This is a genomic window from Gimesia algae, from assembly GCF_007746795.1.
Taxonomy (GTDB): domain Bacteria; phylum Planctomycetota; class Planctomycetia; order Planctomycetales; family Planctomycetaceae; genus Gimesia; species Gimesia algae.
Genome location: NZ_CP036343.1, coordinates 1,808,258 through 1,865,928 on the forward strand (window position 1 = coordinate 1,808,258; position 57,671 = coordinate 1,865,928).

Sequence of the window (57,671 nt, forward strand, 5' to 3'; positions counted from 1 at the left end):
AAGGACTCAAACCCGATTCCTGCAGTTTGAGATTCTTTTCCCTTTGTGCGTCTATGGCAGCCTGTTTTTGCTGAGCCAGTTCCTTATCGATTTCCGCCTTTTCATGAATCGACTCGCGGAGTGCTTTTTGGCGTGCCACATAAGTTTCAGCCAGCTTCTTCTGGTTATCGATATATTTACTGTTAGCTTCCTGATAATTGACCATGGCTTTGGAGCGGTCTATCTGCGCCTGCCCCTGAGCACGGATCAGAGAGGAGCCATCGTTGTAATAGCCTCCATAATAACCAGGGTAACCGCCATAGTAGCCGCCACCATATCTACCACGGTAACCATAAAATGCAGTGGGGCTGTAACCGCCACCAAAATTATAGACCGTTTGTCTCGGGAAGAAGGGACCAGCCGCTTGAACCATGGAACCTGTCGACAACAGGATCGTTAAACATAAACCGGACAGGGTCATCTTGTGCATCACTGGTTTCATCTCTTACCCCTGAGCATAAATTGATAGTGGACCTGATCCCATGAGGGAATTTTATTTCCCTGAAGACAGGCTTCTATGATTTCCTGATGAATCTGATCAGAATTACTTGATTTTTCAACTCGGATCATGATATCTATTATGTAACAGTTTAATGTTCTCCTTTCTATTTCGCCAGTCTTTCTTCTGAAGGTAATATGAATTCTTTACTTTCGGAGAATCTGGCATTCGCAACGATGATTAGCAGGAACTTGACTTATGCGTCAACTACTTACGACAGTGCTTTTTCTGGGCGTCAGTTTACTCACATCTGGTATCGTTTCTGCTCAAGCCCCTGATATCGCCCCACTGATAAAAGATCTGGCCAGCGATAACGAAGAACAGCAGGCGTTAGCCGCTCATCGTCTGGGAGAGTTAGGGCCTTTGTCCAAACCTGCCGTCCCGGCATTGGTTGAAGTCGTCAAAGCGGGTTCTGTCGCTTCCAAGAGTGAAGCCATTATCGCTCTTGGAAAAATCGGACCTGCTGCGTCAGCTGCTGTGCCCGACCTTGCTAAAATCTTACGTGGCTATTCCATCATTCTGAAATATAATGCCTTACAGGCACTGCGGGGTATCGGTCCTGCTTCGAAACCAGCAGCCAAACAAATTGTCCCCCTGCTGGAAAGTAACAATTCCTATCTGAAAATCGCTGCTGCCCGTACACTCTGGGCCGTTGATCCGGGGAATAAAGAACACCTGCAGCCGATTATTAAGGTCCTCGTTGACAGTCTACATGTTCCCATCAACGAAGTACGTTCCAGCGCAGCAGTTGCCCTTGCTGAATTAGGCGCACCCGCCGTCGAACCGCTTCTGGAACAACTGAAAACAGAGTACAAAGAAAACCACACAGAACAATGCCAGCAGATCTGTGACGTTTTTGCTCATATGGGAGCCCAGAGCGAAGCAGCCATTCCCACATTAATCAAAGCGTTGAAAGTAGAAAACCCCGAACTGGTCTGGCATGCTGCCAATGCATTGGGTGCCATCTCTGCAAAACCTGATGAAGTCGTACCCGCATTAACTCCTCTGCTGAAAAACTCTTCTCCTGAAGTGCGGGCCCATGCCGCGATTGCATTGGGGAATTTCGGCAGTGCTGCCAAGTCAGCTGTTCCTGAGTTAATCAAACTACTGTCTGATTCGGAACTGAACGTTAAACTGGATGCTGCATCTGCACTGGGTTCAATTGGACCTGATGCTTCCTCTGCCGTACCAGCTCTGGCGAAAGCAATGCAGGACGGTCCGACCGCCTTAACACTCACCAGCGCCTCTGCACTGGCATCTATTGGAAAAGCAGCTGTTCCTGAAGTCACTAAACTGTTAAATGAAGACTCTTCTCTCAAACTCCTGGCGATTCACGTTCTGGGTGAAATTGGTACTGAATCAGAAGAATCCATTCCGGAACTGCTGAAACTGACAAAATCAGATGATACGGATATTCGTGAGACAGCTATCGTCAGCCTGGGAGAAATTGGCCCCAAAGCAATCAAAGCAGAACCTGAGCTGATCAAGATTCTGGAAAACAGTACGGGCACAACCAGAAATAAAGCTGTTTATGCGCTTTCGAAAATAGGCAGCAAAAAAGCATTGCCACTCATTAAAAAATACGCTGAGTCAGATTCAGATGATGAACGCTTTCGGCTCGTGTGTGCCTGGGCACTCCTGAGAGAAGATCCCACCAATCCAGAAGCAGTGAACGCCGCGTTACCCGGTCTGATCAAGGCACTCTCCGATGAAAACGCGCTGCTCCGCAGAGAGGCAGCCAGTGCCATTGCCTTGTCCGGCCCTCTGGCAAAATCTGCTGTTCCCAGTCTGAAAGAAGCCCTTGAAAAAGAAAAAGACCAGCGTGTCACTTTCGAGTTAATCACAGCTTTAGCAGAGATCGGTCCCCCCGCAGCTGCTGCCATTCCTCTGATCAAACCCTATGTCAATTCTGAAGATATGGTTCTGCGAGTGGTTGCCACGTATGCCCTGGCACGCTTTGGCAAACTCTCTGAGTCCGCAGTTCCCCTGCTGGAGAAAGAACTCAAATTACATAATGAACAGGAAAACGCAGTGACTCTCTGGGCTTTAACAAAAATCGATCCGAGTCCCGCCAGAGCCAAAGCAGCTATTCCCGCTCTGACCGATCTGCTCACAAAGCATCCTAACCCGGATGCACGCGTTGAAGCTGCCATCAGCCTGGGAGAATTCGGAATCAAAACTCCGGAAATCACACAGGCTTTGAAAACCGCGGTGAAAGATAAAGATCCACGCGTCAAAAAAGCGGCTGAAGCAGCATTGAAAAAACTCAACAGCTGAATCTCAGCTGTTGAGACATGTTGTTTTTCTGCCACCTGATTAGACTCGGTGTTGATTTCAGTCAACACACAACCTACAGGGTGGAATTGAGCAGTGTCAGCTCAATTCCACATAGCCCTGATGGAATCAATCTGGAAGCCAATGATTGTAAGCAAGTTACATCAAAGGCTTCCTCAGGCTCGCTATAACAACTCTGAAACGGGCCGCTGCATTCTGATCATCCTCATCTCTGGCATGATTGTTGCATTTTAGTGCATTTCCTGATGTACTTTATTGTTCCCCGTCATTACCAGAACCGGAGTTGCCATGATCACAGTTGCCGAAATCAACGACATTGATCGCCTTGATCATTTTCGTCTGGCCTGGCATGCTCTACTTGGAAAAACTAAAGGGGCCACGTTTGCGCATTCACCCGAATGGCTGGAGCATTACTGGAATCACTTTGGACACGACCAGAAACTGCGCATACTGTTTATTACGCTGGGCAATAAAATTATCGGCATCGTCCCGTTCGTAGTGAAGCCCGTGGCTACGAAAGTGGGCACCATGCGCGTACTGACATACCCACTGGATGGCTGGGGATCGTTTTACGGACAGATTGGCTCCAACCCCGCTGCCACGATGGTCACTGCGCTGCGACACATCCATGCATCCAGACGTGACTGGGATTTGATCGACTTGAGGTACATCGATCAGGAAGGCCATGATCATCGACGCACATCAAACTCCTTCAAGTCAGTTGGGCTTCAAGGCAATCAGGCAGTCTGGCAGAAACTACCTCTAATAAAGACCAGTGAAACAAACTGGGAAGACTATCTGTCTTCCCGTTCTGCTAGAACACAACAACTGATTTCCACATCAGAACAGGCAACCCGTAAACAGGGGCATCTTGCATTTTATCGTTCTCGACTCGAAGACCCTTTAGCACCAGGCTGGAACCCGCGCTGGGACCTCTGGGCGGAATTCCAACAGATGAATTTTCTAGATGGGAATCAGCCGAACTTTGCAGGGGGCAATTTCTCAACGAACAAAAAAATTGCATTTCTGCACGACATCCACGGGCCTGCCGTTCGCGCGGGGATGGCCAGAATTGATGCACTGTTTGTCAATCATTCAATGGTTGCCTGCGCCTATGGCCTGCAACAAGATTCCGGTACGGATTACCTTGCTGTGGGACGACGCAATGATGCCCCCCGGGAAGTCATTACCACACTGATAACGCGAATGGTACAACAGTCTATTCAGAACGGAGAACCATCTCTCAACCTGGGATTAGTGGGGAACAGTCTGTCCGAGATGTGGAGTAACCAGCAGCAGGTCAGCTATCGCTGCTCTCATTTCCCGATCCTGGCACCACGTTCGCAACTGTTGAGAATGAATCGCTGGATTCAAAAACCGGTATCAAAACCGTCTGTCAAGAAAATATCTAAAACAGACTCGACCATCGTCAACCAACCTGCCGGGTTTTTATCACAGTCAATGAAACCCGCTTCCTGCATTGAAATCATAGACGCCGCGCCACAGGACTGGTCTGGGCAGCAGGAAGTTCGTGGAGATTCGAGCGATGATCGTCCACGTTTTCGTATCGTAGGTTAGCCTGTTACCAGGTTTACTTTAGCGTCACCAGGGCTATCGGGGACAAGTTCAATTGAACGAGAGACACGAAAAATTAATGTAATGCGGTCCAGTCATAACAGTACGTCAGCCAAATCAGTCTGCATTGCGGGCAAATTTCACAACCATTAATGTCCTGTCATCGCCATCATTTCCGCCTTCCAGGTGTTTCTGCAGCTTAGACCAGATCCCCTGCATTACTTCTTCCGCAGTATCTTCGATGTGATTTTCCAGGACTTTCATAATGCCATCTGAGCGAAACATTTTGCGTTCGCTGCTCATCGCTTCACTGATTCCATCACTGAATCCCACAATAATATCGTTGGTACAAATTGGAATAACTGAGTAGTCATAATCGTTTGTTTCAGTAACTCCCAGCAACATCCCGTGTGAAGTCAGACTGGTGATTTTTCCTTTATGGACCCAGAACGGAGCAGGATGACCGGCGTTTGTATAAGTGAAAGTCCGATTCTTAGTATCGATCACGCCGTACAGCATGCTCATGAACTGATGCGGCAGTGAAGTATAATACAAAGCAGTATTAATCCGACCAATGACAAAGCGGGTATCTTTTGCCTGTTCGATCGGGCCTTCTGTCAACGTTCTCAAAGCCCCTCTGACGGATGCCATCACCACCGCTGCAGGGATACTGTCCCCGGAAGCATCACCCAGAGCAAAACAGGTGATGTGTGGTGCCAGGGTAACGAACTCGCATAAGTCTCCCCCCACTTCATGGTGGCTGATCGTCTGCACGGCAGCCTGAAAATCCCGTTCCCGATGGGATTCCCGTTCCAGTTCCGCCGGAAACGATTCCGAGATCACCTTGAGCTCTTTTTTCAGGCGGAGCTGATTCTGACTTTCTCTCATTAAAACAGCACGCTCTAAAATCGTACTGACCTGGGCACCAATTGATTTGAGAATATGAATATCCCGGTCCTTTAAATGCCTGGCTCGCCGGTCAAAAGCCCACAAAGTTCCAAACGGACCAGATTCCGACTGTACGGAAACGCAGACACCTGTCAGGCATCCCTCAGGCAACCAGCGGGATAACTCCGGGTTTTCCTGCCGATTAATAATCAAAGCTTCTTTCGCAAACGCTTCGAGGTCTGGCGGTGACTCATCTAATTTTCGGCGATGGAAGGGAATTTCAAATGCCGTTAGACGGTACTGGACACGCAGGGACAACTGGTTTGACTCAGAGTTCAATAAAAAGAAGCCGGCGGCACGAAATCCCGTCAGTTGCAAAGCCGCTTCCAGCAACTTTTGTAACGCGTCCTGCAATCCCTCCTGCCTTGTAGCAGACAGCCCGACATCCACCAGAGTCGTTACTTCTCTGGTCTTAGATTCAAGAGAAGAGTTCATGGTTTCGATTCGAGAAATCAATCCACCCACCAGTTCCGCAAACTTGATCGCGGTCACAAACAGATGATCGTTTGCCGATTCATCTGGCAGGGTCAGGTAAACATATCCCAGAATCCGATTGCCATCTTCGATGGATTCATACCAGCAGTACTTCTCACTCTGGCACAATTCGGCTTCGAGTGATTTTCGTTCACCTGGCTTGGCGGGAGTAAATCGTAACGGCCAACCGGTGATTTCCGAAAACTGATCACAAATACTGTGAATCCATTGCAGAGGCTGGGTGAGTACCTGTTCCATTTCAACTGATCCAAGACGCCGAAGAAGAAAATTGTGGAGTTGAAGGCGGATTGCCCTGTTATCTCCTATCGGCCATCATTAATCAGCAGATCAGTCAGTAGTCAGTTTGTAACGGTTGAAAGGGTTAGTCGTCTCGAAATACCAGAGAATCAGCGATTCTCTCAGCTTCGATTGAACTCCATGGACAGGTTTTTAATTTTAGCGGTACCGTTCAATGATTGCACAACCACAGGAATCACTCCAGACATTAACGGATGTACGGCACATATCCAAAACACGGTCGACAGCGATGATCACGCCCTGCGCTTCGAGCGGAAGACCAACTGCCTGCAGAACGATCGCCATCATCACCAGGCCGGCATGGGGAATCCCGGCGGCACCGATGCTGGCCAGCAACGCGGTCACAGCTACCAGAATCTGCTGCTCCAAAGGCATGACGATACCGGTATAAGCCTGCGCAATAAACATCACCGCCACGGCTTCATAGAGCGCAGTGCCATCCATGTTAATTGTGGCTCCCAGGGGCAGCACAAAGGAACTGACTTCGTTCGAAATTCCCGCGTTCTCTTCCACACAAGTCATCGTGAGCGGAAGTGTACCGTTGGAAGAAGCAGTTGAAAATGCTGTCATCAGAGCCGGGCTCATCGCACGTGCGAATTTCACTGGAGAACGCCGCGCCACAAACTTTAACAGACACGGTAAAATCACCACCGCGTGGATCAATAAAGCTAAAAAGACGGCAACCATGTACCAGGCCAGTGTCTGAAAGATCTCAAACCCCTGGGATGAAACCGCATACACCATAAACGCCAGTACGCCAATCGGGGCCAGACTGATCACGAACATCGTCATCCGCATCATGACTTCAAAGCCGGCCTGAAAGAAATCCGTCAGCACTTTGGCATGCTTACCACCGACGAGAATGATAAAAATACCAGTCAGCATACTAAACGAGATAATCGAAAGAAATTCTCCCTCACCCAGCGAGTGAATGATGTTAGTCGGAACGAGTCGATCCACCATCTCCAGAAAAATAGAACCGACTGAATCTGTGCCGGAAGAAAGAGAACCACTGCCCCCCGGCAGTTCTGCGCCAATACCAGGTCGAATCAGATTGACTACGAAGATACCGGTAAAGATCGCCAGCAGACTCGTAGAAAAATAATAGAGCAGCGTTCGGGAGAACATCGCTCCGAAACGGGTCGCATTTCCCAGACTGGCAATCCCCGTAATCAGGGAAGTGACAATCAGTGGGATCGTAACCATCTTCAGTAAACGCAGGAACAGATCACCCAGCCATTTGGAAACAGCCATCACTGTTTGTGAAATACCCGTTCCATATTTCTCGTAGTCTTCTTTCCACTCTGGATACTGCTTCTCCAGTTCTTCACCGCTCTGCGCAGAAATAGATGTGACCGTTTTTTTCTGATCGACATTCCGACTGTAAGTGAGACTGATTTTCCGGGCAGAATCCACTATATGAATCAGACGCCCGGTCACTTTCACAGACACGGTTTTTTCTGGATCCCCTGTATTAAACAGGCTTTTCAGTTCCGGAAAACGCTTTAGCAGCTGCTCCCGATCAGTGAACTCATATTCCTGCGGATCCTGCTCTGCTGCTTTTTGAACAACCTCAAAACCGCCTGCAACCGGACTGACTGTTAAGGTCTGATCCTCGAGCGAGATTTCCCCCGGGTTAAATATAATCCCGAGAATCGTTCCTGCGATTAAGGCGACTAGAATCTGAAAATGCAGTGGAATTTTCTTCATGAAACACCAGCTCCCCACTTCTCGTTATCAGCTTGTAAATGAAATCGCGAAGTATCTTCAGCAATCAAGACGACAATCTCCAGCAGGCGCGCATCCTGGCTTCCATTCTCGTTTCGAGCATCAGCAAATTACTGCTAAACAGGCAGAAGCCCGACTAACTGCGGGCACTCTCACACTGAAATGGTAACCAGGCCCCGTTTTCCTGACTGCTGGCCACAGACTGTTGAATGAAAAACATACCTTCCACGCCATCATAGACATTCGGATAAATTGTGTTTTTCGGTTCAAAAGGCTGACCGGAAATTCGATTAATCATCGCATCAAAAGCAGACCGGTAGATATTCGCAAATGCTTCGAAAAACGCTTCGGGGTGCCCGGCTGGTAAGCGGCAGGCAGCTGCGCCGGATTCGTTCATGAACGGTGCATTCGGATCGCGTGTATAAATGGAATGTGGCTGCCCATTACGCCTAACAATCATCTGATTGGGTTCTTCCTGTCGCCAGGCTAATGCCCCCTTCGTGCCATCAACTTCAATGAACAGATCATTTTCACGACCGTGTGAGATCTGGCTGGCAGTAACGGTTCCCATCGCGCCATTCTGAAAACGAATGACAGCGTGACCATAATCATCCAGTTGGCGCCCCGGTGCAAAGATTTTCAAATTGCAGGAAATTTCTGCTGGCAGCAAACCTGTCATGTAGCGTCCCAGATTGTAGGCATGGGTCGCAATATCACCGAAAGCGCCCGCTGCACCTGACTTCGCAGGATCGGTTCGCCACGCAGCCTGTTTCTGATCTTCCTCTTCCAGACGCGAACGCAACCAGCCTTGGATGTAGTTAGAACGGACTGCCTGAATCTCGCCGAACTCTCCATTCAGAATCATTTCCCGGGCCATCCGTACGAGCGGATATCCGGTGTAGTTATGACTGACCGCGAACACAACACCCGATTTTTCCACAAGCGACTTCAGCTCTTCCGCCTGGGCCAGATCAAAAGTCATTGGCTTGTCACAGATGACATTGAATCCTGCTTCGACGGCAGTCTTCGCGATGGAAAAGTGCGTAAAATTTGGAGTTGCTATACTGATGAAATCAATCCGTTGATCTTCCGGTAACGCTAACTCTTTTTCGACAAGTTCTTCAATGGAACCATAGGCTCTGTCCGGTTTGATATCATAGGCAGGTGCAGATGCTTTTGCTTTTTCTGGATTGGAAGAAAGGGCTCCGGCAACCAGTTCCGCACGGTTATCCAGACAGGCAGCAATGGAATGAACCCGACCGATAAACGAACCTTGTCCACCACCTACCAGCGCCATCCGCAATTTACGATTCAATTGACCGTTCATTGTTTCCATAGTTGCCTTCCTTCCTCTCGTTGATTCATTCAGACCCGTGCGATAAAGACGAGTTCGAGTTGAGCTGCGACATGTTGAATCCGATCTGCCGGGATGGCAGTCACTTAAAAGCAGCATACTTTCGCTGGATCGGAATTACAACCAATGAGAATTTCAAGCCATGTTCCTGCAAAAACACTTATTTGGTCCCCCGGCTTTCCCGGAATTCAATCAAATCAAGTCTGGCAGGAATTTCAGATCCTGGTTACAATACGTTTGTCAGCCACGATCCAGGCGGGTCGTTCAAAATCAATTGATCAAGTTTGTATTACTCATCTGGTACAAGCGACAGGCTGTGAATCAATACCTCGTATTCTGATTAAATGTAGCACTGGGAGGCATTTGTGGTGAAAAATCAAAATGGAGAACGCCGGTTTCTGTGGCTGACCATCGGTATAATCTGCGGTATGTGTTTAACCTATTTCTGGCCACACGAACCAGCCTTTGCGGTCGCCACAGACCGTGATGGTGATCGTTTCGCGATTACGACCGTCCCGACTCGGAATGGTAATGCGGAAGGTGTTTTTGTGCTCGACTTCCTCACCGGTCGTCTGCAGGGAGCCGTCCTGAACTCACGGACGGGCAAATTCACTCATGCTTATTTCCGTAACCTCGCTGCTGACTTTGGCGTCGACCCGACAGCAAAACCACATTATGTGATCATTCCAGGTGATGTCAATCTGCCGGCACAGGGACGGGCCCAGTTTGCCGAAGGTGGATTGTATGTAGGAGAAATGTCATCCGGGATGGTTATCTGCTATGCCTTCTCCTTCGTGTTTAACAATGCACCTGGAGCACCACAACAGTTAATACCAATCGATCGGTTCCAGTTCCGACAGGCACAATAAATCCGCCAGTGGTTATCTTGAACCAACATGATACAGAAAACGGGATCCCAATCAGGATCCCGTTTTTTTTGATTGTATGCTGGTAAAAGGTGAGGGAGATTTATTCTCGTTCACAAACCAGAGCACGTGACTTACCCTGCAGACGGGCGATGATCAGTACTCCGGCTTCATCTCCTTTAAGGGACAGTTTACGGCGGAGTGCTTCAATGCCAACCGGTATCCGCCGGCATTTAATTTCGAGCTGGCCAAAATTGGCGTTTCGAAAGTACTTTCGAATTTCACGGTCATTGTTTGAAAGTTCTTCCAGAACCCGAAAGCGTCTGAAAAAAGGCGAATCTACGGCAGTAGTCGAAGTCAGGTATTCCTCTTCCGGATCCAGACGATTTAGTCCTGCCTGAAAAGCTGCCACGTCCAGTAATCCAGAGCGGACCACAGCCGGATCCGGATCGTACACATAGCTGTCCGGATCAGTAATCTCAGCAAAGGCATCCATGGGGTGACCGGCGATACTGTCGACCTGCCCGGTTTTGGAAATTGTAGTCGCACGAAATTCGTGCCCCCCTGCCAGATCGCCAAACCAGATGGTCGCTTCCTTGCACTCCCCATTCAGGCTGATCAGTTCGGCCTCGGTCTCGGGAAATTTGCCGGCGAAATTACTGGCGGGACTGAGTTTGATGGCACCGCCTTGAAACTGAGCTATTAATTCCTGAAGTGTCTCGAGTCCCGGTAGATAGTCTTCGATACGGATGACTTTTCCACCAGAATGAGGACGTCGATCTGGATCGATATGCAATCTCCCCTGACGATCCTGTATTTCTTCCAATCGTTGATTTAACAGACTGACTGAACTGGAAACGCCATAAACCTCGCTGTTCCAGGCAGCAAACAGGCAGAGGACCGGAGAGATATCAACACCCGTCACATTCGCGTGTCCTCCCAGCGCAATCAGATCCCCACCCATTCCACAGCAAAAATCATAAACCGTTCCAGAAAACCGGGCTGCCTTATGTTGTGAGACCAACTCTGGTGTCGCCTGCTCCAGACTTTTTCGATCAAACCACATCTGGTCTGCACGGGAGAATTTGGCTCGCCCCCGCTTCCGTAATTCCGAAAGTGTCAACGCAGCACGAACAACGTCTTCCGAGTAGTCCTTGCGCAACTGTTTCTGCAGATGAAATTCAGAACCGGAGTGCGCGCCGATGATCTCAAAGATTTCCGAATGCTCATACAACTGCTGAAAACAATCAAGCTCAGAGGGGGACTCACTGGTCATGGAACCGCTTAACAACTTTCTGTCGCCACGAGAGTTTGATTGATGTGGGAAACTGCCTGGGAAATTCGGTCTGAAATTTGAGCAAGTCGCGTCGTATCAAACTTCATTTCTACAAAGCGAACAGAATCATGTACCACCGCCAGACCGACAGAGTCAGGCAGGCCTCCAATGAGCTGTTCGACCGCCAGTGTATAAACTCCCAACTGAAATTCATACTCTGAGATGAGCTCTTCGTCCGTTAATTGAGCCAGGCGTGCACCAGTTTTGTAATCGAGGACGACCCAGCGCTGATCATCAGTCTGATAGACAGCATCAATCATACCCGTCACTGTCACAGCAGACTCTTTGTCACCTGAAGTCGGTATACGTAGTAAAAAATCCAGTTCCCGATAATGAACGCGCGCGGTTCTCAACGCACAACAGACTTCAGACTCATACCAGGCAGAGATCTGTTGCTGAATCAGAGGTTCCAGTTTTTCTCGAACCGGTTGAGGTTGATCGAATAGGACGAGCTCCACGATCCGATCTGACAGTTCAGGCTTCAAGGGATCCAGTCGTTCAATCACAGAGTGGGTCAATGTCCCCAGTTGCGTTGCCTCATCAGCATTCAGCAAATCAGCTGTGGCCTGTATCCGGTATGGAGGCTCAGGCAGTTCCTGCAGCAAGGCATCAGTCACTTCCAGATGTGAAACGCTGAAATGTGATCGCCTGTTTTTTTGAGGTCTAAAGATTTGACACGTCTCAGGGTAACCTCCAGGAGTTCCCTGTTCGAGTGCTGTCCAGAACTGACTGGGTTTCAATTCTTTGATTTTCTTCGCCGGTTTCGTTGTAGTTTGAGGTCGATTCAAATGGACGCGAATTTCCGGAATCTGATCTGCAGGGACATTTCCCATGGTAAATTGCCCAAGATATGGATCCAGAGTCGGCAGCCCCGTTGATAGATCAAAGTGTCGCGCCAGTAGTTTCATCCACGGCGACTGGACTCTTCGATCATAGGGTAAGCCGGCAGAGAGAATCAGATAATCTGCCGCGCGGGTCACTGCCACATACAACAGTCTGATGGTTTCGTCTTCGTCGGCATTCTGTTCGATCGCACGATGCATTTTAAATGCGAAGTTTTCCGGAGTCACTCCACGCTCTGCAGGTAAATTTAAGAGTGCCCCCCATTGCGGATGCAGGAATGGGTCCTTAGATGCTCCCTGTGAACGGCGATCCATGTCGGCGACGATCACAACTGGGAATTCCAGTCCTTTGGACTGATGAATGGTCATCAGGCGAATGACATCGCTGGTTTCAGGTAAAGTCGCTGCCAGCTCTTCCTTACTTTCTTCCAGAATTGAATCTCGAATCCGCTGAACGAAATCCTTCAGAGTAAACAAGCCGGTTGCTTCAAAGTTGCGAGCCAGTTCGATCAGTTTTCGCAGGTTTGCCAGTTTACGATCACCCAGAAATTCATTTAATAAAGCCGCATCATAGCCGGTGCGTTCCAAAGCCAGATTTAATAACTCAACCAGAGACAACCGATCTTTTTTCGCGCGTAGTTCCTGCAGCACCGCCTGGGCATAGAGTACCTGGCGTTTCTGCTCGGGACGCACTTCAGTTGGTGGGGGAATCAGCATCGCTGTCGTCAGGCATTCTGCGTGACGGGTGATAGTATAGATCGTATCATCGGACAGACTGAAGAAAGGTGAACGCAACAGTCCCAGCAGGCTCAATTCATCATCGCTGTTGTCCAGATACTGACACAGATTACTCAGATCGTAAATTTCCTGTTGCGCATAAAAAGCACGTCCGCCAACCAGGTAATAATCCAGATCATGCTGCAGTAATGCTTTTTCATATAAACTGACACTCGACAGGGAGCGAAACAGGATACAAATATCCCCGGATTCCACCCGCCTTAATTCTCGTTCGCCTGTCTGCGGGTTTTTGGACCAGATGCGGGGCGTCTCATCTTCCAGCAACTGACGAATTCGAGCCGCGATCCAGTCTGCTTCGGTTTCGCGGAGCGCATCAGCCAACTTGATATCCGGGTCCTCAGGCGAAGCAAACAGGAATTCGATTCCGGGCGGGGGTGAATGCTGTTGCTGATCGAAAGGTATCAGAGATTCATAATAATGTTCCATCGCGGAAGCAAACAGACAGTTCGTAAAATTCAGAATCGCGGGTTGGCTCCGGAAATTCGTACTCAATGGGAGCCGGCCCTTTTCAGGGATCTCCTGCCTCAGTTGGTGAAATACTTCCGGGTCCGCCCGTCGAAAACGGTAAATTGACTGCTTGGCATCTCCTACCAGAAACAGTTTCCCTGTTAAAAGATCATTACCGCACAACGCACGGACAATTTCACTCTGCACAGGATCGGTATCCTGAAACTCATCCACCATCAGATATTGAATTCCAGCAGCAGACCTTTGTCGAGTATTGGGATCGCGACGGAACAGATCCCGCGTCTGTAGAAGCAGGTCATCAAAGTCCAACAGTCCTTTTTCTGCTTTACTGTCCTGATAGCATTTCGCGGCATATTCGGTCACTCTTAACACGACCAGACTGAATTCCGCCGCCGTTAGAAAGCCGGCTGGATCAGGAGACAGAGTTTCATAAACCGGTTTCAATGCATCACGCAAATCCTTGAATCCATCACGGATCTGCTCATAAACGGTAACATCATCCCAGTCTTTTTTAGTCCCGGCCCCTTGCACTTTTGCATGGTTCATCAAAGTCGCCAGTAATTCATCACGCAACCGGGGAGCGCCGTCAATCAACTCTGGAATACGTGCTTTGAGCACCTGAAACCGCTCGCGCATTTTTGGATTGGTCGGCTCATGTGAATTCATCAGTCTTAATAATTGTTGCGTCGTGTCTGAATTGGCGATCTCCGCGAGTTGCATCGGAATATAAACCTGTTCCCAGTACCCGCGCATCCGTCCCGCCAGCTGTTCCGGAGTCAATTCGCGAAACTCATCGAACTCGATACGAAACTGCTGAGGAACCAACGCAATCAACAGCTCATAGGTTTTCTCCAGACCGAAACGATACACCAACTGAATGCCGTCTGCATTTTCCTGTTTTAACAGTTCGTGTACCGCTTCATGAACAACTTTTCGCAAAAAAGTGTCACTGGTCCCCTGCTCCAGCAGACCAAAATGAGGATCGAGTCGGGCACTGACGGCATGACTCCGCAGAATGGAAGTACAAAAAGAATGAATCGTACTGATCCTTGCCGAATCCAGTCCACGAATGACGGCCTGCCAGTGATTCACTTCTGCCGGCGGACAGTTCTTCAACTGATCCAGGCAGGTTTCACGGATCCGGTCCCGCATTTCCCGGGCAGCCCGTTCTGTAAAGGTAATCGCCACGATATGGCTGAGCCGATCAGGAGGTGCTCCCGGCTCAATCAGTTTTAAAAACCGTTGTGTCAGCACAAATGTCTTCCCGCAACCCGCGCCTGCTGACAGCGCAATTGAGACATCACGCGTATTGATGGCTGCGTCCTGCTGATCGGTATAAGTGGGTTGCTTTGACATGTGATCTCGTTATGTGGCTTGTGTTTGTTCGGCGGAAGAATCCGGATCTGAATCTGCAAACTGCAGCAGATCAATCTGTTTCCCCAGTCTGTCTCGGTAACTTTCCACCTGAGAAACGCGACAGACCGATTGAAATGCCTGATCCAGATGTGCGATTTTTTCATCCACCTGCACGGGAAAAAAACCGCTGCGAATGAACGCTGCCAGATGCGGAACCAGTCCTTCCAGTGTCACTTCCAGAATCTCCAGATCCTCAGCCGAGATGGGCTCCAACAGTTTCTTTCGAGCAGATTTCAAAGGCATGACAAAGCCGGATTCCTGTATCTTCCAGTATCCCAGATGGAAGGGTTCCGCATCAGCGTCAATCATTTCCAGTCGACGGGCCGCAATCAGATACAAAGCCAGCTGCAGTTTCTTACCTGATCGTATTTCTGACGAAGAGGGAACACTACGCCCTGTCTTGTAGTCGATAATATTGAAATATTTCTGACCATTGACTGTCCCCACGTCGATCCGGTCAATTTGTCCTCGAATACGTGTCTCACGTGAACCGGTACCCAGAGTCAGATGCTGATACTGTCTTTGTGACGGGTCTGGTTCTCCGGGTACTTTTCCAAACGGAACTTCCCGACCAACAATCGCCGGCACGGAATCCCATAGTTCTTCAAACAACTGGCCATAAGTTTCTGACTGTTCGGCAAACAGACCTCCCCAATCCTCCAGAATCTGTTTTTCAATCGACAGTAGTACCTGTTGCAATTTGGATTCGACATCTGAATCGGAAACTCGCTTTTCCAGTAATTCGAGAAACAGAGGTTCAATCTGATCTGCGACATACAGTTGAGCGTTATCGCCTTCTGCACTGAGCTGTTCATACAAGCGGGTCAGAATACTGTGGACGTGGATCCCCCGCTGCAGAAAATTCGTTCTCAATTCAGGAGGTTCTGGAACCTCAATCCCCAGTACATTCTGCGCAAAAAATTGAAAGGGACAGGCCAGATACAACTCCAGTTGTGTGGTACTGAATTCGTAATCCTGCGGAAAACGCTCACAGATTGCCTGTCGAGAAGCAGCGGAGACCATGACGCCTTCATATTCGGTGAAACCTTCCTGCTCAAACCGCGCCACTGCCATTTCTGCTGCTCCCAGAATATTCCGAGCTGTAGCCTGGAATCCCGGTTCATCCAGAATTTGCAGAAACAGCCCTGGCTGATTCCGTTTCAATTCATCAATCGCCAGAATCCGAATATCACGTGTCGACATCGCCTGATCGCGACGAGGCAGTGGATTTAATTCCCCCACCTGCCGAACTGCAATTGCTCCCGGTTCATACAGATCAATTAATGCCGACAGGTAGGGACTGGCAAATAATGGCTGCCCCGTAGAGCTGATGGCCGGGTAACTCAGAATGAGTTGCTTCGTGAAGCGTGTCATCACCTCATAAAACAACAGCATTTCTTCCTGCTGTTGATTCGCGTGGCGCTTCAGCGAGAGTCCATACTCATTCAATTCTCCCCGGTCTTTTTCGCTATAAAGACAATCCTCTCGATGGCTGCGGGGAAAACTGGCCTCACTGAGCCCCCCCACCAGTAGATAGGGGACACTGAGATTTCTCAGTTGGGACGCATCCAGAACCTGAATACGACCGGCTTCTTCTGTTTGTAATGCGAGAGTCTGCTGTTCCAGCAAATCCAGCAGTAAACTACGAAACGTAATTAAATCCTGTGGAGCAGCTTCCCGCTGATGAAACTGCTCAATCTGATCGACTTCAGAGACCGCATGAAACAGAAGTTTCTGAAAACGTTCCCATACCAGTTGATCACGTTGATCAAGAGCCTCTGTTCTGGCATCCTCGTTTGACCAGGCTTTGGGTAAGCCAAATTCGTTCGCCAGCGAAGTCAGCACATCAATCCAGGTGACAAACAGCTCCTTGCCTCTCAACCTTTGCGTTTCACTGGAAAGTCGCTTCGCCAGTTGATAGGCAGACTCGACTTCCTCCAGTATCGCTTGTCGCTTTGGCTGATCCGGATAACGGGCATGTAGCTCGGCTGCTTTCCGGCATTCCTTTTCCAGAGCGTTCAAAATATCGGTTTTACCGGAGTCGATCTTCAGTTGTCGTAATATCCGGGAAAGGCTACGCACTGCAGTCCCCGACTTAAATTCAGGCCAGTCGGGTGAAAAGTAGTTCGAATCCAGGATGGACATCAAACTGTCGAAGGACCAGTTATCCAGCTCAATCTGCAGGAAGGCAAAAATCGCCCGGATCACGGGAAACCGGGAAAACTCCTGTTCCTGCCCCAGGAAGTAGGGAATCCCGGCTGCGGACAGGGTTTCATGAATCAGGTCACCGTATTCCAGAGTCGAACGAAATACCAGAGAAATCTCTTCCGGATGCACTCCCTGCAGCAGTAACTGCTTGACTTCGACCGCCAGTACTTCCAGTTCATTCCGCTGACCGGCGACTGCCAGAACCTTGATATGTTCTGCAGCCTTAGAAGGTTTCATCTCGCGAGGATTATCAAATAACGCTTCACAGATCTGAGACCGGGAAGACGCAGGCTCATTACGCTCGCAGGCAACGATTTGGATCGTTTTCGGCAATCTGCGTTCAAGAACCTGTCTGGCGACGACAGATTTAGCAAATAAATCCTGCCGCCGTAATTCATTTTCCAGGGGAAGGGAAATCAACAGTCTGCTGGTTCTGGCCGCCAACAGCTCCAGAATCTCGTACTGCGTATGTGTGAAATCAGCAAAACCATCCAGCACGATCAGATCAAATTGACCAAACGGGCCCCACATCCCCTCCTGCAGCGCAGTCCGGGCAGACCAGAACCGTCCCTCAGAATCATAACGCCGCATCTCGTGTAACGCGACTTGATAGCGATCATAGATTAATGCCAGTTCCTGATCCTTCTGACGGGAATCCATTTTCAAACGGGCACATGCCTCGGAAAACTGTTCCGGCCAGATTTCTTCCCGTTTCAATTCAGAAATGAAATGCGAGATCAAATCCAGAAACCCCGACGTTCCCGCGATGGAGCTGAAGTATTGAATCTGGCCTGCGGCGATCAGGTCATCTACGATACTCCTCAGCAGGTAGCGTTTTGAGATTTCAGGCAGGGTCTGAACGGGCTGATCCAGCGATTGTAATATGGTCTCGGCAAAGGCCTCAAAGGTAAATACATGAGGAGCAAAACAAACAGGCATTTCCGGACTGAGTAACTGATCCAGTACCTGTTTACGTGAACGGACGGTAGGAGAAATCCAGAGAGTTTTCCCGGGAGCATGCTGTTTCAGGCCCTCCTGCAGCGTCCGTCGATACTCATCCAGCAAACGATCCGTTTTACCGGAACCGGCTATACCTGTCAAAATTTGGACATCAGGCTGCATGAGGTATTGCCCGGTATAAAAGTATAATTTTCAATCACTCAATTGGTGGAAAGCTCAATTTTGACCATGGTGTCCTGAATTCTCAGATCAGTATGCTCTGAAATAACAGCCAGCGATACAAAAACAGGCCCGTGCAATGTATCCGCCCGGGCGTGAGAATTCAATTTCAGAATGATTTCCAGAAGAAACCGGTTTTAAACCCTCAGTTTGGGGAGCAAATCTTGCCACTGCTTTACAGATCGCCTACACTTATAGAAACGGTAAGGAAGCTCTCACGAGTTTCGAAACATGACAAAACACATTCCAACACCGGCGATGATTAAGAATCTTCAGGTTTGAATTGTGTTCTGTATACCTCATAAGGAATCGTCCATGCAAAAATTCCGCTTGATCAGTTCGTTCTCTCTCCTCACCCTGATCCTCTTCTCGACTGTCACACAATTCAGTTATGCGGATGAGAAAGACAAAGAGAAAGACGATGACTATTATCAGATGATGAAACTGTTTGCAGATACCTACGAGCAGATCGAACGAAATTATGTGAAAGATATCGACCGGCGAATTCTGGTAGAAGCAGCGATCCGGGGAATGGTACAGGAACTGGATCAGTATTCCAATTATATCAGCCCTAAAGATCTGTCCCGTTTTAATCAGGTAGTGGAGCAGGAATTCGGTGGCATTGGAATTCAGGTTCATATTGACGAAAACAACGGCAGACTGACCGTCATGACGCCTCTACCCGGGACGCCTGCTTATAAAGCTGGAATTCGTGCCGGTGATGTGATCGACTCAATCGAGGGAAAAACCACCAAGGGCTTTACACTTACCGAGGCGATCAAAATTCTGAAAGGTCGCGCGGGTGAATCAGTCAGTATGGCTGTCATTCACAAGGGGACCGAAGAGCCGATTCCCTTAACAGTCACCCGCGAGTTAATCCATGTGGCCACAGTTCTGGGGGACACGTACAAATCTGATGATTCCTGGGACTATATGCTCGATAAAAAAGAAAAAATCGGGTATATCCGACTGACACATTTCAGCCGCCACAGTGCAGAAGAATTGCACGCCGCGATTGAAGACCTGCAGAAACAGGGGATGAAAGCGCTCATTCTGGATCTGAGATTTAACCCCGGAGGTTTGCTTTCACAAGCAACAGAAATTTCGGATATGTTTATCAAATCCGGTAAGATTGTGAGCACAGAGGGACGGAACAGCCGTAACCGTAAGTGGGAGGCGACAGCCGAAGGTACTTATGACGGCTTCCCCATGGCGATTCTTGTTAACCGCTATTCTGCTTCTGCCAGTGAGATCGTTTCCGCCTGCCTGCAGGATCACAAACGGGCGGTTATCGTCGGTGAAAGAACCTGGGGGAAAGGCAGCGTACAGAATGTGATCGAACTGGAAGAGGGGGACAGTGCCCTCAAGCTGACCACCGCAAGTTATCACCGTCCGAGCGGTAAAAATATCCATCGTTTTCCAGGAGCAAAAGATACCGATGTCTGGGGAGTCACTCCCGACGACAAGTATCGCCTGAGACTCACCGATGAAGAGTTAGAAGCATTCGGCGAATACCGCCGCATACGCGATATTCTGGACCATAACGCCAAACTGGACAAAGACTTCAAAGACAAACAGCTTAATCTGGCATTAGACTATGTCAAATCTGCTTTAAACGAGGAAACCAAACCAGCAACCAAGGAAGAAGTTAAAAAAACAGAGAAAAAGCCAGCTGAAAAAGATGCGAAACCCTCAAAGAAAGCGGCTGCTCTGCCACAACCGGCAAAAGCACCTCTGGTGATTCAGACAACCTGATGATCTCTGCGATGTAAGCTGTCATTCCAGATAGAAGTCACAATTCGGACTGACCACCAGAGTACGTCAAAGTGTCATCAACCTGTTCACACATGAAAGCGACTTTCGGGAAGCTGTCCGATCCCGAGGGTCGCTTTTTTATTGGAAATACCGTAAATTCCCCTCTATGAATCAATCTGAAGAATATCTCCTGGCCATCGAATCTTCCTGTGACGAAACCGCTGCTGCGGTGATCACACGTGATATGCGGATTCTTTCGAATGTCGTCTCATCCCAAACCAGTCTGCACGAAAAATTTGGTGGTGTCGTTCCGGAAATTGCCTCGCGGGCACATCTGGAACGCATCTTACCGGTAATCGATGATGCATTGAAGCAGGCTGGTATCACACTGAATCAACTGACCACGGTGGCAGTGGCAACGGAACCGGGGCTGGTCGGTTCTCTGCTGATTGGTCTGACTGCTGCCAAAACTCTGGCACTCACACTCGATATTCCTTTGATTGCAGTCAATCACATTGAATGTCATTTGTTTGCCTGCCAGATGCAGGAAGATCAACCTCTGTTCCCGGCGATCGGCCTGGTCGTTAGTGGAGGGCACACGAACCTGTATCACTGTTCCGAGACACTTCAGTTTGATCTGATCGGTGCGACCATCGATGATGCTGCAGGTGAAGCTTTTGATAAAGTCGCCAAGATTCTCGGTCTGACTTATCCCGGCGGTCCTTCCATTCAAAATACCGCGATTAATGGGAATCCCAAAGCCTTTCCGTTTCCACGGACTTTTTTGAAAGATCCGGAACTGCGATTCAGCTTCAGCGGTCTAAAGACTGCGGTGTTGTATGCAGCGTTGGGAAATCCGGGAGCCAAAAAACAGCCACCGGCGCTTACCGAAGAACGCATTGCTGATCTCGCAGCCAGCTTTCAAGCGACCGTAGTCGATGTTCTGGTTGCGAAATGCCAGCAGGCGTTAACTCAATATGGTTACTCCACTCTGTGCGTGGGTGGGGGAGTCGCTGCCAATGCCTTATTGCGAGAGCGTCTGCAGGAAATGACGAAGCAGGCTGGATTCCGCTTGAGAATTGCTCCACCTGATTTGTGTACAGACAATGCAGCCATGGCTGCGATAGCCTGGCATCATCTGGATCAGGGTCGAATCGCTGCACTCGATCTGGATGTGACACCGGGGCTTGTCCGCTGATATCCGCAAACAGGCTCAAGGTTTCATGAAACTGAATGTAAAAATATCAGTGACATTCGTGAACTGGGGCGACAAAGACAATCTGACATACCTTCGATCCGGTGAAACGACTGCTGCTCCCGTGAGACTGATGCCTTCGGGGATGACCGTAATCACTGGTTGATTAGCAACCCCTCCCGTATTTTGTACTCCCGTCCCAAACGGGACCTGCCGACCAGTAGAAATCCCGGTCTGTCTGGAAACCCGAAAACTATTTAATGATTCGCGGGAACTCTTCGAGAGTTGCCCTGCGGGATCATTCAGATTGCGAATCCGCAGCCGACTGGTTTTCTGAGTATTTTGAGGCTCTTCCGCGACCTGCGATTTTTTGTCGCGCCTGCCTTTTGCCAGATTAATTCGAATCAGTTGATCCTCTTTTGACAGAGGAACAATTTTCGTTTCAACAATTGGTTGCTCCGATCCTGCATAGCGGGTGATTTTCAGTTTCGCTCTCTGTCCCACAATATTCCCGGAGACATAGCGGACTCGTACTGTATAGTTTCCCGGAAATCCGCTCGCACAAAGATATTCTTCCTTACAGTTTTCCTGCTTCGGCCCATACCCGTCATTCAGCAATACACCGCCTCCTGCGGTCAAGGGAGACTCAAAAGAACAAACAGTCCCCTTCGGCTCTTCTACGATCAAATCCAGGTCACCATCTCCGTTCCAGGTGAGTTCCAGTTTCAAATCACGTTCCAAGGCTGTTTTTCTGGCTGAACTGACTCGATCTGCTTCCGCTTTTCGCCCCTCCTTATTCAGAGACTGTTCCAAGTCGGCCAGTGCATTTAAAGCTTTTTCGTGCCATTGTTGATGATCTTTGATCCAGACATGCGTTAAGATCCCCGTTGCAGCCCACTGAATGGCTTCAGCATCTTTGATCTTTGTCGCCAGGCGTAAGCCCATGATATAAGGCTCGGGACGGGAAGGTTGCAGTTTTGCAGCCTGTTGGTAGAGCTGCAGCGCCTGGTCATCAGCCTCAAACCGGGAGAGATACGCAGCTGAATAAACCATGCTGGGTACATCGGTGGCAGAGAAATCAATGCGTGAAAGTAATACACGCTGAATTTCCTGTTGGGGCCGCCCGACAATTTCCATTGATAATGCCAGCACATCATACATCCAAGGCTGTGACTGGCCATGAATCAACGCGGCATTAATGGCAGCAATCACATGCTCATGTTTACCGGACTGATGCAGATTGAATATTAAATCATTCACCAGATCGGGAGCTGGCTTACGCTTGGAAAAATATTCATCCCAGAATGATTGAGGATCTTTCACATTCGCGAGTAATGGTGCTTTGAACTCGTTCTTTTTTTCCGGCTTACCTTTAACAGAAACGGAGCCTTTCCCCTGGGAACGGCTCCGTACTGTTGATTTAGGTTGATCAGTGACAACAGGTAATTTCTGTTTGCTGCCTACTTGACGATCACTGGTTTTTTTTTGAGTTGTTCAATCGTGCTGTTATCAAACCGAAAGGGTTTATCTTCGACCTGAAACTGAGCTTGTGATGCTTTGGTTTCAGTCTCTCCCAGGATATTATCCAGGATGGCTTTCATCTCTGCATCTTTGATAGATTTCAACTCTGCTTTTTCAGCTGTTCCTTTCGCTTTGGGGGCAGTCTGCTGTTTTGGTTTTTGCTGAGGCAAGGCATTCATCAGCAGCATTTCGGGTGCCACGTTGAATAAACCTTGACCACCGCCACCGCCACCGCCAAAGCCACCGCCACCCTGACCGCCGCCGAAGCCGCCTCCACCCTGGCCCTGTTGACCACCCTGCTGGCCGCCAAAGCCACCCTGGCTTGTTCCTACAGAGGACTGCTGTGTGGATACCGAGATCACCAGATCAGCCACAGGATAAACCCGCGTGCTTAAGATTTCCTCTGCTTTGAGGCTAGTTGTGATTTTCATCACTTCGTCTTCAACCAGATAAGTCAGACCAATTGGCTTTAAAATAATATTCATAGCACTTTTCAGTTTGATACCGCTGAGAGCCACATTGACGGGTTCATCGACAGTCAAACCTTCTTCACCCAGATCGTTGGAATTGATCAGAATGGTAATATTATGCAATTCAGCGAAGTAAGTCATTACTTCAGAGAGCGGGATGTCAGGGAAGTTTGCTTCAGTCTCTTTTTGCAGTTCTTCAAAAATTCGCTGTTCTGCAGGACTGTTGCGATGCAGGTCAACATTAGACCATTTCTTTCGACGCTCGGTCAAAGCTGTCCAGACAGGAGCTGATGGCCAGCGAATAGGAGGCTCATCGGGGAAAGGAACATGTGAGAGTTCCACCTGGTATAAGGTTTCCAGAAAACGGTCTGCACGTAAGGAACGCATCTGGAAGACTTTGGCCAACTGTCCTGCGGCTTCTGATGTAAACAAGGCAGCCGTCGCAGGTCCATTACCCGGTTCCATATCAACGGCAACACGGGCCACTGCTTCCGCTTCTTCATAGGCATCAAAGTTGCCATGTTTACCGTCCTGGATCAGAGAACGCACACGGTCGATCAACTGCTCCAGCTTTTCATCTTCCAACAGGATCTGATCTACCAGACGTTTCTGTTGTTCCAACTGAGCCAGTTGCTGTTGTTGACGAATTCGTCTTGTTTCAGCAACTTCCATCTGGCTGCGAACATCAACCATCATGTTACTCAAGCGACTTTCGAGTTGCTGACGCAAATCAATATCGATGTCTGAGGTTGATTTCAGGAAATTCAATGTCCGTTTCAGAACCCCCAAAGCTCCTTCAGGATTTTCAGCAGATTCCTGCCGGGCTTCTTCAATGGCGTTCTGAACTTCAATTTTCATCTGAGCGCCTTTAATTTGACGCAACTGTTCTACTTTACTGATAGCGTCATCAATCGGTGGCTGCGGGTCACTTTTGGAGGCAGGTTCCGCTGATTTGTCAGTTGTTGGTTGTTTTGTGTCGGCCTGAGCCAGTTGTGCTTTTTGAAAACGATCTGATATTTTCAGCAGTGAGTCAGCACGGGAATTACCGGGATCCAGTTGCTGCAACAGATTTCCATATTTTGCAGCCTGTTCAAAGTTACCACTCCGTATTGCATTGGTTCCGGCAAATTCAAGTTGAGCCATATGCTGCTCGTGTCCGGTACGAGCCAGATTCATCATCCGCTGACCAGCAAAAGCGACTCCCAGTTCCTGTCCGGGCTGCTGATTAGCCCACGGGATAGCCAGAAAGCTGTTCACTGCCTGAGAGACTGGTACACTAAACTTCCAGACGCCGTCCAGAGTTCTGTTTTTCAGTTCTACTGTGAATTTGGATGAAATGTCGCCTTTTGCGAGATAGATGGTCTCGCGGTCAGTTCTGACAGGTAAAGCTCGTGTGGTATTTAATTCTAACTGTTTGTCTGAAACACGAATTGATGCGGGATAAAATACAGGAGCCTGGATAGCTTTGACGAGTTCTTTACCAACGATCGCAGGTATATCCTGTTTCCCCGTTGCTTCATCAGAGAGAACAACACCACCTGTATAAACGCCAAGCGTTCCCAGCAGTTGCAGATCTTTTTTAGGACCTACAGCGTAGCTGTGTACTGGAATATGCTGTTCAGCCAGCTTGCCAGTCAACGCTGCCATTTCAGGAAGTGAGATCAGTTTGGCTGAACTCATTCCATCGCCGATATAAACAATAGAACGTGCCTGCTGATTCTGCAGCCCCTGCATGACTGTTTTTAATGCAGCCGAAAGATTTGTAGCACCGAGAGGAGCACGGGCAGCCAGCGATGCTACTGCCAGTTGGGCCTGACGGCTTTTGGGGGCAACGAATTCATTTACGAAGGGGGTACATTGAACGTCGACAGCGTAGACGGCGACACTCGAATCATTGGGAAGTTCATTCAACAGGGATTTGAGCACGTCCAGAGCCTGAGTCCGATGCTCGCCTACCTGACTGGCAGATGTGTCGAACAGAATCGCAATCTGCTCACCTGCGTGTGCGGGAGCCGGAAGTCGATCCGCCTTGAATTGCAAGGCGTAAAAATGTTCGCCTTCACTATTCTGATAGCTGAGGATCTGGCCAATGTTTGAGATTTCTGGAATCTGCTGTTCAGCAAAACTTTGTGGCGGGCACAACATCATTGTTGAGGCAGCCAGAACAAACATTGAAATTCCAAATCTGGATCGCGACATGATTTCTCTCTCCCGAGTAACTTTAGGCAAGAATGCTTGAACTCAAGCCAAAATGGTCAATTGCCAAATTGCGCATTCTCCTCAACTGTGCATTGTATATACAGTCTCGGACACCATTGAAGGAAATTCCCCCGATTTTCTCTTAATTCTCCAAATTTGATGCGAGTTGAAAAGGGTTTGTCGGCACGGACTGAAGTATCCGCGTAATTTGTAGTCCGATTATGGGGAAAGTAAGGGTCAAAGCCCACTTAGCGAAATCAGCGATTTCGACAACCTGAACTGATAAAACAGCTTCGATCTACTCAATTGTTCATATCTGCCACCTCAACTCGCTTCTACTTTCATATTTGAGACGATCGGTTTGTACTGATTCTACTCAATAAGCAGCCGCAAAAATGTCGATCTTTCATTGTGACTCACCCTTATCTCCACACATCAAGCAACTTCTCCTGTCGAACCGAAAGTAAACACGCGGATACGCGTCGCAGTCCGGCTCCATCACATTCCAGACACTGATTCCCGATATGCTCTCTCGACCGTTTTTCACAATAACGTGTCTGATCACGTTGATCGCTTTATTAATGGCGTGGGAATTTCTATTTACAAAATCCGATCGCTTGCCTGCTACATCAGGAAACCGGCCTGCTGCAAGACAAGTCCAAGCCTTTAAACCTGTCTACCGCTCCCCTAAGCCGGTGGACTGGAACCGGCCCGTTAATATTGCAGGCTTAAAAAACCGGTTGTGTTTCCCCCTCTCACTTTCCAGTGAAGATGAGTACGTACTCATTGTCAATAATCTGGACCGCTCCCCCAGACAGACGAAAACCATCGTTCTGGCCGTCGATGATTCATCTGGTGAACAGCTTGCCACAAACTGCTATTTTGAAAACACGCCGGAGCTCACTTCCGGTTCCCGAATCAGTAGCCTGTTCAATGCTTCAAAACTACATCGTACAACAGGCACTGTTGTTTCACTGAATGAAGCATCGTCAGACAAAGCACTTCCGGAGTCTGTACGGTACTTCAATTTATTTGTAACCGATGGGGACCTCTCGGACAAAAAGCAATACACGCGGCTCAAGGCAAGGCTGATTGAACAGAGCCCCCGTGTCGCAATTTACCTTGATGAACAACAAAAACCCGAAGAACTGGCAAACGGGCTCGTCACTGATCTGATCTTGTTGCTCGAGAATCAGGTGCTGGACAAGATCAGCAGGGAGTGTGGTCCAATACGAGATGTCGATGGTAACGGTCGCTTCTGCATCCTGCTCTCTCCCTGGTTAAACAAGCTGCAGGGTGGAAAAACCAAAATCAATGGATTTGTCCGCCCTAGCGACTTCCGGGATAATGTAGCAGAACCGTTCAGCAATCACTGCGATATGCTTTACCTCAATTCCGCATTGAAACCAGGTCAACAGCTGCTCGACCTGTTGAGCCATGAAGTGACCCATGCAGCAGTCTCCAGCATCCGCACTGCCAGCGGCTGTTCTCTTCCAGACGAAGAAGACTGGCTGAACGAAGGCATCGCTCACATGATGGAGCCTGGTTATACAAATCGAGATTACCGGATCAGTGAGTTTTTCCGGTCACCTGAATCATATCCACTGGTGGTCTCCGATTATTACCGTGCACAACTCTGGCGCAACCATGGATGCCGTGGAGCCGTGAACCTGTTTCTGAACTGGTGTAACCAGCGAGAGTCTTACGGGCGTTTTGCCAACCGCTTTACTCATCACCAGTTGACCGGCACTGCAAAGATCGAACAGTTAACTTCCACTAGGTTTCCAGAACTGTTTCGACTCTGGTCTCTGGATCTGGCCAGACAGTCTCTGGCTTACAACACACAGCAAGCTGCCCCAAATACACCTGAGCCACTCATCCACTGTGGCAGATTCGTGCTGGCTGGTCCTGCCATTCACAACTGGAATTTGTCGGATCAGAAGCATCAGAGTCTGAAGATTGCCTCGACGGCTTCCGGCTTTCTACGACTCAATTCGAATAGTCAGTTGCCGGAAAAACGCATGATCAATGTGCAGGGATTTCCATCGATGCAGTTGACGTTGTTGAAAATTGAACAGACCGCACAACAGGTTTCACTACAGGCGAATTATACCTCTGCTGAAAATCCGGTAGATTCTATTTCCGAATTCGTTGCAGTTCACCTGCATTGCAGTCACCCCGTCAATTCAAAAGTCGAAATGATCAGCCTGGAATTTAATGGGGCTTACCTTTCACAAGTCGCTCGGCAACCGCAGAAACTGGATATCTCGACTATTAGTTCTGCCTCAATTAAGCAGAGATCCGGTCTGCAAGTCACTATGCTGAATTCCCGTACTCAACAGAAAAAACAGCAGACAGACTTTCGTGTGTCGATACCACGAAAGAACTTCGACGGCAAGACGGGGGCAGAAAGCCTCAGCTGGAAAGTCATCTTGATTTCTGAAACACAGGAACGAAGTGTCGTCCAGGCAGAACTGAATTTACCCGCGCTGTCACCTCGCAGATTGGCAAAAGGTGTCAGCGATACAGCAAAATAAGCCACGTTCAAATTAAAAACTGGCAGAATCATCCTGATTTTCACCCAGATACTTCAATCGGGTCGCAAACATTTTTTTCAGACGGGATACCGGGTACATCCGTACGATTTTATTCTTATAGGTGATTCTACCCTGATCGTCACGCCCCAGTTGTGCAGCAACATCCGGTTTGGCCATTCCTGCATACAGGCCGGCAAAAGTTTCCGGATCCACTCCATTACCGGCTTCCAGATCATCCAGTGCATTCACTCCACCACAGGAAACAGCAAATGCATTCAGCCCTTTGGTAGCGGGACGCATGAAATTTTCCTGTTCGAGTGCTGACTGTGCTTCAACCAGTTGCTTCACCCCGCGCTTAATTTTATCTTCGGTCTCTTCGGTGGGAGTTCCGGAGGCCTGCTGTGCGTGCAAACGGGTGCTCTGAAAGCTTTGAGAAGCACCTAAAACATAACCGACGGTAATCAGCAGTAAACCGACAGCGACCTGGCTAACCTTCGACATGAAAGACTCCCTGTGAATGCAACTTTTTTTGTTTTGTGGCTTCTATTCAAGATCAACAACCATAAGGTACATTATCGCCCCCCGGTCTGCTGGCTTAAAATAGTCAAATCGTATGACATGCAGTAGCGTTTGAAGATCATTTTTACTAATAATTGACAGCCCAGGTCAATAAGAACCATGAAATTTAGCAGCTGAAACCTTAATCCTCTTAATTTATATTGGAATTCAGCCCGAACGAATCTCTTCCCGGCTGATCCCAGAGACATCACTCAGAGCCAGAGATTTACGAAGATGACCATCGAAGAATTTCAACAGGCACTCTCTCAGATCGTCACCCAGTTTCAGAGAGCCGATTATGATGCACGACATCTGCTTCTGGATCTTTCTGAAAAAATCCAGGAACTCTCGGAGCAGATCCCCGAGACCGTGCCCAGTCATCTGAAATCTGAGTGGAAATCGATCTGCTGCGATGTAGATGCTGTCCAGCCTGCCTTTAAAAGCCATCGTAAAACGTCGAGTCTTTTCGACCGGCAGGGTATGGGACTTCCGGGAGTTCAAACGGCAAAAACACTGATCATTCGCATCGTCGCTCTGTCAAAATTGATCGATCGACTGAGTGCGTAGCTTCTGACCTTGATCTTAATTCAGACGACAATGCGACTTAGATGATGTAACAACATCTCTTTCTGTTGTGCAATTTCGATCCGATCTTCCGATTTGCAGGCTTCTTCCAGTTTAGAAGCAAGCTGGGAAAGTTCATCAAATCCATAACCGGCACCTGCGCCTTTCAGCTGATGCGCCAGTGTTTTAATCTGATCTTTCTGGTCAGAGCTCACTGTCTGACTCAAAATCTGCTTTTTCTCTTCGATCCCATCGACGAACATTTCAATCAGTTCCAGGAAATCTTCATCATCACAAAATGCCGATCGAACAGGCGTCGTTTCTAAGGTATACAACATATTGAGGTACTCCAATTCAACTCAGGGTCCCAAAATCATCTTATTTCAATTGTTTAATTTGTGTCTCAGAACTTCATCCCGGCGAACACCAGCATTCGTTCCGACTTGCTACGTTTACAATTAATAGTTTGGAGGATTTCTTGTGCTGCAAAAAAGGTTCATTTATCCAATTTAGATACGAAGTAATAGAGGTATGCGAAATGGATGTAATGAATAAGACAGATATGCCGATACGAGATTTATACCAAACAAGGTATAACACTCAATTTTCAGAGTACATGACTATAAACACAAGAACACGTAACCACCGTCTGATATTGACTCAAATCGGGTTCTTACCTTATACACCCTCCGTGATTTCGATTACTCCCGTCTGGACAGTTCGAGTGGATTCCTGAGTCAGGGTCTATCTGAACCGAGTTTGATTCACTGGACTTATCAGAATCAGATAATTTTGAGCTAACCCCTTTAAACCATTCTCTTTAGTTCTAGATATATTTAACCCTGCCATGCGATTGTTACAGCGCTACGTTCTGTTTGAATTATTGCGCGTTTTTACACTCATGATTACGGTGCTAACCGTCCTGCTGGTATTTGTTGGCGCGTTCCAACAGGCAACCAGTCAGGGTCTGGGTGTGATTCTGGTTTTAAAGATTCTGCCGTTCATCGTTCCCAGTATGCTGCCCTTTACGATTCCGGCGACCCTGTTGCTGACGGTGTGTGTAGTTTATGGACGCATTGCCGGAGACCAGGAAATCACGGCAGCAAAAGCTGCGGGTATCAATGTGCTCTCACTTCTCTGGCCTTCTTTTATTCTGGGCGGCTTTCTGAGTCTGGGTTCACTGATTTTGAGCGACCAGATTATTCCCTGGGCGGAAAAAAATATCGAGAACACCATCGCCTGCGAACTTGAAACCATCTTCCTGGAAAAACTGCGGTCACAAAATCAGATCCATGACCCGACCAGCGGAATCTCCATCACCGTCATGGGCGTGCGCGACAAGACTCTGCTCGTCCCCACGTTTCGCTATTCACCTCCCAACAAGAAACCCGTCCATCTTCAGGCAGAAGAAGCGACCCTGGAATTTGATCTCACCAATCAGCAGGTCATCCTGCATATTTCCAAAGGGCATATCGACTTCCCTGGAAAACCACGATTCTTTGTCGAAAAAGATACGTTTCCGTTCCCGCTCCCCAGCCAGACCACCATGGCCAAACCCAGACACATGAGTGTGAAATCCATCAAATCCGAGCTGATAGAACTCAGCGAGAAAAAAATCGAGTTCGAATTCCAGCGCGATATCGAAGTGGCCATGCTGTTAGCTCTGGGAGATTTTGAACGCTTTCAATCACCCGAAGTCAACAATGACCTTCCACAGGATCAACTTCAGGAAAAACGCCAGAACAAACTCAAAACAGCCCTCTCCAGCCGCTTCGCTTTAAGTTGCAGCTGCTTCTTTTTTGTACTGGTGGGCTGCCCCTTTTCTATCGCCCAGGCACGACGACAGTTTCTCACCAGCTTCTTTCTGGTATTCCTGCCAATTCTGCTCTTTTATTACCCCATTGTGTTACTGGCTATCAACCTGGCCAAGCAGGGAAAGATTGAGCCAACGTGGTCCCTCTGGGCGGGTAACGCAGGTCTGCTGATCGTCGCGATTCACATGCTGCGAAAAGTACTGCGAAATTAAGAGCCGGTTGAATCGGCACTCCGCTTCTTTTCATTCCAATCGGAGAAAAATGTGGTCAACCGTCGCGTTTCTCCAAAGATATACATTGCCGCCGAGATATGCCCCGCATCCAGCCAGACCAGTTCCGGCTTCTTTCCCATTGATTCCCATAAAGCCACTGCGCTTTTCGGGGGGAGAATTTCATCATGCTTCGCAGCCACCATCAGCACATCACGATCCTGTAACAGTTTGCCATAAGTATGCGGATCCACGGGCGACATGATTTCCAGAAATGACTTAAACGTCCCTCCATTGTCCAGCCAATGTTGACGAAACCGTTTTGCATCCTTGTGTGGATTTTCCCAGATCCCCAGCGCCAGATTTCCCCCGCCCAGATAGATCGCCACTTTCTTGAATCGAGGCTCTGCTTCCGCGGACAGGGCTGACATGATGCCTCCCAGACTGATTCCAGTGACTCCCAGTCGCTCTGCATCCACTTCCTGACGGTTCCCCAGCCACGCCGCTGCCCGCCGGATATCCAGCACCGCCTGAGTCATGCCCTCTGCCGTATGTTCGGGCACAAAAGAAATCATTCGTCGTCGACTCTGTGCGCCTGCACCACGTCGCTCAGCGTAATAAGGCATTTTGATAGTCAGCGCCGCAATCCCCTGCCGTGCCAGAGAATTCGCAGACATCTCTGACAATTCAAATCCCCCCCCTAGAATATGCAGGCACACACAGGCAGGAAACGGTCCCGGACCTTCAGGCTGGTAATAATGGCCGTGCACTATGTTATTTTCCGTGACAGGCGTTTTCACGGGGGAAGGAAATGTAACGTCATACACCCGTACCGGGCCACTCATCCGTTTAAACTGACAGGTGAATGGAAACGAGTGAGGCTCAAGGTGGAACCGCGCTGGAACTTTATCTTCTTGCTGCGTGGTCTCGAAGTGAACCTCCCCCTGCTCTGGAATGTCTACGAACTGAGAATCCGCTGCTTTTGATTCAGCTCGACTCACATCTGGCAGACTGACCAGAGAGAACAAAACACAACAGGTAACCAGAAGACGTCGTTCCTGTGACAGGTGAAGTACACAATCCATAACAGTTAAACTTCCTGATTAGCAGTAAGATAAAAAAGCAGCCCCTGTTTCCAGTCAGTGACATGCTGCATGATCAAGCGTATTTTAGGGCAAAGACAGTCAGGAATGTAGACTGATTTTGAAGAGATTTCCCTGCAGAAGAGAAAAGAATGGAAATAGAGGCCCTTACTCAAAACCGGACCATGTTTCCGGACAAGATGCCTTTTGTTTCGACTTTCCGGCGTTGAGAACTCGTTCGATTTCTTCAGCAGACATCCCAGCGGCCAGCAGATGGTGTTTCAGATTCACATCTTCCTGATGGCACACGGTTTTGGACCAGTAATGACTGATAATTGCAGTCACGCCGGACACAAGAGGCAATCCAATCAGACAAACGACAGCTGTAACACCTGTGACATCAATATCTCCCATAAGTCTCTCCTGAGAAAAGAAACCGGCAATTTGTCATTTAATCGGTCTTCGCTGTCAGGTGTCGAATCTTAATTATTTGACGGTAATTCTTTTTTGGTTCCGGATCCGGGAAATACAGTAAAGACAGGGACTTGGACGGATAAATTGTTCTGAGACCAGAATTTCGGTAAACAGAGTAAATTGACTCCAGAGTGGCTGCAGATAATAATAGGAGAGGAATAAAACGATTTTATTTTAATTAAATTGATCATTCTGTTCCGAAATGACGTATTATAAGAAACGTACTACTGAAGACACGGGGGCGATCGGATTCGACTGGTTCACCGTATGTTAAGGTGGCGTGCCGTGGTTGATCAGTTGGCCACGTTAAAAGCTGATCACAATCTAATTGCAAACAAGCAATTTTCAATGGCTGCTTAATAAAAGCAACCCTGGCTTAGGAATCCCCGCCTGAGGAGTCCGAAGGCTAGTCACAAAATTAGGCTGGTATCAGATCAATGTCCGCTCCGTCTGATACGAGACAAGTGGTGGACTGGTTTCCGAAAGGCTCTGTTTGTCGTGCCCGAAGAAACGAGACTCAAACGATAAAATATGCACGTAGAGGCTTTAGCTGAGGGTTCACAGGACGCGGGTTCAATTCCCGCCGCCTCCACTTAAAGGCCACTTACCAGAATCGGTAAGTGGCCTTTTTCATTTGGATTACATTAATTCATAACTACGTCGGGTACAAAAAGACTGTCGCCCGTTAAGTTCAACGGCCAATTGATCTTTGACAACAAAACCTGGTAAAAAAACTGACGTGAGGCGGAGCGGGTATGCCGTGAAGGACTGTTGGTTGTGACCTTTTAGGAGCGAACGCGCGTACGCTGATCGTCTCGTATTCCGGCGGCGGATCGACAGAGCATGGCGGCAGATAATCTCGTGAGCTGTGCGCGCGATGTTTGTTGTAATAATCAACGAAATCCGAAACAAGATAATCGAGATGCACTTTGCCGAAAGCGATGAAATGATTCAAGGCTTCGTATTTAATCGTTTGCACAAACCTCTCGACCCGGGCATTCAGATTGGGAGACCGGATCGGCAGCATCTTCGGCTTGATGCCTTCGTTCTTCAAAAACTGCTTGAACTCGGCAGAGAACTTTGTGTCACGATCATGAATCAGATACATCGGCTTCTCTTCCCGGTCAGCAACATGGTATATGAACGCTTTGGTCTGTTTCGTGACCCATGCAGAATTAGGATTTTGGGTTGAGGGTGTGGCAAAGACTTCACGCGTTTCAAGATGCATGAAAACCAACACATACAAATCGACGAGTCCCCACGGTGTCACGGTTCGTTTCGTAAAGAAATCGCAGGCCCAGAGTGTTTCCGAATGAGTTTTGAGAAACTGGTCCCAGGTGCCGGTACTTCGTTTCGGACTCGGCTCAATCCCTGCTTCCTTGACGATGTTCTTCACCGTCTGACGACAGATCCGGGAGATGCCGAGCTTCCGAAGTTCACCCAGGATTCGAGTGTAACCGAACCCCGTTTCACGGGCGATCTTGAGAATCAGTTCGCGCAGTACGACGCTCTTTCCTGGCCGACCGACGGGATATTTCTTCCGGCCTCGTTTCTCTTCCCGTACCCAGCGATGAAAGGTCACGGGTGTGACGATTGTGATCAGTTCGTTGATCGCTTATCCGAGCGGCTTGCCATATTTCAAGAGTTGCGCACGTTCGTGAGGTTTTGTATGAATCGCTCCTGGGGTACGGTCCCGCAAAATCCGGTTCTCATTTTTCAAATAGAGGACGAATTTGGCCAACAGGCTGTCGGAAGCAGTCGCAATCAGTGTCAGCAGAGGATGAAATAGTTGGATCATCGTGGTAAGATCAGTTTCGGTGGTTACATATGGAGATTGGCGTGCAAAGCGGACCCACTTTGGGGGAGTTATTGGCGCGTAAAATGGACCCATCGTAGCAAGTTCCTGATACTGGAGGCTTTTGACCTTCAGTTTCGGGGTGAAGGATGCTTACGGTGGACGATTACGGACGTATACGGCGTGCTCATCGCGACGGGATGAGCATCCGGGAAATCGCTCGGACATTTCATCATTCACGGCGAAAGATCCGCGAAGTATTACACGGTGCAGGGCAACCGCAACAATATTCGCAGCGCCAGACTCAGGCGGCTCCCCGACTGGGCCCCTTCCATGAGACCATCCGACAGATTCTCGCCGATGATGAATCGCAACCACCCAAACAGCGGCACACAGCACAACGAATCTTTGAGCGACTGCGGGACGAGCACGGCTATCTCGGCGGTTACGATGCAGTTTGTCGATTCGTGCGGAAGCACCGAACCAATAAACGTGAAACATTCATCCCGCTTGATCACCAACCGGGCCAACGGCTGGAAGCCGACTTCGGCAAGATTTATGTCGATTTTCCCGACGGACGACGACGGGTTTCAGTGTTGATTCTGGTCTGGTCGTATTCCAACGCCCCCTTTGTGATCGCTCTACCGACGGAACGGACCGAAGCGATTCTGGAAGGCATGGTGCAGGCGTTCGAGTATTTTGATCGCGTTCCCAAAGAAGTCTGGTGGGACAACCCGAAAACGGTAGCCGACGCGGTGCTCAGCGGGCGGAGTCGCAAAATCAACCAACGTTATGCAGCCCTGGCAAGTCATTATGTCTTTGAACCACTGTTCTGCCTGCCGGCCAGCGGGAACGAAAAACCGGTCGTTGAGAATCGCGTGAAGACGTTGCAGCGGAAATGGTCGACTCCGGTTCCCAAGATGGAAGATTTCGAGGAACTCAACAACTATCTTCGGCAATGCTGCCTCCAGGAACAGCAGCGTCTCAGTAGTGGTAAGACAGAAACCATCGGCACACGATTGGAACAGGACAAACAAAACGCCGCCGGGTTGCCCAGGCACCGCTTTGATCCGTGCATCCGCCGGGAAGTAAAGGTCAACAAGTATCAGTTCGCCCGGTTTGAGAACGTGGATTACAGCGTGCCGCGACAGTGTGCGTTTCAGACGGTGAGCGTCAAAGGTTACGTTGACCGTGTGGAAATGGTCTTTAAGGGAACTGTGGTGGCAACCCATCAAAGAAGCTATGAGAAAGGGTGTCAGATTCTTAACCCGTTGCATTACCTCGCAGCTTTGGGGCGGCGACCGGCTGCGTTAGATCATTCCAACGTCTACCGTCAGTGGAAGCTACCGCCGGTGTTTGACGAACTTCGCGAACGGCTGGAAAACCGGCATGGCTTATGTGCGGGAGCAAAACAATATGTACGAGTGCTACAGCTATTGTCCGCACATCCAGTCCAGCGCGTCCAGAAAACCATCGAACAGTTGCGTGGCCCCGAAGGAGCGGATGCCGACCGGATCATTCGCCGGGTCAAACGCAGTACCGCGCATGCCCGCAATCAGCCTGATTTCTCTCCGGCAACTCTGAGCAAAGAAGAATTGAGTCGTCCGGAGGTCTTGTCGGTACAGGTTCCCTGTCCGAGCCTGAACCATTTTGATTTGTTTCTTTCTACGTCAACACAAGGAGATCATCGTGCCCCCACAAACAATACAGAAGAAAAACGATCCGAATCTACTGCTGCAGAGCAATCTCAAGCAGTTAAGGTTACCGGCCATGAATGCGGAGTTCGAGAAGTTGGCCCACGAAGCGGCCAACTCAAATCAGACGTTCGAGCAATATCTGCTGCAGTTGACTGAACTGGAAGTGGCGGCACGGTCCACGAATGCGCTGACCAGCCGGATCAAACAGGCTCAGTTCCCAGTGGAAAAAGGGCTGGAAGATTACGACTTCGCGGCCATGAAATCAGTCAACAAACAGAAGGTGTTGGAGCTGGCCCGTGGTGAATGGGTCCGGCAACATACCAATCTCTGTCTGCTTGGTCAGCCGGGAACGGGCAAAACCCATCTGGCGATTGCACTGGGCCTGGCCGCCTGTCGTGAAGGAATCCGAACGAAATTCTTCACCGCTGCGGCACTCGTCAATCAACTGGAAACCGCGCAACAGCAATACAGTCTGGAGCGTCTCCTGAACAGGCTCGACAAGCTCGATCTGCTGATTGTCGACGAGCTGGGTTATCTGTCTTTCAGCCGTGCTGGTGCGGAACTACTGTTCCAGGTGTTTGCTGATCGTTATGAAAGACGAAGTCTGCTGATCACCAGCAACCTCGCCTTCAGCGACTGGGGCCAGATCTTTCAGGGCGAACGGATGACGGCAGCACTTTTGGATCGATTAACGCACCATTGTGAAATATTTGAGATGAATGGTGAAAGCTATCGGTTCAAAGAGTCGATGAAACAAAAGAAGCCACCTCGCAAAAAAGCCTGAGTCGCTTCCACACTTTGGCATACTGACCACCACGTTACCCCACGTGGTTAACCCAACCCCAGGTGGGTCCCATTTCCGCGCCAAAGTGGGTCCGCTTTACACGCCAATCTCCATACATAATGTGAAATAAGGAGATATCACTTTATTTGTACCCCGCTGAGACACAGTTCACATTCGATGGACAGTCTCTTTCAGGGCTTTGCGGAACCTTCATCGACTTCAGGGCCACAGAGTTTACGTAGTTCACCTTATGTATCGGTTTCACGTCTACTGTGCCCCCAATCAAAAGTTCAAAAGCTGTGAGTTACTTCCGAGTCACCCTAGAGTACTCTAATTATATAAGCTCCTTTGGTTAAATGACTCCCAGCATCAGCCCGCGTACGAGTCATTACGAAAAGGGTTTTGTACGGGACGATAGCTGAGAATCACGCTCAGCTACCAGTTTGACACTCTCGCGCACCTGCTTCTGATGTCGATCAACTACTTTCTGTAAAGTTTCGCGGGCATTTTTTAACAGATGCCAGCGGTCTGCGACCTGGATTGCCTGCGGAGCGCCTTGAGCCGCTCCTTTGGCATATTCTCCCCCACGATCACGACGGATAATTTCCACGCCAGGATGGGAAACCAGCCAGTTTGCCAGGGAATCAGAAGTACGATCTGGCAGCAAATCAATGACCTGACGTTTTTCCAGATCACACAAAATCGTTCCGTAGCGTTGTCCGCGTCGCAAGGCCCAGTCATCTACTCCCAACACCCGAACGGATGAGTCATCTGGCCGGGAACTGGTACGAATCCGTCTTAGAAGAGTATCCGCGCTACAGGGCATTCCTAAAAATCTGGAGAGCTGTTTTCCTGGTTCTCCCCCCAGCAGTAACCCTATCTGTTGCTGGATCTTAGAAAGCCGAATGGTTGTTCTTGCATGAGGCTGAATCAAATCAGTGAGACGTTCGGTAAAGATTTTACGTTTACAGGTTTGATCAATACAGACGAAGCGACGGACCTGGAGGATGAGCTGTGTCTTTTGACCAAAGCAAGGAAGGTCACTTGGCGAACGCGTGTATCGACTATGGACACGGTCCGATTCTTTTTGGCATTCAGGGCAACAAGCCCTGGAATTCACCGCTCGAAGATAGATTTGAAATCGATTTTCATCCTGGACCATCCGTTGGATCTTCAAGCCGTGGATTTTCGGAAACATTATGAAATCAGGCATCCTTTATACTCCGTTATTCAGGAACAAACCTCTGAATTATACAGATTATCAGCCTGTCAGATCATCAAAAGTGCGGGAGAACCGTAAAGCGGACCCACTTTGAATTCGAAATAACGAACCAGCTCATTGATAAGTGTCCGTTCCAACTTCGAGAACCAGCGATGCTATTGTCTCAGGACGTCGATGGCATCTAGGTACTCCCGTCCCGTTCTTGGATGAACGGGAGGTGTGGTAGAACATGAAGATGTTGAACTTTGGAGAAGCGACATTTCTATGGATTTGTAAGATCTCTTGCGCCACATTTCCCCACTATTCAAAGTTCAATGTGAACGAACCAAATCGTTCTGGTTCTCGCCCTGAGTCTTCCCAACCATAGGCATACATGCCGACGTGCCAGAGGCGGATTGTGGTATCCGCCATGATCTGATAACCGCAGTCACGGGCTCTCTGACAGAAAGAGTAATCCTCTGCCAGATAATCATAGCCATCATCACGTTGGTAGAGCATCGGGTGGAAAAAGGGAATCATGGTCTCACCAAATCGCTCATTACACATGGGAAGTTTCAGTTCTTCCTGAATTTTGCGATAGACTTCCCGACGAATGTGTACAAAGCCAGTTCCTGCATAGAGAACTTCGATCAGTCCCCCACCATTTCCAAATGTCAAATTGGGAGTGCCCGGTAGAACATGGCAGGCAAGTTCCCGTTTCCCCTTTTTGGGGTAGACGCCACAAGAGATCGGCAGATTGTGTTTTCGCAGCTTTTCGATCGCGTCAGGGAAGAAGCCGACATCGGAATCAATCCACATTGTTTCTTCGAAACCGTCTTTTAAGGCATTCGTTGCCAGTTGATTGCGTCCTTGATCAATGGCTGCATAACCTCTGATGCGGCGTACCGGGTAGCCCCGCCTCTCCAGCTCTTTCAGGGATTGTTCACACTGGGGAACAATACTGCTTGAATAGGGAACCAGCACCACGCATTTTCGCGGGTCCAGCGGATGCATTGTTGCTTGAGGGCTTGCCTGCTGTTCAGGAGTCTGTTTTGACCTGTGTGTATGCCGACCTGCCTGATTGACCTGCTGGTCTTTGGGAATTCCGACGAAGGAGAGGATATCACTGATTCCCGCTTCATCATTCAGCTGCTCCATTTCAACAATTCGCAGATGATCGGGGAATTCCTTTGCCAGAAACTCAGCCCGCTCGTTGTATTCATCCCAATAACGGGCAATGCCTGTTTCTCGACTCTGGATATCGTACTTGGGAAAGATTCGAGACCAGTTGGGCTCATAATGCCAACCCGGCGGAAGTTCTTTCGCCCAGTGATTGGTGGGGAGTGGGTGTACCTGATCCAGCCAGCGACAGAAACTTTTAACGACGGCCTCTTTATCTCGTTTCAGACAGATAATGCGCACATCTGGTTCTGTCTTGATGATTTCTTCGGCGTAAGGCAGATAGAAAGAAGCAATGTCGCCAATCAAAGCCGCATCCCGTTCCCGCCTCATCCGGGTAAACCGTCTGGCGATGATACCACTATCCGGCTCATGATCCCACGGCAGCAGAGGAGCTTCTTCATGGGTGACCTGCGTGTCTGGCTGAGCGTTAAGAGTTTCTGCCAGTGAAAGTGTTCCGCATCGGCCTGTTCCCATACCGAGGATGATTTTTGAAGTCTTGGACATTAAAAATTATTTTCAATTATTTGTTTTGAGGGGTGGGTACTCTATCAATTTCTCAGTACTTAATGCCTCAAATATTTCTTCTAATACAAAATCTTCATCTATTTTATTTTGCTTCGTGAACCAACCCCAAAATGCTGACTTCTTTTCACTAACTTCTTCAAATGTGATAATAGGGCCGCCTACGGGGATTTTGTGTATTGCAATGATCCATTCCTCATTATGTAACTGACAACCCATTCGATATAAGAAACTTGTTTCATTCCGCTCTTCTTCTGTTATTGTGTCTTCACCAAGCACACAGCCAATACGAGTCAGGCAGCCACGAATTGCGTCAAGATCGTAAATCTTGAGTTCGACAGCCGGACGTTTCATGTTGATTTTTTTCATATTTTCTTTTAGGACATTTCGATGCCCAGCATTCGTGCGAGATTCATATGCTCATCATGAGCAGCTTTCCCTTTCCAGAGATCAATAACCAGACAGAGCCCGTCATATCCCATGCGAATCGCAAAAGCCTGATTACTCAGCTCTGCAGCGTCAGAGGAAGCTGTCGAAATCAGAGCTGCGCTGGACGATTTTAAGATTGAAGTTAACGCATTAATATCTGAATCCGAACCACCTATAATCCACATTTGACAGGCATAGTTGGCTTTCCATACCTCTCTCAACAGCGTGTTGACAGTTTCTGATTTCAGCTTTCCAATGTCGGCTCGATAAATGATTGTATTCGGATTCACTGCCTGTCCCGCTTCATCCAGAAAGGCAGCGAGATCAGCAATCACATCTACCGCTCCTTGGATGAATATCTGAAATTGCATAGCACCAGACTGGTTCACAATTTCATGAATCAACCTAAAATCATCTGTCGTGAGTTCTGCTGAGAAACCCCAGATCAGTGGAGACTGAGGCACCCCATGCCCCACGACTCCGACAATTTCTCGATCCATTTTGTACATAAAACTCTGATCCAATTGTGACTAACTTACTTGAATAAATTCCATGGGAAGTGATGTAACCATCTTCCGACATCAAGATGAGGAAGTCGACCCCACTTTCGAAATCCCTCAATCTGGTGAAAGTCCAGTCGGATGAAATTGCCTGTTCCATTCACTCTCAGTTGGAAGATTCCATTACTCGTCCAATAACCTTCGACAAGAATGCTTTCTCCCCCCAAGAACAATGCTTCAACGGCATACACTGCCCCCGCCAAATGCAATGCATGTGCGGAGACGTGAGCGGATAAATTGCCCCACCAATAGAGATCCCCTCCCTGGGCAATCTGGCCATCGACATATTCATCCAGAGGAATCCCCAGACCATCCAGCCAGCCAAAATAGCTGTTTAATGTCAGGGCATTAGTCCACATCAGTAAACCATCACCGGCTCCCCCTATACCGGCCCAAATGATCGTTCCCCACTCACCGACACCTCCCATGAATCCTGCAAATCCCATACCCCATCCGCCAGGTGCCATCCCTGCAAATGTTTCAGGTGCGCGAGCTTGCAGATTGTTGACTTCTTGCCATGCAGCCAGAATAGCATCTGCTTTTTCTTTATTCGCAGCAGCGATAGCCACAGAATCATCTACGGCTGCTGCATTATTGGCTGCTGTTAACGCAGCTGATAATTCGTCCAAATTTCTTGTGTGTTCTGCATTGATCGAATCACGCTGTGCGGCCATCGCTTGAGTGATCCCATCGATTTCCTTCGTTTTTGCTGCATTGGTCGAGTCAGTAAATGCGGTCAACTGTTCGGGCAATTCGTTGATGATCAAGGTATGCTGTGTATCTGCGGCTGCATCTGCAGCGGCTTTGGCTGCATCGGCAGAAGCATCAGTATAGGTCTTGGCAGCATCCGCTGACGCTTCCTTCATGCTTTTTGCTGCCGCATTTGTTGCGATTGATGCGGTGGTTGATTCTGCAGCGACCGCCTTGGCAGCAGTTGTATTTGCTGCAGCATCCTGAGAGACAGCATCAACGTAATCGTCTGCTGACTGCATTTCCCGGGCTTCACTGGCATCCGCAGCCGCATCACTCTCTGCTTTCGCCGCTGAAGCTGTTGCGTTAGCATAGCTGGCCCAGGCAGCTGCGGTTGTATTTACATTCTGGGCTCCGGCGATGGCAACAGAAGTTTCATATGCCTCCCAGGCAGTAGCTACTGCAGCCTGATCTGGGTTACCCGAATTCAACGCGATAAAAGCTGTTGCCCGCGCTCCAGCAATTGCTGTCACCCATGAAATTGATGCTGATGAAACCGTTGTGGCAAATATTGTCTGCTCATTGATCGTATCCGAGCTAAGATCAATTTGTGCGGATGACATTGCTTTTGACAAAACCGTAGCTGCTGCCGCTTCCGCCTTCCAGAGATTCGCATCGGCCTGCGCAATCGCATTGGCTCGTGCTTCTTCAGCATCTGCAATAGCTTCCTGCAGTGGTTGATTGGCTGTTGAAATTCCATTGTCAAGGGTTTCGGTGATAGCAGCATTCGCATAGCTAAGATCTTTCTGGGCGATTGCCGTGGCTTTGGTCAGATCCGTTTGAGCTGCTGCCAGCGCTTTGTCCAGATCAAGCTGTGCATCAGCGGTGGCTTCTTCCAGATCTTTGCGTTTGGTTTCGACATCAATCAGATGCTGTGCTTCCAGTGTAGCTAGATCTTTCAGGTATGCTTCTTTCAAATCAGTATCACGCAACGATTTTGCTTTGCTCGCATTCGCATCCGCGACCGCCAATGCATGATCGGCTGCATTAATTGCCTGTTGCCGTGTTGTATCTACTGGGCGTTCACTGGTGACGTAAGCAATATGAGCATCACCTAAGGCTTTGACTAAAGTGACATTTGCAAAAGCCACGTCCAGGGCGTATTGCTTGGCAGCATTATAAAGAATGGTTTCGTCACCCATCATATCGTACATATACGACTGCCAGTAAGCTGATTCAGCATCGGAGTAGTCATCAGCAGCTGCTTGTTCGGCGTCGTTAAAGGTATCATACGCATCCGATTCGGCGTTGTTGCGCGTGTTTTGAAATCCTTGTACTGCTGAGTTATATGCATTTTGTGCAGCGGTCACATCGGATTGATGCTGGGTATTCGCAGGCTGCATATCACTTTGGTATTGGCTCTGAGATGATTGTAGATCAGCCTGATAAGTGGATTGTCGGGCCGCAACGGCTGCATTATATGCATCATTAATTGGCGTTACTGCTGCATTAAATGCCGATTGAGCTGATTGAACGGCACTGTTATAGACATTCTGTGCATCAGTGACCGCAGTATTATGAATCGTCTGTGCTGCTTGAACGGCAGTATTATAATCTGCCTGGGCAGTAGCAATATCTGCATCATAAGTGGCCTGTAAGGCTGCTACTGCTGTATCAAATGTATTTTGAGCTGCTTGAACTGCCGAAGAATAATCAGACTCTGCCGCTGCAACAGCTAAAGTGTGTATGTCATTTGCCGCACTAATGGCTGTCGCATGAACTGTATTTGCCGCAGTAATAGCCGCGTCATAGTCAGCTTGATACCCGGCGATGCTTGCCTCGAATGTAGAGGTAGCAGAGTCAACTGTTGACTGGTAGGCAGCATCAGCCGCACTAATGGCTGCTAATACACCAGCGTCGTTATCCAGAAACGATGGGTCGTAAGTTACATCTGGATATGAGGCTAATATTGCGTCTCGGGTGGAAGCTGCCGCTGTCACCGCTGAATTATAAATGTTTGTTGCGTCGGTAGTTGCTACCTCATAGGCAGAAAATGCAGCGTCTTCAGCGGTTGTGTATTCGGCATCAGCTGCCGCGACTGCTGCATTATAAGTCGAGTCTGCATTCGCAATGTCGGAATTAAGATCATCTTCTGCAGCTTGTGATGTGGCGTCACGAGTAGACGTATAAGATGCGACTGCGACATCATAGGCTTGGTTTGCTCCGTCTATCGCTGCAGTGTACGTCGTTTCGGCAGTCGTGATTGCTGAATTATAATCAGAACTGGCCGCCGCCGTTGCTGTATCAAAATCACTTTGCGCGGTATTCAAGTCTGTCGTAGCTGTGTCATTCAGACCGTCGATTGCTGTTTGCAGGGTTTGATTGATCGTAGTTGTTTCTGTATTGTAGGTTGAATCAATCGATGCCAACCCGGCAGACAATGTCGTTCCGATTGTCTGAATTTCGGTGTTATACGTCGCCGATGATTCTGCGACCGCTGTATTAAACGTAGATTGAATTCCCGCCGCCGTACTTTGTGCACCGCTCAGAGCCGAATCAAATTCACCCTGAGCATCATCAGCATCCTGCTGCGAATCAGTAATCTCTTCTCCAACGTCTACACTTGAAGACCCACTGCCGGATGTCGAACTGCTACTAGAGCCTGATCCTGAACCACTGGTGGAACTTGCTCCACTTCCCGAGTTGCCCGATGTGGAGCCGCTGGAGGAAGATGATCCACTACCTGATGAAGAACTGCTACCAGAACTGGAACCTGATCCGGAAGTGCTACCAGAATTTGATCCGCTAGTTGAACTGGAGCTGCTTCCAGAAGTAGATGAACTACCTGATGATGAACTGTATGCAGAACCAGAGGTACCTCCCGAAGTCGACCCACTTGCAGAACTCGATCCACTACCAGATGCTTCCCCGCTGCCGGAACTTGATCCACTACCAGAAGTAGTCCCACTCGTAGAACTCGAACCGCTTCCTGAACCAGATGCGGATGAACTGCCACTTCCTGTTGCCCCACTGCTTGACGCTTCACCGCTACTACTGCCGCTTCCAGAAGAGGAGCCACTCGCCGATGTTGATCCACTCCCAGAGGATGTACCACTTCCAGACGCCTCTCCGCTGCTGGATGCTTCACCACTGCCTGAACCCGACCCACTGCCAGAAGATTCTGTTGCATCCTCTACGTAGACTTCACCCCAGGTGGAAGTTGAATTGCCTGTAGAATCGGTTGCCTGAACGCCAAAAGATTCGTATTGATTTGTTTCATAATCCAGACTGGCAATGAGTGTAATGGTACCTGTCGTAGAATCGACAGAAAACTTTAACGCTCCCGAGGTCAGTTGATAGGTAATCTCATCGCCTTGTGGATCGGTTGCAGAAACAATCCCTAAAACAGTTCCTATTGCTGTGGCTTCTGAGACTGTCCACCAATACCCCATTTCTCCCCCCGTGAAAACGGGAGATTCATTCACGTCAGTAACATCAAATTGTCCCCAGGACGTTGTGGAATTTCCGTAGGTATCTGTCGCATTCACTCCGAACGAAGCATACTGACTGGTCTCATAATCGAGTGGAGAGATGAGAGTAATTTCACCGGTAACCGAATCAATGGAAAAAGTTTCACTCCCTGAAGTGAGAGCATAGCTTACTGCATCACCTTGCGGATCACTCGCAGAGACAGTACCAACAATAGTTCCCACTTGAGTGTCTTCTGCGACACTCCACCAGTATCCCATCCCCCCATCATCGTTGAAGACGGGAGATTCGTTTACATCAGTAACAGAAATATCCCCCCAGTTGGTAGCAGTGTTTCCATAAGTATCTGTCGCACTAATTCCAAACGAGACATATTGGCTGGTTTCGTAATCGAGTACAGCGATAAGAGTGATTTCCCCTGACAGTGAATCGACAGCAAAATATTCAGTTCCCGAAGTCAATGCATATGAAACTTCATCTCCATCAGCATCAGTAGCAGAGACCGTCCCAACTACGCTACCTACAGATGCATCTTCTGCGACATTCCACCAGTAACCCATTTCCCCTTCACTGAATACAGGAGCCGAGTTGCTGCCTGATCCAGAAGAACTTCCTGAACCAGATCCACTCCCTGAAGATTCTGTTGCATCCTCTACATAGACCTCACCCCAGCTAGTAGAATAATTTCCTTCCGTGTCAGTTGCTTTTACATTGAAGTAAGCAAATTCACTTGTTTCATAATCCAGCGAAGCGATCAGCGTGATTTCACCAGATACAGAATCAATTGAAAAAGTTTCGCTACCCGAAGTGATCTCGTAGGTGACGGCTTCTCCCTGTGGGTCATTGGCAGTCACTGTGCCGATGACCGTTCCAATTGCTGTCGCCTCTGAGACAGTCCACCAATAGCCCATCTCACCTTCGGAAAAGACAGGGGCTTCCGACACGTCAGTGACACTGACATCTCCCCAGACGGTAGCTGTATTTCCGTTAGTGTCAGTTGCACTCACACCAAATGAAGCGTACTGGCTCGTTTCGTAATCTAAAGAAGTGATGAGTGTGATTTCACCAGAAGTAGAGTCGATGGCAAAGGTTTCACTTCCTGACGTCAAACCATAAGTGACTGTATCCCCCTGTGGATCACTGGCTGAAACCGTGCCTACAACTGTCCCCACAGGCGTGTCTTCTGCCAAGCTCCACCAATATCCCATTTCTCCCTCAGTGAAAACGGGAGATTCATTCACGTCGGTAACGGAGATATCTCCCCAACTGGTAGCTGTATTGCCGTCTGTATCAGTAGCCCTGACTCCAAACGAAGCGTACTGGCTGGTTTCGTAGTCCAATGCAGAAATCAAGGTGACTTCACCTGTCGAAGCATCGATGGCAAAAGTCTCGCTTCCCGATGTCAATTCGTAAGTAACGGTATCGCCTTGAGGATCAGTGGCGGATACTGTACCGACTATCGTTCCCACTGTGGCATCTTCTGCGATACTCCACCAGTATCCCATCCCCCAATCGTCGTCGAAGACGGGAGATTCATTCACATCGGTAACATAGATGTCTCCCCAAGAAGATGCTACATTTCCCTCCGTGTCAGTCGCACTAACTCCAAATGATGCGTACTGGTTGGTTTCGTAATCGAGACCGACAATTAATGTTACAGCCCCTGTTGAAGCATCAATGGAGAAAATGTCCGTTCCAGAAGTTAAAGCATAAGAAAACGAATCTCCTTCTGGATCAGTAGCGGAGACGGTGCCAATAACGCTTCCAACAGGAGTGTCTTCTGCGACATTCCACCAGTAGCCCATTTCACCGTCATCAAATTGAGGGGCTTCATTGGTACCACTGAGTAACTGGCGTGCTTCCAGTTTTTGAATCGAGGCAATGTATTGATGATGGTGTTTTTTTCTGCGACGACTGGAACGTCGTGAACGACAGGGAGAACCGTACTTTATAGAGTGACGTAAAGAATACAACCAGTCTTTCAACACCATGGCAATCATCCTTCAAAGCTGCTACCTGAGCGATAAGTAGTGACTTTCAGTACGTACCTGAACCTTGAAAAGTGCTTGTAAAAACAAGGGCACACTCAGGTAATCAGAATACGACTGAAACTCCCAACATAACTTTTTGTCAAAATGACAGAAGGGTGATAATGCTACTTAAAAAAAGAAGTGGCCCGTCATTGAATAAGATGAGGTGATACTGAATAAGATGAGGTGATACTTTCAAAGAACACTGTGCATTATCTTGTGCCTGCGTGTTTTTTAGAGGATGAGACAAAGAATACCTGAGTAATTTCTCCAGTTCAAGAAAAATCTTTCGAAAAGCATGAAAATTTGCTTCAGGTGATAACTGCTGTTTTTTGCAGTTCAATTTGTTTACATTTTGTTCTTTAAAATTCCCTTCTCCCATAAAGTAATGTTCTTGTCGTATATCTGTTTCACTTCGAGATACCAATCTGGAGGGTTTCCGTGCCATAGCTCACCAAGCGGACCTGTGTCACTACAGTCGAAGAAGTAGTCGATAGGATCTCCATGTCTCAACTCTTTCAGAAAATCATAGTCCTTTAAAGCTGGAGCAAAAGGCCAGTTCATCTCGCAAATGACGATCATAGAGCTATCCACTGCACGAATCGCAGAATTGCCCCCCCCATCCAGAAATTCCTTGGCAATATATGTTGTGGCTCTGAAAGCGTGAGCAGCGGAAATTGCGGCAACCTTGGTTTTAGAAGTACTTCTTTATCCGAAAGCTCAGTGGCATAACTGAGAAGTTCATCTGCATCAAGAGAGGCGTCTTCCGCTTCATTAAAGGAAATGTTTTCATTCAACGAACAATCGATTCCGAGAACAAACTTTTTATATTGAAATGAAGCCTCTTTACAAAGGCACAAGAACGGCTGCACTCTCATGGCACAACGGGTCGCATACCCTCATCGAATACATACAGATCAGGCTCGCACTGCCCCGTATTATGCACCAGCAAACCAGAACCAGTAACGCTGTAGACGTGTTCGCCGGCGACTTCCAGATTATAGACCGGCTCGGGGCCGGCGCGGATTTCGATCGAGGTGATGCGGACTGTTTTACCGAACGCGGAACGCAGGCGTTCGCCGGGTTGCAGTTGGTCGGAATGCACGAAGGTCTGACGGTCTTCGCTCCAGATCGGATGCCCGGCGGTCACGCCGATTGGCTCGGCTTCCCCTTCCACATAGATGTTGAGGACATTGTTCGCGACGTTTTTAAACGTCGAAAGCACGACCGGTCCGTCACCCGGATCAATGGGCGGACAGGCAGAAATCGAAAGCACTTCCGCTGCCCCCACCACATACATTTCCGACATGTTGAGTTCATTCACCGCGCCGGATAGCGCTGAAGTTTCCGCGCCACCAAGCAACACGGCTTCTGCATTCCAGAAGCAGAAGCTTGTAAAAAGGAGACCACTGAGCATCAGCAGTTTGCGGGTGAAGTTAGACATGAAATGATTCTTTGACTTTATGAAGAGCTTTGTTCTTCTGTTTTTTCCCATTTAGAAAAGTCTTGGGTTTATTTTCAACCCCAATCATATCTGGTTCGATAAATGGGGTCAGAAAATCACCGAGCCATCCTAGCCAAACGTTTTAGATTCATCCACATATGATAACGATTGCCCAATTCCGCTAATACGTACTAAGGTATTGCTTCCGTTGCGCATCAATTTGAAGTTCCCCAGAAATAGTGGGGCACTAAAAAGACTGTAATCTTTTTCTGGGATACTTCAATTAGAACTGGTCCGATAAAGTGTCCGACTCGTTGTCCGACTGTGTCCGATTCAGCAATTTCAAATAACAATTCTCATACCAGCACTATCAACCCAAGTGTCGAATACTATCTAACTTATGGAAATATTCTTCAGCCCGAATATCTGCCTCAAGAGCGACACCCGCCGCCTCCAATCAGGCCACTTTGCGAGAAATCGCAAGGTGGCTTTTTTCAAAGGCTCAGACCCGAAGGTCTGGCTTAATGTAATATGTCCCGACCAGCTCTTTCTTGATGACACCGCTGATCAGTCTTCAAGTTGAAATTTCCGAACAGTAACCACGGCAAACCTTTCTTTGGTAGCGACCTGACAATTTGCATTCAGTGCGATCAGAACGCCAATTCTAAAAGGACACCCGGCTTAGACCATCACAATTGCCTTGACGAACCGTTATGTAAAAATTCATTTATCTTACGGTTCACGGTCAACGGGACGGCTATAGTTCGTCGCTTAGTTGTCGATGACGATTTTTCCCATCCCCTGACCACTCTCCAAGCGAGCGTGCGCCTCTCCAGCTTGTTCGAGCGAATAGTGAGTCTCGTCGAGCACAGGTGTCAGGCCGCCAGAGTCAACGATCTGAGACACGTTCCGCAGAATCTCTGCGTGCTCTTCACGCCTGAAGTTGTGCAGCATCGGAATCAGCATAAAGACAACGTGCAGCGATAAACCTTTAAAGTGAGCGGTGGTCAAATCCAATTCACACATCGAAACTGTCGTGGCAATCTGACCGTTTAGTGCCGCAGCTTCAAATGAGTTTGTGAGATTCGCACCACCAACACTGTCGAACACCAAATCAAACCCGCCTCCATTTGTGTGTTTGGCAACGTACTGCTCAACCGATTCAGTCTTATAGTTGATGCCCTTTGCACCAAGTTGCTGAATCAATGCCAGTTGTTTTTCACCACCTCCAGTAGCGTACACGTCTGCACCAAAGTGTTTTGCCAGTTGAACCGCAATATGACCTACGCCACCAGAGCCACCGTGAACGAGCACCTTCTGGCCTGCCTCGATCCCAGCACGTTTCAAACCTTCATAGGCAGTGATTGCAACCAGCGGCAAGGCGGCAGATTCCCGCATGGAAAGGTTCTTGGGCTTGTGAGCGATCAGCTTCGCATCAGCGACGATGTACTCCGCCAGAGTGCCGGGAAGATCGGCTAATCCGCCCGCACATCCATAAACTTTATCACCGACGGAATACCCTGATACACCCTCGCCGACGGCTTCGACCGTACCGGCAAAGTCCATTCCGAGAATGGCGGGGGCATCGGGAGCGAACGGTAACTCTTGTCCCATTTTCCGAATCATCGTATCGACCGTGTTCACGCTGGATGCAGCGATCTTGACCAACACGTGACCAGATTTGACTTCCGGCGTATCAACTTCTGCTGCTTCAAAAACAGCGTCGTCGCCATAGTTGTGAATGAGCATTGCTTTCATTGGATAAAATCTCCTTAATTGTGATGCCAAATAGTATATAAGTCAGACTGCGTCTGTCCGTTAGCAGCGTGTTCACAGCTTAGAGGCGATGGTAAACTTGCCATTGCTGCGGATATAAATTGTGCAGCTCTCGTTCGCATCGCATGAAATACGAAGCACCGCTTTACCTTTTGCGTTTAAGTAACTGCCGGCGGCCAGCGTCACCTTACCTTTTCCCGATGACTGATGCAGATTCGATTCGCCTGCGATGACGACCGCTTTGAAAGTTGAACCATTACCTCTGATTGTCCCTGAGAACTGGCCAGGCAATTTGACCAACGTCCCGTGTAGCTCCGCCTTGTGAGGACTCCCCCAAAGAAAAGCGATCTCCGCCTTTTTGTCGCTCGATGGCGAGGGTTCTATCCAATTCGTGCTGGACTCATCCTGCCAAACGATGTTCGACCGGTCGATGTTGACGGGGCGTTCCCCGTTATCAAATGTCTCTTCCGTAGGCATGACCAGATAGGGACCACTTTCAATCTCAATGTAAGCAACGGTGCTGTTTCTCGCTGATGTGATATGTGCTTCGCCTGCGGGTTGTGTCCAAAAAGAACCCGTTGGCATCCACATCGGTTTGGCTTGAGGATCATCGTTGTGAACACGTCCCTCAATAACGACACCACGATAAGTAACATTGTGGATATGAGGCGGAGACGAAAATCCATCAATGAACTTTACAAGAAACCCAGTCGCTTCCTTGCCGTTGCGGTCGCCCCATAGCGTGGCAGCTTGAGGACTCTTGTCGCCCCGCTTGGGGTTTAACTTTTGCCATTTCGCAGCAGAAGCCGGCACGACTTCGACGTTTTGAGACGACTCATCCTGTGCATAGCAGTATTTATTTGTACCAACAACACTCGAAACGACGATCAGCGATAAAACTGAGACTTGACGTAGTGGTATGGGAATTCTCATTAAGTTCCTTTTGCTTTCTTGATCGCAGATTGCGTGCAGAATCACAAACAACCGGCTCTCAATGATTTGAATCCAACGTTGACCTCCAGTAGGTACAGTGCCATAATACCGGTATCAACGTTTTCCGCAAGTACGCACTTTTTTGGCATATAGGCACCTAATGGATACCAAAGAGAAAAACCGGCATGTTGACTACGACAGGCCCGCTTGCCCGGTCGAGGCGACTCTGGAATTGATTGGCGGCAAGTGGAAAGGAATCATCCTCTACTACTTGCTTAATGGCCGACTCCGATTCAGCGAACTTAAGCGAACAATCGGTTGCGTCACGCAAAGAATGCTTACCAAGCAGCTTCGTGAACTTGAATCAAGTGGATTGGTGTCGAGGACCGTTTACGCTGAAGTCCCACCAAGAGTTGAGTACGAGCTAACGAAAGAAGGAGAGTCGTTGAAGCCAGTCATCAACGCATTGAAAAAATGGGGAGAGTCACATGCGTTGAAACTGCTTGAGCAGCGACAGACCAGCGAAGATGAGACTCGGTAACATCGCTTACAGCTGGTGCCTGCATCCTCACGGTGTTCACGGGCAATGGTCATCGTTGCCAACAATTATCAAGACAATTGACAGGCTGTAGCCGACCACAACTTAAACGATCTTCCCTCCTGATAAATTGAGTCTTAAAAAAGGCTGGATGGTAAGCTGTTTTATTCGAAGAGGCCGAGGGAAAAATCAGAAGACTCTCCAGCAGTCTTGCAGAAACTAATCCCGGCAGTGTTTCTGCTGCATTTGCCGAGAAATCAAGCGGTCGCAAACCGGCCTCCGAAAGAAAACGTGACTTTTCGACGCCATCGACAGCGAAAAAAATGATAGTCCAGAAGAGGTCCAATTAGAAAAATGCACTCTTCGCAAACCACTTGTTTTTCAGGTATTTACAACTTCTGTTTCGGAAACCCGCCGCCTCCATAGACAATGAGCTGTCCCATATGGGACAGCTCTTGTTTTTTATAGGTCTCCCCTAGTCACAAGTAGGACACTACGCGGGAGCTACAACGCCTCTAAATTGCTATTGGGAGTACTTAGACTGACTCCAGAACGTCAAATACATGACTCAGAATGGTAGTTATGTTGGAGGAATATCTGACTCCAGAGGCGTTTTTCTCCAAAGCCTAAATCAGCAGACCGATCTACTCCAAAACCAGTGTTTTCAAACAAATCAAAGCTAAAGCCGTTTGACCGAATTTAAATCATGTTTGCCTGAAAACACCATCAAATTCATCTCTAAGCACCAAATCGACCTTTCCGCTGACAAGTAGCCGAATGGTCAATTTATTCAACCGCGCGATAAGTTCTTTGAAAATTGCCTTTTATACTCCGTGAGCAAGATCCATTCTGGGCTGACTGTCATCTGTGTTCGTAACGTAGAAAGACTTTTGTGCCGGATTTCAACGGAGTGTACGTATCGCGATCGCAGAAGAAACAGAATGATATGATCAGAAAAACTACGCCGCTTCGCGATAGTAATAGTTCAGCAGGCCGCCAAGTCGCTCGCGGCACTCAATCTCACCAGCGCTTTGACCAACTTCCTCTCCCAGTTCAATGATCTGATGATTGAGTCCCTGGTGGTTCCGCTCTTCGTGATAATGAGTCAGGTATTCTTTAATTGTATTTCTTAACGAGTTTTCGCCAAAGAAAGTCATTCTGTCGAGGCACTCTGATTTGAGTGAAAGAAAAAATCGCTCAATAAAAGCATTCAAATTAGGAGAGCGTGGAGGCAAGACAATCGGCTTAGTATCTGACTGATTTAAGATCATTTGAAATGACTCAGAAAAAGTCGTGTCTCGATCCATGATTATTTTTTGCTTCTCACGCAAAAATCCTCCGTCCTCATCTGACAGGTTTCTGGCTGTCTGTTTCAGACATATTTCGTGTGGATTCATTGTGCAACCGCGTCAGCGATCCGGTCATATCCCCAAGAAGAATTTTCTTTTGCGATTCGAATCACGAGTTGCTTAACTTCATCAAGCAATCTGGGTCTACCTGATTTTCTCTTACCTCGATTTGAACAATCCCATTTCTTGGTTATCTACTTTTTATGCCAACGAAGAATAGTATCTGGTGAAAACAGAATACCAACCTGTTCGAGTCGCTTACGTCCCATAATCTTTCTTTAAACAGCGAGCCTTCGACGCTGGTCGTCATTTAGTAAAATGCGTTTCTTACCAAGTTTCTCTTTGAGAACCTGACTCTCGGTTCTCAAGTATTCAATCACTTCCTGTTGCTGCTTGTTAACCCCATCAGCGATTATGATGAAAAACAGTTGCCAAGATTGCAGGATGAATTTCATAGATGGCCCAATAGTGTGGAAGGAAACATCCTGAATCATCAACATTCAGGCTTTTCATGCTAACCTCAGAGTTGAACTTGCACATTATAACATAGAGCAAAATCAGCTATGACTTTCAATATAGGCCGAAGCTCTCGCTCGATGATCCCTCGTAACATGATTCAACAATTTGACTTTTTATTTAGCTGAATAAATTGACCTTTCGAGGCGGTCATCTAGTTAAAAAGAACTTAAAACAGTTGTCGATACTTACCAGAATTGCTGCTTGCAGCAATTCAATCAACCTGTGAAGCGGCTTAAGTTTTTCTATGAATTAGTACCATTCTATCATTGAGAACAGTACAAGTGGCTTCATCCTAAAAAAGGAACAAAAACGGATATTGACAACAGAAGTACTGAAATCGAGTCTGTTTCTGGGTATGATTAATAGATTATCAAAACTCTTTAAATAATCGAGATATCTGCGATTACTTTGACCGAATTGAGGTGATTTTCATAACTATGAAGCGGATTTGACATTTAAATGAGAGATAAAAAGACTAGGTCATTTCATTGAATAATAGAGCAAGCACATTAACATCCTCGAGTTTGCTTTACCGTGTCAGACTGCATGACCAGCAGGCCTGGGAACGGCTGGTTCGAATCTATAGCCCACTGGTTTTTCATTGGTGCCGAAACGAATCAGGATTGAGTGCGGACGATGCCGCTGACGTAATGCAGGAAGTCTTCCGTTCTGTATCGACCTCAATTGCTTCCTTTCGAAAAAAGGGGAGCGGCACGTTTCGAGGCTGGTTACGAACGATCACCGCCAACAAGATTCGTGATTTGATTCGCAAAATGCGCGGTCATACGAGCGCCATTGGTGGTAGTGGCTGGCAAAACCACTTAAAGGAACTCCCCGAATCCAAACTTGAAGAAACGGAAGCTGCCGAAGACGGGATGGTCATGCGACGCGCGATAGAACTGTTAGATGGCAGCTTTCAGGAACAGAGTCGCAAAGCGTTTTGGCTTGTGGTAATCGATGGTTACACGGCAGCCGAGTCCGCAGAAAAACTTAAGATGACTGAGCAAGCAGTTTGGCAGGCTTGCTATCGGATTCGCCGACGTTTACGTGAAGAACTTGCTGATCTCATCGACTAATCAAATTTGACGTTCCATTTTTTCGCAAATCACTGGCTCGATGCCACTTATTACATGGTGAATGAGTTAATAGCTACCTTTGTATCTCTAAACTTTTTTTGGGCTTTTCTATGAGTTCGCGTTAGGCACAATCGTTTTAGAATATTAGGGAAACCGTTTTTCAAATAAGATTTGAACTGGACTACTCGATTGGGATACCCAAATATATATACCGCGAATCAAGATCACAGACTTGATCGAGACGCATTGTGATCAGAATCAGCATATACGATCATCAAAATAGTGAATAAGATTCTACGGAATCTAAATACAAGAGTTCCTAATGCCCAATCCGGAATGCCTAAGCCACGAACAATTGCAAGCCTTAATCACAGCCGATCTCCCCGAACAATCGGCTGATGAGTTGTTTGCACATCTTGAGTCTTGTGCTGATTGCCGTTCGACCTTGGATGCCCAGCATCAACGGCAGAACAAAAACAGACGAAGCTTCGTACAGAAACCTCTCGATGAAGAGCCGATCATAAAAGAACCGGCATTCCAACGCGCTGTTAAGCAAATCGCACAGTTTGGCGCAGAAGATTCAATATACATCGATCACCTTGCAAAAGATCCTCGAGAAAACAAGCGTGATCAACTTAATCTGGCCGGCGAACAAATTGACCAATATCGCATCGTTACCAAACTCGGTGAAGGCGGCATGGGTACCGTTTATAAAGCGGTGCACACCAAATTGGACAAAGTCGTTGCCTTAAAAATCATAGCTACTGGAAGCCACGTTCCAGACGAAAGAATTGCTCGATTCGAACGTGAGATGCTGTCAGTAGGCCGATTGAATCACCCGCATATTGTCGGTGCAACCGACGCACGAGAAATTGACGGTACGCATTTTCTGGTGATGGAATATCTGGAGGGAATTAATCTTTCACAGCTCATCGAGAGAATGGGGCCTCTGCCAATCGCCGATGCATGCGAAATTATTCGGCAGGCTGCCGTGGGTTTACAGTATGCTCATCAACATGACTTGATCCACCGTGACATTAAACCGTCGAATTTGATGCTAACCACCGAGGGACAGGTCAAAATTCTCGATCTGGGGTTGGCCCTCATTCAGGGTGATGAACCTATCGAAGCTCAAAACGGTGAACCAGCTGAAGGTGAGTTGACTTCAGCAGGTCAGATTCTGGGAACGCTCGGATACATGGCTCCCGAACAGATTGGCCATTCTCATGACGTTGATATCCGAGCAGACCTCTACAGCCTGGGCTGTACGTTTTTCAAGCTGTTAACCGGTGAAGTACCGTTCGAGCATCTGAATGCCACATCCATCTCACGACGGATTAAGGCACACAGCAACGAAACTGCTCCCTCTGTCTTGGAACGACGAATTGAGATCCCCGATAAATTGTCAGCGATCCTGGAGCGTTTGTTAGCGAAGAGTCCCAGTGAACGATATGAAGATCCCGGTCAACTTGTGCAAGCTCTGGAATCATTCACTAAAGGGAGTAACTTGGAAGTTCTCACTCGAAAGACTGAGCAACAAGTCATATCTGCTCCTGGACGAGATCAACGAAAGTGGCGTTTGAAAACTGCTGCCGCAGTAGTTGTTACTTTGTTACTGACAGTTTTCGCACTTCAACTGGCAACAAATAACGGCAAAATCACGATCACTTCGTTCGATCCAGCACTGGAAATTATTATCAAACGAAACGGTCGTATCGTGGATAATTTTGCATTACGACAGCGACCTCAATCAACGTCCTACTTTGCAGGCGAATATGAAGTGGAAATCAAAGGGGGAGCACCAGACGGCGCAACTATTAAGAACGGAAGGTTCAAACTCACCCGTGGTAAGTCAGTTCTGGTAGAAATCGTTCATGCCAAGACAGTCGACACTGCTCAGTCCACACACTCCGACCGCGCTGCAGCCGAATGGGTGTTGTCGGTTGGCGGCATATTATCTTTGAAGAAAATATCGAGCAATGCTAAACGTCGAATCGAGGTGAAATTGAAAAACATGTTGCCCGCAGAGCGATTCGAAGTTCGGGCTGTGGGTTTCGGAGATCTGTATAATCGTAAAAAAGTGAACGATGACAACATTATCAACTTGAAAGGTTTGTCTGAATTGACGTCCCTTAGTTTAACTCAGACAGAAGTCACCAGGCATGGAATCTCGCAACTCGCGTCATTGCCCAGCCTCAATAGAATCATGATGCCCTATAAGTTCGATGAGAAGGAACTCGGCTGTCTCTCACAACTGAAAGGCCTCAAACATGTTGAATTATCCACGCCGAACTATACTGATGCGTGTATTATCCATCTGAATAAGCTACCCCAACTCATACGTCTCGAACTTGTGAAGACCGCGATTACTGAAAAGGGGTTCAAGCAACTTTCCGCGCAGCAACTCAGTTCGATTAGATTATGTGAAAATTTCGAGCTATATGAAGTGGCTCTTAAGCATTTTCAGAATTTACAGAATTTTCCGAAATTGATAGACATTACCATAATCGGAAATCGCACTGGTCGCGTTCTCACAGATTCAGGCCTCATGCATCTGCAAAAGATCAAGCAGTTGCGACAAGTGAGCCTGATCAACACTAATGTAACAGTCGCTGGAATTGCTGCCCTCAAACAAGCGTTACCAGCTTGTAAGGTCGATTGGAACGGCCCGCCTCAGGTTAAATTATCGGCCGATCCCGAACGTGCAGTTGCAGTATGGGTTTTGCAAATCGGGGGAAAATTAGAAATCGATGTAGATGGGAGTATCCGAGACATCGACATCGAGAAACTGGAAGATCTCCCAGACGAAAATTTTCGTGTGACACAAGTTGGGTTTGATCAGAATTCTTATATCGATGACGAAAGCCTCTCTAATCTTAGCCAGCTACAATACCTTGATAGATTATTAATCGTTCACAAGAAAGTCTCGGGCGCGG

At 48.3% G+C, this 57,671-nt stretch carries 36 protein-coding genes, 1 other RNA gene and 1 pseudogene (2 of these 38 running past the window's edge); 14 read left to right on the forward strand and 24 right to left on the reverse strand.

Annotation, left to right across the window (positions count from 1 at the left end; translation table 11 throughout):
- Positions 1 to 481: the 5' portion of a hypothetical protein gene (locus Pan161_RS06825; RefSeq protein WP_145225312.1), read on the reverse strand. 320 nt of this gene lie to the left of the window's left edge; only the first 481 of its 801 coding nucleotides appear in the window; its start codon is at positions 479 to 481; the stop codon falls past the left edge of the window.
- Between the two features lie 255 nt (positions 482 to 736).
- On the opposite strand from Pan161_RS06825, the gene Pan161_RS06830 reads away from it, so the two are divergent.
- Positions 737 to 2,815: a HEAT repeat domain-containing protein gene (locus Pan161_RS06830; protein WP_145225314.1), complete on the forward strand. Its 2,079-nt coding sequence runs from the start codon at positions 737 to 739 to the stop codon at positions 2,813 to 2,815.
- A gap of 306 nt (positions 2,816 to 3,121) precedes the next feature.
- Positions 3,122 to 4,411, forward strand: coding sequence for a GNAT family N-acetyltransferase (locus tag Pan161_RS06835; RefSeq protein WP_145225317.1), 1,290 nt, complete (start codon positions 3,122 to 3,124; stop codon positions 4,409 to 4,411).
- 114 nt (positions 4,412 to 4,525) lie between these two features.
- Here the strand turns inward: Pan161_RS06835 and Pan161_RS06840 are convergent, their stop codons facing one another.
- The 3 genes from Pan161_RS06840 to Pan161_RS06850 form a co-directional block, all read right to left on the reverse strand.
- Complete coding sequence (locus Pan161_RS06840; RefSeq protein ID WP_145225319.1) at positions 4,526 to 6,088, reverse strand: PP2C family protein-serine/threonine phosphatase; 1,563 nt, start codon at positions 6,086 to 6,088, stop codon at positions 4,526 to 4,528.
- Positions 6,089 to 6,286: 198 nt separating this feature from the next.
- Complete coding sequence (locus Pan161_RS06845; RefSeq protein ID WP_145225321.1) at positions 6,287 to 7,858, reverse strand: dicarboxylate/amino acid:cation symporter; 1,572 nt, start codon at positions 7,856 to 7,858, stop codon at positions 6,287 to 6,289.
- 154 nt (positions 7,859 to 8,012) lie between these two features.
- Positions 8,013 to 9,212, reverse strand: coding sequence for a Gfo/Idh/MocA family protein (locus Pan161_RS06850; RefSeq protein WP_197995734.1), 1,200 nt, complete (start codon positions 9,210 to 9,212; stop codon positions 8,013 to 8,015).
- 386 nt (positions 9,213 to 9,598) lie between these two features.
- Between Pan161_RS06850 and Pan161_RS06855 the strand changes: the two genes are divergently transcribed.
- Positions 9,599 to 10,099: a hypothetical protein gene (locus Pan161_RS06855; protein ID WP_145225323.1), complete on the forward strand. Its 501-nt coding sequence runs from the start codon at positions 9,599 to 9,601 to the stop codon at positions 10,097 to 10,099.
- A gap of 100 nt (positions 10,100 to 10,199) precedes the next feature.
- Here Pan161_RS06855 and Pan161_RS06860 read toward each other — a convergent pair whose 3' ends face one another.
- Genes Pan161_RS06860 through Pan161_RS06870 form a run of 3 tightly spaced genes read right to left on the reverse strand, consistent with a single transcriptional unit; the run spans position 10,200 to position 18,286 of the window.
- Positions 10,200 to 11,372 (reverse strand): class I SAM-dependent methyltransferase, encoded by a 1,173-nt coding sequence (locus Pan161_RS06860; RefSeq protein ID WP_145225325.1) that lies wholly within the window; start codon positions 11,370 to 11,372, stop codon positions 10,200 to 10,202.
- Positions 11,373 to 11,380: 8 nt separating this feature from the next.
- On the reverse strand, positions 11,381 to 14,896 hold the full coding sequence (locus Pan161_RS06865) for a UvrD-helicase domain-containing protein (protein ID WP_145225327.1): 3,516 nt from the start codon (positions 14,894 to 14,896) through the stop codon (positions 11,381 to 11,383).
- 9 nt (positions 14,897 to 14,905) lie between these two features.
- Positions 14,906 to 18,286 (reverse strand): PD-(D/E)XK nuclease family protein, encoded by a 3,381-nt coding sequence (locus Pan161_RS06870; RefSeq protein WP_145225329.1) that lies wholly within the window; start codon positions 18,284 to 18,286, stop codon positions 14,906 to 14,908.
- A 372-nt stretch (positions 18,287 to 18,658) separates the two neighbouring features.
- Between Pan161_RS06870 and Pan161_RS06875 the strand changes: the two genes are divergently transcribed.
- Together Pan161_RS06875 and tsaD are read left to right on the forward strand one after the other, a co-directional pair.
- Complete coding sequence (locus tag Pan161_RS06875; RefSeq protein ID WP_145225331.1) at positions 18,659 to 20,098, forward strand: S41 family peptidase; 1,440 nt, start codon at positions 18,659 to 18,661, stop codon at positions 20,096 to 20,098.
- A 166-nt stretch (positions 20,099 to 20,264) separates the two neighbouring features.
- Positions 20,265 to 21,296 (forward strand): tRNA (adenosine(37)-N6)-threonylcarbamoyltransferase complex transferase subunit TsaD, encoded by a 1,032-nt coding sequence (gene tsaD, locus Pan161_RS06880; RefSeq protein ID WP_145225333.1) that lies wholly within the window; start codon positions 20,265 to 20,267, stop codon positions 21,294 to 21,296.
- 15 nt (positions 21,297 to 21,311) lie between these two features.
- Here the strand turns inward: tsaD and Pan161_RS06885 are convergent, their stop codons facing one another.
- Positions 21,312 to 22,616, reverse strand: a complete 1,305-nt coding sequence (locus Pan161_RS06885; RefSeq protein WP_145225335.1) for a hypothetical protein — start codon at positions 22,614 to 22,616, stop codon at positions 21,312 to 21,314.
- Positions 22,617 to 22,753: 137 nt separating this feature from the next.
- Positions 22,754 to 25,483 (reverse strand): vWA domain-containing protein, encoded by a 2,730-nt coding sequence (locus Pan161_RS06890; protein ID WP_145225337.1) that lies wholly within the window; start codon positions 25,481 to 25,483, stop codon positions 22,754 to 22,756.
- A gap of 617 nt (positions 25,484 to 26,100) precedes the next feature.
- Between Pan161_RS06890 and Pan161_RS06895 the strand changes: the two genes are divergently transcribed.
- Entirely contained in the window at positions 26,101 to 28,020 is a 1,920-nt protein-coding gene (locus tag Pan161_RS06895; protein ID WP_145225339.1) for a hypothetical protein, read from the forward strand.
- Between the two features lie 12 nt (positions 28,021 to 28,032).
- Here Pan161_RS06895 and Pan161_RS06900 read toward each other — a convergent pair whose 3' ends face one another.
- Complete coding sequence (locus tag Pan161_RS06900) at positions 28,033 to 28,521, reverse strand: hypothetical protein (RefSeq protein WP_145225341.1); 489 nt, start codon at positions 28,519 to 28,521, stop codon at positions 28,033 to 28,035.
- Between the two features lie 291 nt (positions 28,522 to 28,812).
- On the opposite strand from Pan161_RS06900, the gene Pan161_RS06905 reads away from it, so the two are divergent.
- The gene (locus Pan161_RS06905; RefSeq protein ID WP_145225343.1) at positions 28,813 to 29,145 is read left to right on the forward strand and encodes a hypothetical protein; all 333 of its coding nucleotides are present in this window, start codon (positions 28,813 to 28,815) and stop codon (positions 29,143 to 29,145) included.
- A 20-nt stretch (positions 29,146 to 29,165) separates the two neighbouring features.
- Here Pan161_RS06905 and Pan161_RS06910 read toward each other — a convergent pair whose 3' ends face one another.
- On the reverse strand, positions 29,166 to 29,480 hold the full coding sequence (locus Pan161_RS06910) for an Hpt domain-containing protein (protein ID WP_145225345.1): 315 nt from the start codon (positions 29,478 to 29,480) through the stop codon (positions 29,166 to 29,168).
- Positions 29,481 to 29,989: 509 nt separating this feature from the next.
- Between Pan161_RS06910 and Pan161_RS06915 the strand changes: the two genes are divergently transcribed.
- Positions 29,990 to 31,168 (forward strand): LptF/LptG family permease, encoded by a 1,179-nt coding sequence (locus Pan161_RS06915; RefSeq protein WP_145225347.1) that lies wholly within the window; start codon positions 29,990 to 29,992, stop codon positions 31,166 to 31,168.
- Here the strand turns inward: Pan161_RS06915 and Pan161_RS06920 are convergent.
- Both Pan161_RS06920 and Pan161_RS06925 read right to left on the reverse strand, forming a co-directional pair.
- Complete coding sequence (locus Pan161_RS06920; protein WP_145225349.1) at positions 31,165 to 32,250, reverse strand: alpha/beta hydrolase family protein; 1,086 nt, start codon at positions 32,248 to 32,250, stop codon at positions 31,165 to 31,167. The genes Pan161_RS06915 and Pan161_RS06920 overlap by 4 nt on opposite strands.
- A 165-nt stretch (positions 32,251 to 32,415) precedes the next feature.
- Positions 32,416 to 32,661, reverse strand: a complete 246-nt coding sequence (locus tag Pan161_RS06925) for a hypothetical protein (protein ID WP_145225351.1) — start codon at positions 32,659 to 32,661, stop codon at positions 32,416 to 32,418.
- Between the two features lie 297 nt (positions 32,662 to 32,958).
- Between Pan161_RS06925 and ssrA the strand changes: the two genes are divergently transcribed.
- Positions 32,959 to 33,316: a transfer-messenger RNA gene (gene ssrA, locus Pan161_RS06930) on the forward strand.
- A 96-nt stretch (positions 33,317 to 33,412) separates the two neighbouring features.
- Here ssrA and Pan161_RS06935 read toward each other — a convergent pair.
- Together Pan161_RS06935 and Pan161_RS06940 are read right to left on the reverse strand one after the other, a co-directional pair.
- Positions 33,413 to 34,303, reverse strand: coding sequence for an integrase core domain-containing protein (locus tag Pan161_RS06935; protein WP_197995735.1), 891 nt, complete (start codon positions 34,301 to 34,303; stop codon positions 33,413 to 33,415).
- Positions 34,304 to 34,336: 33 nt separating this feature from the next.
- Positions 34,337 to 34,519 (reverse strand): hypothetical protein, encoded by a 183-nt coding sequence (locus Pan161_RS06940; protein ID WP_145225355.1) that lies wholly within the window; start codon positions 34,517 to 34,519, stop codon positions 34,337 to 34,339.
- 146 nt (positions 34,520 to 34,665) lie between these two features.
- Between Pan161_RS06940 and istA the strand changes: the two genes are divergently transcribed.
- On the forward strand, positions 34,666 to 36,369 hold the full coding sequence (istA, locus tag Pan161_RS06945; protein ID WP_145223926.1) for an IS21 family transposase: 1,704 nt from the start codon (positions 34,666 to 34,668) through the stop codon (positions 36,367 to 36,369).
- Positions 36,287 to 36,997, forward strand: a complete 711-nt coding sequence (gene istB / locus Pan161_RS06950) for an IS21-like element helper ATPase IstB (protein WP_145223927.1) — start codon at positions 36,287 to 36,289, stop codon at positions 36,995 to 36,997. The genes istA and istB overlap by 83 nt, the downstream gene beginning before the upstream one ends.
- Before the next feature lie 388 nt (positions 36,998 to 37,385).
- Here istB and Pan161_RS06955 read toward each other — a convergent pair whose 3' ends face one another.
- The 8 genes and pseudogenes from Pan161_RS06955 to Pan161_RS06990 all read right to left on the reverse strand — a co-directional run bounded on the left by Pan161_RS06955 (position 37,386) and on the right by Pan161_RS06990 (position 51,253).
- Positions 37,386 to 38,210 (reverse strand): ISL3 family transposase, encoded by an 825-nt coding sequence (locus Pan161_RS06955; RefSeq protein ID WP_145225357.1) that lies wholly within the window; start codon positions 38,208 to 38,210, stop codon positions 37,386 to 37,388.
- A gap of 309 nt (positions 38,211 to 38,519) precedes the next feature.
- On the reverse strand, positions 38,520 to 39,884 hold the full coding sequence (locus Pan161_RS30445) for a sulfotransferase (protein ID WP_197995736.1): 1,365 nt from the start codon (positions 39,882 to 39,884) through the stop codon (positions 38,520 to 38,522).
- 12 nt (positions 39,885 to 39,896) lie between these two features.
- Complete coding sequence (locus tag Pan161_RS06965; protein WP_145225359.1) at positions 39,897 to 40,256, reverse strand: hypothetical protein; 360 nt, start codon at positions 40,254 to 40,256, stop codon at positions 39,897 to 39,899.
- A gap of 23 nt (positions 40,257 to 40,279) precedes the next feature.
- Positions 40,280 to 40,840 carry a hypothetical protein gene (locus Pan161_RS06970; RefSeq protein ID WP_145225361.1) on the reverse strand — a complete coding sequence of 187 codons (561 nt, stop codon included), beginning with the start codon at positions 40,838 to 40,840 and terminating at the stop codon, positions 40,280 to 40,282.
- 26 nt (positions 40,841 to 40,866) lie between these two features.
- Positions 40,867 to 47,061 (reverse strand): cadherin repeat domain-containing protein, encoded by a 6,195-nt coding sequence (locus Pan161_RS06975; RefSeq protein WP_197995737.1) that lies wholly within the window; start codon positions 47,059 to 47,061, stop codon positions 40,867 to 40,869.
- Between the two features lie 961 nt (positions 47,062 to 48,022).
- Positions 48,023 to 48,544 (reverse strand): annotated as a pseudogene (locus Pan161_RS06980) (polymorphic toxin-type HINT domain-containing protein); the annotation flags it as partial.
- A 771-nt stretch (positions 48,545 to 49,315) separates the two neighbouring features.
- The gene (locus tag Pan161_RS06985; protein WP_145225367.1) at positions 49,316 to 50,302 is read right to left on the reverse strand and encodes a zinc-dependent alcohol dehydrogenase family protein; all 987 of its coding nucleotides are present in this window, start codon (positions 50,300 to 50,302) and stop codon (positions 49,316 to 49,318) included.
- A gap of 72 nt (positions 50,303 to 50,374) precedes the next feature.
- The gene (locus tag Pan161_RS06990; RefSeq protein ID WP_145225369.1) at positions 50,375 to 51,253 is read right to left on the reverse strand and encodes a DUF4437 domain-containing protein; all 879 of its coding nucleotides are present in this window, start codon (positions 51,251 to 51,253) and stop codon (positions 50,375 to 50,377) included.
- Between the two features lie 160 nt (positions 51,254 to 51,413).
- On the opposite strand from Pan161_RS06990, the gene Pan161_RS06995 reads away from it, so the two are divergent.
- Entirely contained in the window at positions 51,414 to 51,794 is a 381-nt protein-coding gene (locus Pan161_RS06995) for a winged helix-turn-helix transcriptional regulator (RefSeq protein WP_145225371.1), read from the forward strand.
- A 956-nt stretch (positions 51,795 to 52,750) separates the two neighbouring features.
- On the opposite strand, the gene Pan161_RS07000 is transcribed toward Pan161_RS06995, so the two are convergent.
- Positions 52,751 to 53,098, reverse strand: coding sequence for an integrase core domain-containing protein (locus Pan161_RS07000; protein ID WP_197995738.1), 348 nt, complete (start codon positions 53,096 to 53,098; stop codon positions 52,751 to 52,753).
- Between the two features lie 1,085 nt (positions 53,099 to 54,183).
- Between Pan161_RS07000 and Pan161_RS07005 the strand changes: the two genes are divergently transcribed.
- Both Pan161_RS07005 and Pan161_RS07010 read left to right on the forward strand, forming a co-directional pair.
- Positions 54,184 to 54,735, forward strand: coding sequence for an RNA polymerase sigma factor (locus Pan161_RS07005; protein WP_232103762.1), 552 nt, complete (start codon positions 54,184 to 54,186; stop codon positions 54,733 to 54,735).
- Between the two features lie 322 nt (positions 54,736 to 55,057).
- Positions 55,058 to 57,671, forward strand: partial view of a serine/threonine-protein kinase gene (locus tag Pan161_RS07010; protein ID WP_145225376.1) — the 5' portion only. 548 nt of this gene lie beyond the right edge of the window; 2,614 of the gene's 3,162 nt are visible here — the first part of the coding sequence; the start codon lies at positions 55,058 to 55,060; its stop codon lies beyond the right edge, outside the window.

Bases quoted from the DNA above. Each gene is read 5' to 3' on its own strand.
- Pan161_RS06875 (WP_145225331.1), top strand. From the start codon at position 18,659: ATGCAAAAATTCCGCTTGATCAGTTCGTTCTCTCTCCTCACCCTGATC.
- Pan161_RS06905 (WP_145225343.1), top strand. From the start codon at position 28,813: ATGACCATCGAAGAATTTCAACAGGCACTCTCTCAGATCGTCACCCAG.
- Pan161_RS06985 (WP_145225367.1), bottom strand. From the start codon at position 50,302: ATGAAAGCAATGCTCATTCACAACTATGGCGACGACGCTGTTTTTGAA.
- Pan161_RS06925 (WP_145225351.1), bottom strand. From the start codon at position 32,661: ATGGGAGATATTGATGTCACAGGTGTTACAGCTGTCGTTTGTCTGATT.
- Pan161_RS06850 (WP_197995734.1), bottom strand. From the start codon at position 9,212: ATGGAAACAATGAACGGTCAATTGAATCGTAAATTGCGGATGGCGCTG.
- Pan161_RS06990 (WP_145225369.1), bottom strand. From the start codon at position 51,253: ATGAGAATTCCCATACCACTACGTCAAGTCTCAGTTTTATCGCTGATC.
- Pan161_RS06870 (WP_145225329.1), bottom strand. From the start codon at position 18,286: ATGCAGCCTGATGTCCAAATTTTGACAGGTATAGCCGGTTCCGGTAAA.
- Pan161_RS06910 (WP_145225345.1), bottom strand. From the start codon at position 29,480: ATGTTGTATACCTTAGAAACGACGCCTGTTCGATCGGCATTTTGTGAT.
- Pan161_RS06890 (WP_145225337.1), bottom strand. From the start codon at position 25,483: ATGTCGCGATCCAGATTTGGAATTTCAATGTTTGTTCTGGCTGCCTCA.
- Pan161_RS06975 (WP_197995737.1), bottom strand. From the start codon at position 47,061: ATGGTGTTGAAAGACTGGTTGTATTCTTTACGTCACTCTATAAAGTAC.
- Pan161_RS06920 (WP_145225349.1), bottom strand. From the start codon at position 32,250: ATGGATTGTGTACTTCACCTGTCACAGGAACGACGTCTTCTGGTTACC.
- istB (WP_145223927.1), top strand. From the start codon at position 36,287: ATGAATGCGGAGTTCGAGAAGTTGGCCCACGAAGCGGCCAACTCAAAT.
- Pan161_RS06955 (WP_145225357.1), bottom strand. From the start codon at position 38,210: ATGCCTGATTTCATAATGTTTCCGAAAATCCACGGCTTGAAGATCCAA.
- Pan161_RS06940 (WP_145225355.1), bottom strand. From the start codon at position 34,519: ATGATCCAACTATTTCATCCTCTGCTGACACTGATTGCGACTGCTTCC.
- tsaD (WP_145225333.1), top strand. From the start codon at position 20,265: ATGAATCAATCTGAAGAATATCTCCTGGCCATCGAATCTTCCTGTGAC.
- Pan161_RS07000 (WP_197995738.1), bottom strand. From the start codon at position 53,098: ATGGATCGAGACACGACTTTTTCTGAGTCATTTCAAATGATCTTAAAT.
- Pan161_RS06835 (WP_145225317.1), top strand. From the start codon at position 3,122: ATGATCACAGTTGCCGAAATCAACGACATTGATCGCCTTGATCATTTT.
- Pan161_RS06840 (WP_145225319.1), bottom strand. From the start codon at position 6,088: ATGGAACAGGTACTCACCCAGCCTCTGCAATGGATTCACAGTATTTGT.
- Pan161_RS06995 (WP_145225371.1), top strand. From the start codon at position 51,414: ATGGATACCAAAGAGAAAAACCGGCATGTTGACTACGACAGGCCCGCT.
- Pan161_RS06900 (WP_145225341.1), bottom strand. From the start codon at position 28,521: ATGTCGAAGGTTAGCCAGGTCGCTGTCGGTTTACTGCTGATTACCGTC.
- Pan161_RS30445 (WP_197995736.1), bottom strand. From the start codon at position 39,884: ATGTCCAAGACTTCAAAAATCATCCTCGGTATGGGAACAGGCCGATGC.
- Pan161_RS06865 (WP_145225327.1), bottom strand. From the start codon at position 14,896: ATGTCAAAGCAACCCACTTATACCGATCAGCAGGACGCAGCCATCAAT.
- Pan161_RS06830 (WP_145225314.1), top strand. From the start codon at position 737: ATGCGTCAACTACTTACGACAGTGCTTTTTCTGGGCGTCAGTTTACTC.
- Pan161_RS06860 (WP_145225325.1), bottom strand. From the start codon at position 11,372: ATGACCAGTGAGTCCCCCTCTGAGCTTGATTGTTTTCAGCAGTTGTAT.
- Pan161_RS06915 (WP_145225347.1), top strand. From the start codon at position 29,990: ATGCGATTGTTACAGCGCTACGTTCTGTTTGAATTATTGCGCGTTTTT.
- Pan161_RS06845 (WP_145225321.1), bottom strand. From the start codon at position 7,858: ATGAAGAAAATTCCACTGCATTTTCAGATTCTAGTCGCCTTAATCGCA.
- istA (WP_145223926.1), top strand. From the start codon at position 34,666: ATGCTTACGGTGGACGATTACGGACGTATACGGCGTGCTCATCGCGAC.
- Pan161_RS06970 (WP_145225361.1), bottom strand. From the start codon at position 40,840: ATGTACAAAATGGATCGAGAAATTGTCGGAGTCGTGGGGCATGGGGTG.
- Pan161_RS06965 (WP_145225359.1), bottom strand. From the start codon at position 40,256: ATGAAACGTCCGGCTGTCGAACTCAAGATTTACGATCTTGACGCAATT.